The following is a 56718-nucleotide window of genomic DNA, read 5'->3' as shown; positions in this document are numbered from 1 at the left end:
TGGTGGACACTGTTTCCCACCGGGCTTCTAGGGCGCTGGCGGGGCCGCTATGGTCCATCCCCAGCGGAGGACTCGCCCGCCAGGAGCCATGAACTTCGTCTTCATCTCCCCCCACTTCCCCTCCCAGTACTTCCACTTCGCCACCGCGCTGCGCGAGCGCGGGGTGTCCGTGCTGGGCATCGGTGACACGCCCTACGAGTCCCTGCGCCAGGAGCTGCGCGAGTCCCTGCGCGAATACTTCTTCGTGCCCAGCCTCACCGACTACGACGCCCTCCTGCGTGCCACCGGCTACCTCACCTGGCGCCACGGCCGCATGGACCGCATCGAGTCCCTCAACGAGTCCTGGCTCGAAGTCGAAGCCCGCCTGCGCGAGGACTTCCACGTCCCCGGCCTCCAGCCCCAGGACATCCTCAAGCTGCGCTCCAAGTCCGGCATGGCGGAGGTGTTCCATGCCTCCGGCGTTCCGCACCCGGACCTCCTGCGCGTGCGCGACGCGGACCAGGTGAAGACCTTCGCCGCGCGCGTGGGCTACCCGCTGGTGCTCAAGCCCGACGTGGGCGTGGGCGCCGCCCACACGTTCAAGGTCGCCAGCGACGCGGAGGTGGACGCCGCGCTCGCCCACCCGCTGCCCACGTCCTACGTGGCCCAGCCCTTCGTGCGCGGCACCATCGTCACCTACGACGGCATCGTGGACCGCCACGGCGTCATCGTCTTCAACCTCAGCCACGAATACAGCGACGGCGGCATGGAGACCGTCACCGAACGGCGCGACATCTCCTTCTGGAGCCTCCAGCACATCCCCGCCGCGCTCGACGTGCTGGGCCGACAGGTCGTCGCCGCGTTCGGCCTGCGCGAGCGCTGGTTCCACCTGGAGTTCTTCCGCCTGCCGGATGGCCGCTTCGTCGTGCTGGAGGCCAACCTGCGCCCGCCCGGCGGTTTCATGACGGACATGATGAACTACACGTGCGACATCGACGTGTACCGGCTCTATGCCCGCGTGGTGACGGGCGACCCGGTGGCGGACTTCCAGTACACGCCGCGCCACCACGTCTGTCATAGCGCCCGCCGTCACGGCCGCCGCTACAAACACTCCCACGCGCAGATCGTCGAGCGGCTGGGCAAGTCGCTGCTCGTGCACCGCGAGCTGCCGCCCATCTACCACTCGCTGCTGGGCGAGGAGATGTACCTCACGCGCCACGCGGACCGCGAATCGATGCAGGACGCGGTGCGCTTCATCCAGGCGACGTGAGCGTCAGGGCTCCGGCGTCCAGGTGAGCGCGTACGTGGAGCTGTCCCCGTCGTCGTGCACCTTCGTCACGCGAGGCGCCTTCGCGCCGCCCGCGGCCAGCAGGCCCTCGAGGAGGGCCTCCACGTAGCCCGGCGAGTCGAGGCTCGAATTGAGGTGCAGCTCGAAGTGCGCGGGGCCCCGCTCCGTGAGCGTCGCCTCCGTGTAGTTGTCCGTGCCGCGCAGGACCTCCGGCAGCCGCTGCACCATGCGCCGGGGCCCCAGCACGCGCATCACGCCCATCACCGCGCGCCCCAGGAGCGTGGACCCGTAGCCCTCCACGTGGGCCCGGGCGAGCCGGGCGAAGCCCTCCGCCCGGGGCACGTCCGGGTAGACCTCCTCGACGACGATGTCCAGGCACCGCGCCCAGAGCGGCACCGGGTAGAGCGGCAGGAGCGGCCGGTCCAGGTCCACGCCCGCCTGACGCAGCCGTTCCCGCAGGCGGGGAGACACCTGGCCCTTCAGGCCGTGCTGGAGCAGGCCCTCCACGACCTGCACGTAGACCTGCCGCTGCTCGGGCGGCACTGACCGGGGCCGGCGCGTCACGGGCGGGGGCTCACCCGAGCAGCCACTGCATGGCGCCCGGCAGCCGGCGCTGCCAGTCCTTCTCGTGGTGCTCGCCGCCGGGCTCCAGCACGAGCGACACCTCGTGGTCGCCGTAGCCCAGGCCCTTGAGGTGGTGGAAGAAGTCGCGCGTGCCCCGGCCGTAGTCCAGGGGGATGCCGCCCGCGTGGATGAACTCCGTGTCGCCCGCGTCCAGGTAGATGCGCGTCCAGCGCCGGCTGTGCTCGCGCCACGCGTCGAACAGGCGGCCCTGGCTCCACATCACCGTGGGCGACAGCGCGCCGATGCGCCCGAACACCTGCGGGAACCTCCACCCCAGGTACAGCGAGATGAGGCCGCCCAGCGACGAGCCCATGGCGCCGGTCCACTCGCTGCCCTGGCGCGTGCGGTACGTCCGGTCGATGTATGGCTTCAGCTCCTCCACGAGGAAGCGCCCGTAGGCCTCGCCGCGCGCGGAGACGCCGTTGCGCGGCTCGTCCCACGGCGAGTACTCCTGGAAGCGGCCGGGGCCGGAGTCCACCGCGACGATGATCCACGGCTCCATCCGTCCCGCGCTCACGCTCTCCTCCGCGACGCGGTTGGCGCACCACGTGTCGAAGACGGCGGACTCCGGATGCGCGAAGACGTTCTGCCCGTCATGCATGTAGAGCACCGGGAAGCGGTGGTCCCGCCAGGCGTCGTAATTGTCCGGCGTGTAGATGCGGACGGTGCGGTTGAAACCCTCCTGGGGAGAGGGGAAGTGGCGAAGGATGTGGACGTGGCCCATGCGCTGTTCTTGGGGCCGGACGGGACCAGCCCTCGCGAAGATGTGGCCGCAGCATAGCCGCACCGCCCGACGCCCACGTGGAAGGGATTGGACCGCCGTCCCTTGCCTGGACGCCGAGTCCGGGGATGGGATGGACGCTTCGTCAGGACTTCGCTGTAGGGAAGGGTGGTCCCGCTCGTGCAGAGGGCCCGCCGCGTGCGTTCCGTCCTCGCTGCCGTGTGGCTGTTCCTGCTGGGTCTGCCCTGCGTGTCGCTCGCGGCCTCGTATGAGGTTGAACCCGAGGACAGTGGCGAGCAGGCGCTGTTCGCGCTGAGGGAGGACGGCGCCATCACGGCGCAGACGCTGGCGGCGCTGCTGGTGCTGCGGCGCTCGGGCGTGGATCCGTCGCATGCGTCGCGCGCGGGGCTCTATGCGTTGCCAGGGCTGACGTACGCGCGCGTGGATGGGCTTGAGGCGTCCGGAGGGCTGACGCCGGAGGAGCGGCGTCGGCTGGCGCCATTCCTCGTGTCCTCGAATCCGGAGCGGGTGTCTGGGGATGCGCGGCTGCTGACGGCGTTCGCCGCGTCGGATCCGGTGCTCCCTCCGCTGGCGCTCCAGGTGCGCGTGGCGGGACCGGAGGGATGGCGCGTGGGGCTGCTCACGTCGCTGACCCGGCGGCGGCTGGGCGCGGTGCACCGGGAGGCGAGTCGGCGGAGGCTGGTGGCGGAGGCGCCCGGTGTGTCGCTGGCCGTGCCCAAGTTCCACGGTCAGTGGACGGGCGAGCGGGCCTCCGTGCTGGTGGGCTCGTACCGGCTGGGCTTCGGTCAACGGCTGACGCTGGACACCACCGGGCTGCCCACGCCGGACGGCTTCCTGCCTGACGACGCCGTGCGTGCGCCAGGCGGCGTGGAGCGCTGGTGCTTCCTGGGAGAGGGGGCCTGCGCGCCCGAGGAGCGAGGCGCGGACGTCACGCCGGACTTCCAGTGGGACGAAGGCTTCCGGGGCGTGGTGGGCACGGTGCGGGGATTGGTGGGGACATCCTCGGAGGTGTCCGTGACAGGCTTTGGTTCGTATCAGTCCCGTTCGCTGCTCTCGCATGCCCTGCTGGAACGGACGTCCTGCGAGGGCACTGCCTGCAAGGCTCCAGCGGTGTGGCTCTCGGGAAGGGACGCACGGGTGGTGTCGCGCACGCTGCCCGGCGTGTTCCACGAGTGGGCGGGCGGTGGCCACGCAGGGATGGCGTGGACCTCGCGGTCGCAGCTGGGCGTGACGGCCTGGGGAGCGCGGCCGGTGTGGAATGTGGAGGGCGCGGTGCTCGATTTCCGCTCCACCGCGGGTTACCCGGCGGGCGGCGCTTTCGGGGCGGTGGGCTTCGATGGTGCGTGGGGCCTGGGCCCCGTGGACCTCTTCGTGGAGGCGGCGCGCACGTTCGATGCGGCGCCGGGCGGAGGCGGCGGCTTCGGCGTGCTCCAGCGCACGGTGGTGGCGGACACGTCGAAGGAGCTGGAGCTGTCGCTGCGTGCCTATGGTCGCGGCTTCGCCAATCCCTACACGGGAGCGATGTCCGGACCGGATGAGCTGGAGGGCTCACGGGCGCGGAACGAGGTGGGCGCGCGCGTCCGCTATCTGCACCGGTTGGAGGGCGCGCTGCGGCTGCGCGGGGAGGTGGATGCGTGGACGCTGCCTTCCGACGGTGCGGCGGTGGGCAGCGCCGGCACGGTGAACCTGCGGGCCTCGGCCCGGGTGGACTGGCGGGCGCATGCGCTGTTCCAACCGTCGCTGTGGGGCGAGTACCGGGACAAGGACGTCGGCGTGGCGGGGGACTGCTTCGACGGTTCGGGGGAAGAGCCCTGTTCAGGGTCGCTCTTGCGAGTGACGGCCCGGGTGAAGGCGGAGCTTCACGACGCAGTGTCCGTGGCCGCGCAGTACGCGCATGCGCGCGTGGATGATCCGGTGAACCACGGCGTGCGGCAGGACGCGCATGCGGTGGTGGAGACCCAGGTGCGCCCTTGTGAAGCCGTGAGGCTGCGGGGCCGCGCCGTGTGGAAGGACGAGGACCTGGCGACGCGCAACCGGCTGGAGCAGTCCTTCCGGGCCACGCTCGATGCGAGCTGGACGGCGGCCGACGCCGTGACGACGCGGGCCCGGTACGCGTGGGTCCTCGACTTGAAGGACGCGCGAGGTGCCCGGACGCCGCCGGATGCGCCGCGGCACCTGTTCGCGCTGGAAGTGGAGACGCGGTTCTGAAGGGAGCGGAGTGTGGCGGCTTGGGCAGTGCGGGGATGGGGCGTGAGGCTGGGATTGGGATGGGTGCTGGGGTGGATGGGGGCGTGCGGACTGCCCACGTGGGAGGAGGAGCCGCAAGCCTGTGAAGCGCTGGTGCCGGGGGACCTCGTCATCACCGAGTACCTCAACGACCCCACGGGCGCGGACACGGGCAAGGAGTACGTGGAGCTCCACAACCCCACCCGCGAGACCGTGGACCTGCTGGGCGTGACGCTCTTCACCGCGCGCGACGAGGCGGCACAGGAGCGGGTCTATACGTTCACCACGGGCCTGCCGGTGGATGCTGGGACCTTCGTCGTGCTGGGCGACGTGCGCGAGGGGGCGCTGCCCGAGCATGTCGATGGGACCTACGGGGAGGCGCTCGGCGCGCTGGGGAACAGCGCGGGCCTGCTGGGCCTGCGGTGCGGGACGCGCGTGCTCGACACAGTGGTTCTCGGCGCGCCGGCGAAGTCAGGCGCGGCCCGGACCTATGACGGCCGGCTCGTGCCCGATGCGGAGGGGAATGACGACCTGTCGCGCTGGTGTGATGCGCCGGAGTCCGCACCGGGCGGGACGCGGGGCAGTCCAGGAAGCGCGAACGCGCCGTGTCCCGCGCTGGCGGACGGCGGAGTGCCTTCCGGCGTCACGACGTGCCTGCCGCCGGGAGCGGTGTTGCCCCGGGAGATCCAACCCCCGCGCCCAGGAGCGCTGATCATCACCGAGGTGATGGCCAACCCGCGAGGAGACGACACGGTGGGCGAGTGGCTGGAGGTCCGCGCCACGGTGCCTGTGGACCTCAATGGACTGACGGTGGGGACGGACACCTCCGGCACACGTCTGGAGTCGGAGCGCTGTCTGTCCCTCGCCGCCGGAGAGTCCGCGCTGCTCGCGCGCAGGAAGGAGCCGGAGGTGAACGGCGGCCTGCCGGAGCCCCTGGCCACGTTCTCCGTGGACCTGCGCAACGCGGGCGGTGTGGTCGCCGTGCGCGCGGGAGGCGTGCTCATCGACAGCGCGCTGTATGGCCCGGCCCTGGATGGCGTGGCCACCCAGGTGTCCGCGCCGCTCACCGCCGATGCGAAGGGCAACGACGTCACCGCGTCCTGGTGCGCGGCCACGGAGGCCTACGGTGACAAGGGCAACCTGGGCACTCCGGGGCGGACCAACCGCGCCTGCACCGGGACGGACGCGGGCGCCACGCAGGCCGGCTGCATCGACCGGACGACGGGACAGCCCCGCGCGCTCCGCGCCCCCTCCGTGGGCTCGCTGGTGCTCACCGAGTTCATGGCGGATCCAGCCGCCGTCCCGGATGCGCTGGGGGAATGGGTGGAGGTGCTCGCGCTGCGCGAGGTGGACCTCAACGGGGTGACGCTCGCCAACGAGGCGGGCCGCTCCCTCCTGGAGTCCCCGCTGTGCCTTTCGATGAAGGCCGGCAGCTTCGCGGTCCTCGCGCGCGGCGACGACGCTTCGCTCAACGGTGGGTTGCCCGCCGTGCTCGGCACCTTCGGGTTCGGCCTGGGCAACGGCGCGGGGGCGCACGTGCTCAAGCTGTCCGTGCAGGGGACCGTCCTGGACTCGGTGGCCTTCACGACCGCCGCGAGCCCCGGTGTGTCGTCGCAGCTGGATTCGCGTGTGCGGGATGTCACCGGCAACGACGCGGCCGGGGCCTTCTGTCCCACGCCCTCCGGCGCGACGTACGGCGTGGGCGACCGGGGCACCCCGGGCCGGGAGAACCGGACGTGCGCGCCATGAGGACGCGAGGCCTGGGATGGCTGCTGTTGCTCAGCGTTCTCTGCGCCTGTGGCGGCGGGGAAGGGGAGTGCGGACCGGCCACGGGCGTGGTGACGAAGGTCATCGACGGGGACACCGTGGTGCTCCAGGACGGCGAGCGGATCCGCTACCTGCTGGCCGATACCCCAGAGACGACCCGGGGCCACGACGACTGCTTCGGCGAAGAGGCTACCGCGTTCAACCGCTCGCTCGTGGAGGGCCGCACGGTGCGGCTGCGGGACGCGGAGGCGTGCACGGACCGCTTCGGACGGCGGCTCGCCTACGTGTCCGTGGACGGCCAGGACGTGAACGCGCTGCTCGTCCAGCGCGGCTACGCGTGCACGCTGTTCATCCCGCCGGCCGGAGCCTCCCGGCGCGGCGAGTTCGAGGCCCTGGAGCTGGAGGCCCGGCGTGCCCGCCGGGGCCTGTGGGGCCGCTGCCCGGCGCCGTGCCCCAGGGGCCGGCGCCCGCCCGCGTCCGCGCTACGGCAGCGTGTCCGTCACCGCCTGGGCCAGCTCCGAGTCCAGCGGCCAGGCAGGAGGGCGGCGCGACGTGGTGAGGTCCAGCGTGCTGTCCGTGAGCTTCGCCCCGAAGGCGTCCCCCACGAACAGCCGCACCTTGCGCACCTTCTCCCGCAGCACGTCGCCCACGTCGGGCGTCGTGGCCAGCCTGCCCAGCACCTCGCCGGTGCGCTCGACGAGCCACGCCAGGGGCTGGATGTTGGCTTCCGGCTCCAGCTCCGTGGCCGTGCCGAACTCCACCGCCACCTTCGTGCCCCAGGCGCTGGACAGCTTGTCGCCCATCGCGGGCAGGTGCCGGCGCAGGTGCATGGGCGAGGACTCGGGCATCGACTTCGCGGGCGTGTCCAGCACCGTGGCGTCGTGCAGCGTGAGCGCCTCGATGATGCCGTCCGGCAGGAACGTCACGTCCAGGCCCTCTCCGCGCGAGCCGTAGCCGCTGGAGGTGATGAGCAGCACCCCGCGGCCCTGGCGGAACTCGCCGTACTCGCGGACGAGCCCCGTCACCTCGCGCCCGCTGCGCAGGAAGACCGTCACCTGCGGCAGGTTCAGCGGCAGGCCCTCGTTGCGGCGGCGCATGAGGATGCTCATGGCCTCCAGCACCTCCCAGACGCTGCGCACGTGGCCCCGGGCCAGCGACTCCAGCGGATCCACCGGAGGGGGCGCGCTCATGACCGGACCTCCGTCTCCAGGACCTGTCCCTGGGGGCATGTCCCCCGGGGCAACCGCCGCGTCGCCGGCGCGTCCGCGCCCTGCCTGCCGATGCTGCGTTCCGCGAATGCCATGGCCTGCTGCCTCCCGTGTGCTTGGGTAACAGTCTCCCCCAGGTCCCCGGCGCGACCCAGCGGTTCGCAAGGGCCTTCCACGGCCGCCTGCCACCCCCCGGGGTTCCATCCCAGAGGTGGGCAACCCACCCCTCCTCCTCCCGCAGGCCCCATCCTTCCCACGGCGCGCGATGCCCATCTTCCCTCCACTCCGGCCACGTCCAGGGAGCAGGGGCACGGTGACACTCACTCTTCCGACAGCAGGCGGCCTGCCTTGTCCGACCGGTGTCTCCGGGGCGCCGGAATGAACCCTGTTGCGTCCACGACGGACTCGCTCGCGGACCTCGTGGCGGGGCGGCGCGAGGACATCCTCCGGCGCTGGAGCGCCCGGCTGGAGCCGGCCCCGCCGGGCATGTCCGAGGAGCTCCAGGAGCGGCTGCAGGGGATGATCAAGCTGGTGGACGCGCTCGTGCTCGTCCTCCGCCAGGGGGCCGTGGAGACGTGGGCGCAGGGGGCGGTCTGGTCCCATGCCCGGGAGATCGGGCTGCGGCGCTTCCGGTCCGGCGCTCGCGTGGAGACGCTGGTGCAGGAGTACGGCCTGCTGCGCGAGATCCTCATGGAGGTGCTGGATACGTCCCAGCGGCCGCTCCGCACGGACGAGCTGAGCATCCTCTGGCGCGCGCTGGACCGGAGCCTGACGGAGGCGGTGGCCCACTACGTCCAGGAACACGAGCAGGCGCTGCGCTCCCGGGAGCTGCGGCTGCAGGAGATCCTCGACCACGCTCCGGCCGCCATCTACGCGAAGGACGCGCTCGGGCGGTACCTCTTCATCAACCACCCCTTCGAGACCATCTCCGGCCACGAGCGCGCGTTGGTGCTGGGGCGCTCGGACTTCGAGCTGTTCCCCCAGGAGACCGCGGAGCGCTTCCGGCACAACGACCGCCGGGTGCTGGCGGCGAGGGCGCCGCTGGTGTTCGACGAGGAGGTGCTCCAGTCCGACGGGCCGCACCTCTACCACACGATGAAGTTCCCCCTGCCCAGCGTCGCGGAGGGTGAGCCGTGGGCCCTCTGTGGCGTGTCCACGGACATCACCGCCACGCGCACGCTGCGCCAGGAGCGCGACGAGGCCCGCGAGCAGCTCCAGCGCGTGCTCACCCAGCTGCCCGTCGTGCTGTGGGCCTTCGACACGCAGGGCGTGTTCACGCTCTTCGAGGGCGAGGGCGTGACGTCCACGGCCGTGCCCGCCCAGGTGATGCGCGGGCGCTCCGTCTTCGAGGTCTTCCGCGACCGGCGGGACGTGCTGGAGGTCATCCTGCGCGCGCTGGCCGGGGAGCGGCTGTCCACGGAGCTGTACCTCATGGGCGTGTGGTTCGAGGTCCGCCTCCTGCCGGTGTTCGACCCGGGAGGGCGCGTGGTCAGCGTGTCGGGCGTGTCGCTGGACATCACCGAGCGGCGCCGGGCGGAGCAGGAGCTGCGCACGTCGGAGACGCGCTACCGGCTGGCCACCCAGGCCACCCGCGACATCATCTGGGACTGGGACCTGGTGACGGATGAAATCCACTGGAGCGACATGGCCCCGCGCCTCCTCCGGATGGACATGTCCCGGGGGCCGCCCGTCATGGACATGGAGTGGTGGACCGCCAGCCTGCACCCCGACGAACGCGAGCGGGTGACGCGGGAGCTGCAGCAGGCGCTCGACAGCCCGGAGGGCCACTGGCAGGCCGAGTACCGGCTCAAGCGGGGCGACGGGACCTGGGCCTTCGTCGAGGACCGGGGCCGCGTGGTGAAGGACCTCCAGGGCCGCCCGGTGCGCATGGTGGGCGCCATGCAGGACGTCACCGGCCGGCACGAGGCCGAGGCGGAGGCGAAGCGCCGCGCGGAGTTCGAACAGCTGCTCATCGGCATCGTGGGCCACGACCTGCGCAACCCCATCTCCGCCATCACCATGGCGGCCACCACGCTGGCGAAGCGCGAGGACGCCGACCCGCGCGACCAGAAGGCCGTGGCCCGCATCCTCTCCAGCGCCGAGCGCGCGCACCGCATGCTGCGCGACGTGCTGGACTTCACCCAGGCCCGGCTGGGCGGCGGCATCCCCATGGCCCCGCGCGACGTGGACCTCCTGGACCTGGTGCGCCAGGTGGTGGACGAGGTCCAGCAGGCCCACCCGGACCGGCGCCTGGAGGTGGACGGACGGGGGGGCGCCCGGCTGTGGTGCGACCCGGACCGCCTGGCGCAGGTCATCACCAACCTGGTGAACAACGCACTCGCCTATGGCGACGCCTTCTGCCCGGTGCGCGTGCGGCTGCGCGGCCAGCCGGGGACGGTGACGCTCGCGGTGAAGAACCAGGGGCACCCGATTCCGCAGGACCTGATGCCCCACCTCTTCGAACCCCTCAAGCGCGCGGAGGCCCGCGAGGGTTCCCGCGCCCACGGGCTGGGGCTGGGGCTGTTCATCGTGAAGCACATCGTGGACGCGCACGGCGGCCGGCTGCGCGTGCGCTCCAACCTCCAGGACGGCACCACCTTCCTCGTCCAGCTGCCGCGCCAGCCGCCGCCTCGGGGCTGAGGCGGCGCTTCCGGGGCGCGCTTGCCCTGGAGGGACGGCCCGGGTAGCAAAGGGGCTCCCCAAGGGGCTCCGGCGGCGGGCGGGCCCTGCCCCTTGCGGAAAGGAGAGCGGCGCCATGAACAGGAAGTGGATCCTCGGGGTGGGGCTGGCTGCCGGCGGGCTGCTCCTGGTGGGCGGCGGGCTGGTCGCGACGGGCTACTGGGCGGATGGCCAGATGGGCGGCGACGGCATGGAGGTGCTGGCGCAGACCCAGGCCCGGGCCCAGCGGACCGCGGACCTCAACGCGCGCTACCCCTTCCAGCCGCCCCCCTCGGGCAAGGTGCTGAAGCTGGAGGAGGCGCGGCTGGAGACCTACCTCGCGGTGCGCGAGGCGACCCTGCCCGCCTACCAGACGCTGGAGAAGGAGTCGCTCGAGTACATGCGGACGCACGGCCAGGAGCTCAACCGCGGGGGCCGGCGCGCGATGATCCAGGCCGCTGGCGCCTCCATGCGCATGATGGGCAAGGCCCAGACGGTGCTCCTCCAGAACCTGGAGGCGCAGCGCATGTCGCCCCAGGAGTTCCGCCGCCTCACCGCCGTGGTGTACCCGGCGCCGGAGGCGGTGCCGGACGCGGGCGTGGCGGCGGTGTCCCTGGCGTCGGATCCCACGAACCTCGCGCAGCTGGAGGCGCAGCTCGCCGCGCTGGCGCCGCAGCTGGAGGACCCGAAGCTCACCGAGGCCCAGCGGCTGCAACTGGAGCAGCGCCGCGCCGGGCTGCGCAAGTACATCACCCAGCTGGAGCTCGCCTCGGGCCGGGACGTGAAGGACGCCAACGCCGCCCTCCTGAAGAAGCACGCGGAGCGCGTCGCGAAGGCGGCGAACCCCACGTTCGACGAGCTGATGGCGAAGCCCCTGGAGGCCGCCGGCACCGCGGGCCTGCCCAGGCCCTGAAGCGTCAGGCCTCCACCTGACGCCCGGAGCGCCGGTGCGCCAGGCTGGCCCCCACCGCGCCGCCAATCACCGCGAGGATGATGGCCACCGACAGCAGCGGCGGGATGTGCACCCACTGCTCCACCACCATCTTCACGCCCGCGAACGCCAGCACCCCCGCCAGGCCGTAGTGCAGGTACTTCAGCTGGCCCACCGCCCCGGCGATGACGAGGTAGAGCGCGCGCAGCCCCAGGATGGCGAAGGCGTTGGAGCTGTAGAGGATGAACGTGTCGGTGGTGACGGAGAACGCCGCCGGCACCGAGTCCACCGCGAACAGGATGTCCGTCACCTCCAGGCCCACCAGCGCCAGCAGGAGCGGCGTGGCGAGCCTGCGGCCCTGCTGCTTCACCAGGAAGCGCGGCCCCTCCACCTGGTCCGTCACCGGCAGCCGCTTGGCCAGCCAGCTGACGACGCGGTTGTCCTCCTGCTTCGACGGGTCCTCGCGCAGGACGCGCCACGCGGTGACGAGCAGGATGGCGCCGAAGACGTACGACACCCAGCCCCAGCGCTGCAGCGCCGCCGCCCCCACGAAGATGAACAGGGCGCGGAACACCAGCGCGCCGAAGATGCCCAGGAAGAGCACCTCGTGCTGGTAGCGCTGGGGCACGCTCAGGCTGCGGAAGATGACCAGGAAGACGAAGACGTTGTCCAGGCTGAGGCTCTTCTCGATGAGCCACGCCGCCAGGTATTCATGGCCGCGCTGGCTGCCCAGCGTCACCCACACGAAGCCGCAGAAGCCCAGGCCCAGCCCCACCCACGCCAGGCTCCACAGGACCGCCGCGCGGCGCGACTGCCCCCGCCCACCCCGGTGCGCGAGCAGGTCCACCACCAGCAGCGCGAGCAGCAGCGCCCAGAAGACGATCCAGGCCCAGGAAGGGGTGCTTTGCATGACCCCTTCAACGTAGGCACGTCCCCGGCATCCGCTCGCGCAAAGGCTTCGCGCGGAGTCAAATCCTACCCACAACCCCGGTCATGACACCCCAGGCCGGAGGGATGGGCTGGGGACGGGCGAGCGTTGTCCTCTTCCCCGCTCAGGATGTGATACTTCCCAGGAAGCCCAGGAACCTCATGATTCTCAACACTCCAAAGGCGGTGCGATGAACACGGTCATCTTCGCTTGTACGCAGAACGCGGGTCGCTCGCAGATCGCGGCGGCCTTCTTCAACCTGCTGGCGGACCCGGCGAAGGCGCGCGCCATCTCCGCGGGGACGCAGCCGGCCGAGCGTCTGCATCCCGAGGTACTCGCGACCATGAAGGAGATGGGCGTGGACCTGGGAGACGCGAAGCCGCAGCGGCTGACGCCGGAGCTGGCGAAGAGCGCGCAGATCCTGGTGACGCTGGGCGGGCTGCCGGATGCGCCGGCGGTGGCGAACCAGACGCGCGAGGACTGGCCCATGGAGGACACGGCGGGCAAGTCCGCGGCGGAGGTGGAGAAGATTCGCGACATGACGGCCGCCATCGTGTCGGACTTCGTGAACCGCCACGGCTGGGAGCGCCCGCAGTAGGCAGGCTGCGGAGGCAGCACCCTTCTGACGCGTGACCGTGGGTGTCCGGGCCCGAGGGTGGACGGACGGACACGCGAGGAAGGGGTGGAACCCGCGATGCCTGGCGTCGCGGTGGGGGGGGCCTCCCGGGCCGTCTTACCGGTCGGGGGCGGGTGGCTTGAAAACAGGCGGGAGCTTGCCGCACGCTGTGTCCTTTCGCGGACACGCGGTTCGCGCAACCCACGTCCAGGCCCCCAGGCTCCATGATGCTCTCCGTCCTTCTCGCCGGGCTGCTGTCGCAGACGGCGCCGCCGGTCTCCGCTCGCCAGCAGGGTGTGCCCATTGGCCGGGGGGACAAGGTCCCCACGGTGGTGTTGAGCGCGCCGTCCGGCGGGTGGACGGTGGACCGGATGCTGCGGATTGAAGGCACGGTGAGCGACCCCACGGTGGATCCGGTGGTCGTGTCCATCAACGGCGACCGCTACCTGATGCGCACGCAGGGGGGGCGCTTCAGCCGCAAGTTCCCCGCGGCCAGCGGCAAGAACGTCGTGACGGTGATGGCGACGAACAAGGGCGGCACGGCGCGCACGCAGGCGACGAGCTACGCGCAGGTACCCCCGGTGCCGCTCAAGGCCATCCTCACGAGCGACACGGACGGCGTCTACACGGACCTGCACATCTACGAGCCCACGGACGCGAGCAGCGCGGGCGACACGCTGGACGTGAAGGCGATGGCGCACGTGTACTGGGCGAACACGGAGAGCCCGTCCGGCGGCACGTTCTTCCTCAACGAGCAGGGCGGCGACTTCGACCAGCCGGCGTACGGCCCGTACCTCTACATCCACCGCGCGCCGCCGAAGGGCGTGTACCTGGTGGCGACGAACTACTGGCCCAGCGGGGACAAGGCGCACACGGTGGCCACGCTCAACCTGGCCCTCTTCGAGGGCACGCCGGGCGAGGTCCGCCGCCGCGTGCGCATCCCGCTGGCGACGCCCGGCACGACGCGCGTGCTCGCGTGGGTGAACATCCTGGGAGACGGGCAGGCGGAGGTGTACGTGCCGTCCGCGGATCCGAAGCCGAAGGGCGAGGGCTGGCCCACGAACCTGGAGGAGGCGCTCAAGGAGCTCCAGACGAGCGGCGACTCCGGCGAAGGCGAAGGCGACTACTGAAGCGACCGGCGCTCCCGGCACCGCCGAAGCCATGCGCGTCCTGATGCTCACGCTGCTGCTCCACGCTGGCCCGGCTCCGTCCGGGACGCCGGCCGTGTCCGCCGCGCGTGAAGGCGCGGTCATCGCGGCGGAGCCCGTCGCTCCGGAGACGCGCGCGAGGCTCTTGCGCCGGGAGGTCGCGCAGGTGGCGCTCGCGCAGGTGAAGGCCCCGGACGCGGCGTGGCAGCCCGCGCAGCGCGACTGCGCGGGCCTCATCCGCTACGCGTACCGCACGGCCTACCGGCGCGTGGCCTCGGAGCGCCTGGCCTCTCCGCTGTGGCAGGACGCTCGCGGGCCCTCGGACTTCGCGGACGCGGAGACGTTGATCAGCCTCAGCTTCGTTCCCCTGGGTCGGGGCGCGGATGTGCTCGACCAGCTTCGCACTGGAGACGTGCTGGCCTTCCGCCAGGAGCACGACGCGGGGCCCGTCTTCCACCTGATGCTCGTGGTGCGCCCGGAGGACCGGGCCCATGCCCCCGCGCGCGTCGTCTACCACCCCGGTGAGGCCGGCGCCCGCGTGCGCACCGGCATCCTGGACTCGCTCGCCACCGAGGCGCCGCTGGAGTGGCGCCCCGTGCCGGCCAACGCCGCCTTCCTCGGCTTCTTCCGCTTCAAGGAGTGGATGTCATGACGTCTCCCGTGAGCCCGCCGCCCCCCGCTGGAGGCGGAGGCAAGGGCCGCTCGTCCGCCGTGCGCATCGCGCTCATCGGCGCCCTCGTCGTGGGCGTCGGCGTGGGCGCCTTCGTCATCGGCCGCAAGAGCGGTGGGGGCGGCAGCTCCGGCCCCGCCTTCTCCTCCGGTGAGCCCAAGGGCCCGCCGTCCGCGGGCGCCACCGTGGAGGGCATGCCGGACGTGCCCTCCGAGCCCACGAAGATGGAAGTGCCCGGCGCTGGCGCGACCGCCGCCATCTGGGTGGACGTGCACTCGCCCGCGAAGGTGCGCGACGCGCTGGCGCGCAACGCGTGGCTGAAGGCGCAATGGGACAAGCCGCTGGGCCAGGGCTTCGTGAGCGGCTGGGCCGCGTTCCTGGGCTCCACCGGCACGGACCTGAAGGCATCCTTCAAGGGCGCGGTGCTGGACGTCGTCGCGGGGCAGTTGCTCGACACGCCCTTCCGCACCGTGTGGTTCAGCGGCGACGCGCGCGTGGGCACGCCCGCGCTCCTCGTCCCCCAGGCGAACAAGACGTCGCAGGCGGCGTGGGACGCGCTGGATGCGGTGGCGAAGCGCGGGGAGATGGTCGCGGAGAGCTGCCCGTCCGGCATGGCGGAGAAGGCGCCCGACGGCGGCTTCCACCTGTCGCGCTGGCTCGTCGCGGAGCAGACGGTGTGGGCCGCGCGCTCGGAGGACCGGCTGGTGCTCTCGCGGCACCCGGTGGTGGTGCTCCAGGCGCTGTGCACGCCGCTGCCGGAGCTGGACGCGGATGATGACGTGGACGTGGAGGTGGGCTTCGACCCGAACGCCTACGGCCGCGAGGCGCAGCTCTTCACTCACGTGCTGGGCCTGGGCGAGGACACGCGGCTGCAGCTGCGCGTGGACGGCGACCGGCTGGTGGCGAAGGGCATCGCCGGGAAGCTCCGCCCGGACGGCAACGCCTACGATGGCAAGCCCCTCTCCGATGACCTGCTCAAGCTGGTGCCGGAGGACACGCCGGTGCTGTTCGCGTTCCAGCTCACGCTGCCGGAGTCGCTGGAGCCCGCTCAGCTCAACGCCTTCTGGAAGAAGGAGGGCCAGCCCCGGACGCGCACGCGCCAGGTGGCCCTGGTGTGGACGCCGCGTGGCAGCACGTCGCTGGAGCCGGAGCTGGCCCTGCTGTGGGGTGATGAGAAGGACGCGGAGGGCCTGTCCGCGCTGTTCTCCGGCGGCGCCCGGACGCTGACGCGCGCCACGCTATGCAAGCACGTGGTGCTGGCCACCAGCGCGCAGGAGGTGGAGCGGCTCCAGAAGGCGTGCGAGGGCCGCGCGCCCAACATGCTCAACGCCGCGGGCCCGGTGGTGGCGGGCCTGCGCGCGCCCTCCACGGTGATGCTGGGCATCAACATGGGGCGGCTGCTCAGCGGGCTCGCGATGGACGGCTACGCGTCCGAGGCGCGGGTGGACCGCTCCTCTCCGCTGCCCAAGGCGGCGCCTCCTGAAATCGAAGCGGCCCGCCGTGACCTGGAGGCCCTGCCGTACCTGGGCTTCCGCGGCAACGTGCAGGGCTACGTCATGCTGTCGGAAGGGTTCGGGACATGAAGACCTCCCTGCGTTTCGCGGCGCTGGCCGCGCTCCTGCTGTCCGGCGTGGCGCTGGCCAAGCCGCTCTACCTCACCGTCCCGCGCTCCTACGGCAGCGGCGAGCCGGTGGCGGTGGACGTCGCCTTCGAGGACAAGGGCCCCGTCGAGCTGCGCGTGCTCAAGCCCGCGAACCTGGACGCGTTCATCCGCGCGCAGGGCGACCTGCGGCGCGCGTACCAGACGCCGCCCACGCTGCTCAACCCCGGCCGCGGCCTGAGCAGGGGCCTCAACGCGGTGCGCTCGCCGGGCATCGTCCTGATGGAGGCGCTGTCGCCCGCGTTCCGCCAGGAGGTGGGCGAAGCGCTGCCGAAGCCGCCGGAGGCGTCGTCGTCCGGCGAGCCGCTGGCGAAGGTGGCGGAGGGCCCGGAGAAGCTGGTGGGCACGCCGCCGGGCTTCTCCGTGGTGCGCAGCCAGTGGCTCAACCTGGACCTGGGCGGCGCGAACCGGGACTTCAACGTGCCCGGCTTCGACACGGGCGACAGCGGCAGCGGCTTCCAGGAGCGCCGCGTGCTGCTCGCGCCGCTGCCCGCGGGCACGTACGTGCTCCAGTTGGTGCAGGGCCGGGTGGAGGGGCAGGTGGTGCTCGTCGTCAGCGACGTCACCGTGCAGCTCAAGCAGACCGACGGCCAGGTGCTGGTGCGCGTGGCGGGGCGCGACCAGCAGCCGCGCGCGGGGGCGCAGGTGCAGGTGTACCTGCCCACGGGCAAGGGCCCCACGGGCACGACGGACGACAAGGGCGAGGTGACGCTCGCGGTGACGGAGCCGCGCATCCTCGCGACGGTGACGGCGGGGCAGGACACGGCCATCGTGGACACGGACTTCTACTCCGCGCTGGCGGTGGCGCCGGACGTGTTCATCTACAGCGACCGGCCCATCTACAAGCCGGGCAACGAGGTGAAGTTCCGCGGGCTCGTGCGGCAGCCGGACACGTTCCTCGCGCGCCTCTTCACGCCGAAGAAGCGCGACGTGCGCGTGAAGCTGGTGTCGCAGGAGGGCCGTGAAATCGTCACGCGCGCGGCGGTGGACGAGTTCGGCGCGTTCAACGGCACGCTCAAGGTGCCGGACGACCTGGGCACGGGCGTGCTGCGCATCGAGGCGGACCTGGACACGCACCCGCACCAGGGCGAGGCGCGCGTGCAGGACTACGTGAAGCCCACGTTCTACCTGGAGGTGCAGCCGGCGTCGGAGACGGTGGTGCCGGGCTCCACGGTGAGCGTGACGGTGCGCGCGCGGCGCTACGCGGGCGGCGTGCCCAAGGGCGCGAAGTACGAGGTGTTCCTCTACCGCAGCCTGCTGGACGCGCCCGCGTGGGTGGACGACTCCGGCCGCGGCGGTCAGGGCAGCGCGGTGACGTACGGCACCGCGTCCAGCAGCGAGGGCAAGCTGAGCGTGCCGGAGCGGCTGTACTCCTCCGTCGCGGAGCGCCAGGCCACGGACGACCCGTGGTCCACCGCCAGCGAGTTCGACGCGGACGGCGAGGCCCAGGTGGAGGTCGCCGTGCCCGCGCTCAAGCCGGGCGAGGAGCGGCTGCCGTACCGCTACAGCCTCACCGTGCGCGCGCGGGATGATCAGGAGACGTTCGCCAACGGCACCGCCGCCTTCTTCCTGTCGAAGGTGGAGGTGCTGGGCGTGGCGCGGTACTCGGACGCGGTGGTGCAGAAGGGCTCCGAAGCGCAGCTGTCCGTGCGCGCCACCACGCTGTCCGGCAAGCCCTATGGCGTCACGACGGGGCAGGTGGAGTTCATGCTGGTCCGCGCGGACGGCAGCGAGAAGGCGCTGGGCACGCAGGCCTTCACCACGCAGCAGGACGGCACGTCGCGCCTGAAGGTGCCCACCACCGACGTGGGCCGGGTGGTCGCGAGCGTGACGGTGAAGGACAAGAAGGGCGAGAAGTGGGAGGGCGAGGAGTCGCTGCTCGTCATCGGCGGCGCGGACGAGCCCGTGGCGCAGGTGCCCAACCTCACGCTCGCGTCGCTGTCCGGCACGCTGGCGCCGGGGGACAGCGCGAAGCTGGTGGCGCTCATGCCGGACGGCTGGGGCCAGGGCGGCAAGGACGCGGGGCCCGTGTGGGTGACGCTGACGGGCGCGGGCCTGTACGGCACCACGGTGGTGCCGTTGAAGGGCCGCACGCTGGTGCACGCCTTCCCGGTGGAGAAGCGCTTCGGCAGCGCGGTGTACGCGTCCGTGGCGTACCCCACGGCGACGGGCCGCTGGGAGGAGCGCACGGTGTCGTTCCGCGTGGTGCCGAAGGAGCGCACGCTCACGGTGTCGCTGCAGCCGCGCCGCGCGGAGGCGCTGCCGCTCACGGAGCAGGCCATCGACGTGCGCGTCACCGACAGCGACGGCAACGGCGTGTCCGCGCAGCTGTCCGTGGGCGTGGTGGACAAGGCCGTCTACGCCATCCAGTCCGAGTTCCGCCCCGGCGTGCTGGACTTCTTCTACCCGCCGGCGCGCGACAACGTGACGAGCTTCTACTCGGCGGAGTTCCAGGGCTACGGCTACGGCGAGCAGCTGGCGCGCAAGATGGCGGGGCTGCCGGACCATGCGTTCGCGTCCATCAAGCCGCCCAGCCGCAACGCGAAGGACCTGGAGAAGGACACGGCGCACTGGGACCCGGCGGTGGTGACGGACCGGGACGGGCGCGCGACGGTGCGCTTCACGCTGCCCTCCAACCAGACGCTCTGGGTGGTGACGGCGGTGGCGGCGGACACGTCCGGCCGCTTCGGCGAGGGCACGGCGGAGTTCGCCTCGCGCGGCGGGCTGAACCTCTACGCGGCGCTGCCGCAGTTCCTGCGCGAGGGCGACGAGGCGCTCGCGTCGGTGCGCCTGGCCGCCGGTGAGAAGTCCAAGGGCAGCCAGCTGCTGGACGTCAGCCTGCGGCCCGGCGGCGCGCTCCAGGCGGAAGTGCTCCAGCGCAAGGTGGAGCTGGGGCAGGGCGGTGAGCAGGTGGTGCCGGTGACGCTGCGCGCGGCGAAGACGGGCCCGGCGCAGCTCGCGGTGGACGTCGTGGGCGGCAAGGACCCGCTGCGCGACCTGAAGCGCTTCGACGTGGCGCCGGCCGCGGTGGAGGACGCGGTGCAGGTGAGCGCATGGGGCGGCGGGGCGCTGTCGCTGGAGGCTCCGGAGGCGGCGGCGCTGACGCGCGTGGAGCTGGTGCTCCAGCCGTCCACGGTGGACGCGGCGCTCGCCAACGTGCGCGAGCTGCTCACGTATCCGTACGGCTGCCTGGAGCAACTCGTCTCCACGACGGTGCCGAACGTGGCGGTGTACCAGGTGCTCCAGAAGGCGGGCGCGCTGGACAAGCTGGACCCCGAATCGCAGTCGCTGCTGGCGGAGGCGCGCAGCCGCTCCGTGCAGGGCACGGCCCGCATCCTGGGGCTCGCGGTGAAGGGCGGCGGCTTCACGTGGTTCGGCGGCTACAGCGAGCCCAGCCTGCCGCTCACGCTCATCGCGCTGGACGGCCTGGCGTACGCGTCCGAGGCGGGGCTGGTGGACCGCGACGACGCGCGCATCCAGGAGAGCGCGAAGTGGCTGGAGGCGCAGGAGGGCCTGTCGCCGGAGTACGACGCGACGCGCGCGTACGTGCTGGCGCGGCTTCAGGGCCCGCGTCAGGCGGCGCGGGTGCGCGCGCTGGTGGAGGCCGCGAAGCCGGGGGACCTGTACCCGCTGGCGCTCGCGGTGCTGGCCGCGGAGAAGGCGGGCGTGATGAAGGAGCCCGGCCTCCAGGAGCGCATCCAGGGGCTGGTGAAGGAGAGCGGCGAGGGCTTCGCGAAGCTCGCGGCGCTCAAGGGCGAGGCGCAGACGCCCGAGGCGTTCTACCGCTTCCCGCTGCGGCGCGTGGGCCTCACCGCCATCACCGCGCACGCGGCGTCCTTCGGGTCGCTGGACGTCACGCGCGCGCGCAAGCGCATCCTGGAGATGCTGAGCGAGCCGGGCCTGTCCACGTTCGACCGGAGCACGGCGCTCTTGCACTCGCTCTGGCTGGTGGAGCGTGACGCGAAGGCGTTCAAGGGCATGGCGCCTCCGGAGGTGAAGGGGGCTTCGGCGCCGGTGAAGTTCGCCTCGCGCGGCATGGGCCTCGTCGCCACGCTGCCGGCGGGGACCCGCACGGTGGACGTGGGCGGCTTCGACGGCGTGGCCACGCTGCGCGCCGCCGCGATGACGCCGCTCAAGGCCGTGCAGCCGCGCGTGAACGGCATGTCCGTGGAGCGCGCGTACTACGTGCTGCGCGAGGGCGGGAAGGTGAAGCTGGACGCGGGCACGCAGGTGTCGCAGGGCGAGGACGTCTACGTGGAGCTGACGCTGGACGCGCGCGGGGAAAACCGGGCGCGCTCGGCGTACTACGTGGTGGAGGACGCGGTGCCGGCGGGCTTCGTCCCGCTCCAGGAGGACAAGAGCTTCCGGGGGCCGCCGCACTCGCTGCCGCTGGCGCCAGAGGCGCTCAAGCGCCGGCAGCTGGACCCCTCGCACGCGACGTTTTTCTTCGAGGAGCCGGCGTGGTGGAGCGACAGCCCGCGCACGGTGGGCTACGTGATGCGCGCGCAGTTCGCGGGCACGTTCGCGGCGCCGCCCGCGACCATCGAGGACATGTACTCGGCGCGCATCCGGGGCCGCACGGCGCCGGACGTGTTGAAGGTGGTGCCCTCGAAGACGTCCGTGAGTGACCTGTAGCCCATGGGGTGGGCCGTCGCCGTCGCCGCGCTGTTGTCGGCTTCGCCCGCCTTCGTCACGCGGGGGGATGTGACGCCGGAGGCGGACCTGCGCCGCGAGGCCCAGGCCGCCTGGACGTCCCTGGAGGCGCGGTACGCGGAGCAGGCGGGCGGCCTTCCCACGAGGGCCCCCGCCACCGTGACGCTCCAGAAGGGCACGGCGCTGTCGCCCGAGCGCAACGCGCAGGGCCGGCCCGGCGTCGTGGAGCTTCGGCAGAACACGCCCGGCGTGCTGGACGCGAGGACGCGCACGGCGCTGTGGCATGAGCTCGCGCACCAGCTGCTCTGGTGGGCCTGTCCCGCGTCCAGCGAGGACCGGCTCTTCCACGAGGCCTTCGCGCTGACGGTGAGCGGCGAGCTGCCCGCGTGGCGCGACGGGCCCTATCAGTCGCTGTCGCGCGCGGCGAAGGAGGTGGCGAGCGCACCGGCGGTGGACACGCCGCGAGCGAGGAGGGGACTGGCGCGGATCCTCGGGGAGCACACCGGGTTTCCCGCCGCGCTGACGCGCAGGCTGCGTCAGTGTCATGACGGAACACGGTGGGCCGCGCCCCTGACGGTGGAGGAGCTGGCGGACGTGGCGGTGCTCGCGCCCGAGGCGGCCACGGTGGTGGTGAGCCGGCACTCGGGAGAGGTGCTGCTCGCGGAAGGAGACGTGCGGCGCGCGGTGCCCTACGGCTCCACGCTCAAGCCGTTCCTGTACGCGGCGGGGACCGGTGCCGCACCGGACGCCGGCGCACCTCCACTGCTCCCACCGCGCCCGGGCGTGCAGGAGTGGGCGTGCGGCGCCGGCCTGCCTGCGAAGGTGGATGCGCGGCTCGCGCTCCTGCGCTCCTGCAACGGCTGGTTCCTGGACTGGGAGGCCACCGGCCGCGCTCCCGGGGCCTTCGGTGTCTGGGGCCCGGTGCTCTCCGCCGTGGGCCTCACCGGATTGCCCTCGGACATGACGGAGGCCATCGGGCTGCGGTCTGCGCATGGGCTGTCCCCCTGGGGCATGGCGCAGGCGTACCGGCTGCTCGCGGAGGCTCGGCCGGACGTGCTCGCGCTGCTCACCGGCAACGTGGATGAAGGCACGCTCAGCGGCTTGTCCACGTCGAAGGTGCTCAAGGGCGTGGCCACGAAGACGGGCACCGTGCGCGACGCCGCGAGCCGCCCCCAGCTCGGGTGGATCGCCGCCGTGGACGCGGACCTCGTCGCCGTCATCGTGCGGCCCGGCAAGATGCCCCGGCACTTCGTGGACGAGGTCCCCGCGCTCCTCGCCCGCGCGCGCCGGCAGGCCGGGCTGGACGCCGCGCGCGTGCAGGTGCTCGGCCTGCTGCCCTCCGCGACCGTGGAGGCCCGCTGCGCGGGCGCGGGCTTCTCACTGGAGGACGGCACCCCGCGCGCCGCGCCACCCGACTTCTCCCGCCTGGACGCGCTCACCTCGAAGGGCCCCGCCGTCTGCCTGGGCAGCCCCTGGCGCGTGCGCTTCCCGGACGGCCCCGACGGTGGCCGCGACTACGCGGGCGTCTTCACCTGGTCCACGCCTCCGCCGTACCGTCCGCCGCCCGGAGTGCCCACCACCCCCAGCGCGCTCAAGGCCCGGCGCGGCTCCGACTTCGTCTTCCGCACCACGCGCGTGCAGTACACCGCCGGCGTCGTCGCCGCGGAGGACGTCACGCTCCAGGGCGAGGCCCGCGTCGCGCTGGCCCGCGTGGCCGCGCACAACGAACGCCACGCCGACCCCCGCCACCCCGGCCGCGCCCTCTGCGACACCACCCACTGCCAGGCCTTCCGGGGCACCGTGCGCATCCGCCCGGAAGAAGCCCGCGCCCTCCAGCTCCCGCCGCTGAAGTGGGACGCGTGGCTCACCTTCTCGCAGGGCGGCTCCACCCCGTGGAGCGAAGTCCGCTCCCGCTCCCAGGTGGAATCCCTGCTGGGCACGAACCTCGTCTCGCTGCGCTTCGAGTCCGGCCGCGTGCGCTACCTGCGCACCGAAGGCACCCCCAGCGCCCCCTACGAGGACGCGCGCTCCCTGCCGTGCGACACGCTGCGCGCGGGCCTCCAGCTCCCCTCCTGCCCCCAGCGCGCGTCCTTCGACGGCCCCCAGGTCCTCTTCGAAGGCCAGGGCCGCGGCCACGGCGAGGGCCTGGACGTCGAAGCCGCCAAGGCCTCCCCCCGCCTCTCCAGCGACGCCCTCCTGGAGCGCGCCTTTGGCGCCCGGGCCCCCCAGCCCCCCTGACGGCGGACGACGGAGGCCCCGGGGCGGTGGGCGGTCAACGGGTCCTACTGTCGGACCAGTTGGGGCGCTTCGGCTCCGGAGGGGCGCTCCTGCCTCCCCAAGACCTACAGGGTTTCCCGGCACCCACCCCGCAAACCGTGAAAAACGTGCTGACACGGGCCCCTAATCACAGCTATTACGGAAGAATACCGTAGCGCTGTTTGGTGCGAGGGGCCCAATGGCGGAGGGAAGGAGCGAGGCGGAGGCCACGCGGCGCGCTTTGGAGGCGCTGCCGGAGGGCCTTCGGGTGCGCTGGGTCCAGGAGGGCCGGGGGGCCTGGGTGCTGGGCTGTCAGGACTCGAAGCCGAACCTGCACGCGCCCCGGGGCGAGGACGTGCTCATCCAGGGCGAGCTGTGGCTGCTGGGCGCCCGCTACGTGGAGGGCGCGGTGCCGCGCGGTGCCCTGCGGGTGTGGCTTCTGGAGGGCCCGGTGCGGCACGTGCTGGCCGCGCGCGTGGCGGTGGGCGGCGGCGACCTGACGCTGGGCCTGGGGCCGCCGGGCGCGCGGGTGCCGTCCGCGCGCGTGGTGTGCCAGCGCGTGGAGTGGCGGCCGTACTCGGTCGCGAACGCGGCGCCGCTCGCCGCGGCCTTCGTGGACCTGTGGCGCGGCCTGGGCCGGGGCTCGCGGCTGGAGCGGCTGGGCCTGGAGGTGGAGGGCGCGGTGGAGGGCCGCGCGCGCGTGTCCCCCTTCGTGGAGGTGGAGGCGGACCGCAAGAGCAGCCGCCGCTCCGCGACGCGCCACCCGCTGCCCTCCTTCGAGGCGCCCACGGCGGACGTGCTGCGCGACTGCCGCCTGTGGCTGCGCGCGACGGCGCACGCGCTGACCCGCGAGCCGCCCTTCCTGCGCGAGGTGTACCTGCCGTCCCCGCTGTCCGGCGACGGCGTGCCCCTGGCGCTGGACGCCACCGCCGTGAGCGAGTCCCTGAGCGCGCTGCTGGAGCGGCGGCTGCGCTGGGCCGAAGGGTGGCTGTGTCCCTCCGCGCTGCTGGAGCTGGAGGTGTCGCGCACGGTGCCCGAGGGCGGGAGCGCCGGCGCCTGCTGGCTCACCGCGCGCTTCGAGCAGGCGCAGACGGGCGGGACGGCCACCACCGTCACGCTGCTCGACACGCCCTGCTTCTCCTCGGAGGTGCTGGCGCTCCTGCGCGGCTGGGCCCAGGCCACGGCGCCGGGGCGCGGCGCGGTGGTGCGCGGCCTGCTGTCCGCGGAGTGACACGCGCTCCGCCCGCGGGCCTCGTTCGCGGGGGCGGGGCGCTCGGCCAGGCGACCCTGGCAACGGCCTTCCGCGTCCACACCTTGCTTCCGTCAATCATTCATCCGCGGATGCGGGGGAGGGTGGGACCATGGGCAAGACGAACTGGAAGACGCGTGCGGTGACTGCGGCGGTCATGACGGGGCTGATGGGCTTCGCGGCCCACGCCGACGAGAGCCAGTCCAAGCAGGAACAGGAGCAGATGAAGCAGGGCAAGGCCGTGGGTGAGGCCGCCGCCAAGCGCGTGCAGTACGTGGGCAAGCTGGCCGTCTTCAACAACCGCCAGATCGAGATGGCGAAGCTCGCGGAGGAGCAGGCGTCGGATCCGCGCGTGAAGGAGTTCGCCACCAAGCTGCGCCAGGACCACGAGAAGAGCCAGGAGACGCTGCGCACCTGGGCCCAGAACAAGAAGATGCAGATCAGCGCGCTCAACGACAGCAGCCAGACGTCCGAGTCGGCCACGGGCACGGGTGGCTCCGGCGTGCAGCAGGGCTACCAGGAGAAGATGAAGGGCACCGGCGAGAAGCTGGGCAAGGCCATCGACACGAAGAACGAGGAACTCAACAAGCTCCGCGAGAAGCAGGGCCCCGAGTTCGACAAGGCCTTCCTGACGCGCATCACGGAGGACCAGAAGAAGGGCAAGGAGATCCTCAAGGAGGGCCGCAAGGAGTACAAGAACGACGCCGGCTTCCTGGCCCTCCTGAGCGACACCGAGGCCACCGTCAGCAGCAACGAGATGGAAGCGAAGAACCTCGAGAAGCAGATGAAGAAGTAGTGCCCGCGGATGTAGCGCGGTGGGCGTCGGACCGACGGGCCGGTTGACTCGGCCGGGTCCGGCGCCTATCCCCTCGTGGATGCGCACGGCACGGGTGGCGGTGGGGGTGGCGGTCGGGGGGCTGCTCGGTGCGTGCCAGGCCTCCGTGCCGGTGGCCCCCGCGGTCCCGACCGTGGGCGTGACGCCCTCGGGCCCCTTCGTCGACGACGCGCGCCCCCTCTTCGACGGCTGTGTCCCCGTCCCGGACACCCCTACGTCGCGCACGTACCGCTGCGGCGCGCTCTCCGTGTGGCTGTACGAACAGTCCGGCCTGAGCGAGGCGCAGGCCGTGGAAGCCGGACGGGACCGCGTCCATGCGCGCCTGGGGCCGGCGCTCACGGAGGTCCGGGGAGAGCTGCCGCTCGCGGGACTGCCGCACCCGTCCCTGCGGTTCGAGCAGTGCGCCGGTGCGGACGGCGGCGGGCCCTGCCCCGTGGGCGGCTACGTCACGGCGGTGACACCCTCGGCGGGCCGCGTGCGGCAGCTGGGCTGCGTGGCGCGCGAGCCCGTGCGCGCGGGGCTGGGCCGGTGCCTGGAGCTGTTCGCGTACCTGGCCACGCGAGGCAACCCGGAGGGCGACATGCTGGCGCCGTCGTCGCGCGTCACCCCGCCGAGGCTGCCATGGCGACTGCTGTTCCTGCCGGAGGGGTGCGAGCTCGCGGCCTCGACGACGCGCGCGGGGAGGATCCGCTGCGCCGCGGCCACCTTCTCCTGGAGCGTCTTCTGGCCGGCGGAGCCGGGCTCGGCCCAGGTGCAGCGCTGGCGCGACCGGAGCGTGGAGGAGCTGCGCGACGCGCTCCCGGGCGCGGGCCCGGTGGAGGTGCGCGACTGCTTCGTGGAGGGCCTGGCCACGCGCTGCGTCCGCTTCACCGCGCCCGCGCCGGAAGGCGGCGGTGACGTCCAGGTCTGGGCCGGCGGCGTGGACCGCCAGGGCTGGGGGATGTTCGCGGCGTGCAGCCTTCCCGCCAGTGCCTCCTTCCCCTTTCCAACCGCCTGCAACGGCGTGTTCGCTCCGCGCTGAAGGGACGTGGCGTCCGTGTTCATCCTGGAGGAGGTGTCCAAGCGCTTCGGTGCCGCGCAAGCCCTGCACCCGCTGAGCCTGGAGCTGCCGAAGGGCGCCACCACGGCGCTCATCGGTCCCAGCGGCTGCGGGAAGTCCACGCTGCTGCGGCTGCTCAACGGCCTGCTTCGTCCCGACACGGGGCGCGTGCTCTTCGACGGACAGCCCCTGCCGGAGGACGAAAGCGCGCTGCTCGCCGTGCGCCGCCGCGTGGGCTACGCGCTCCAGGGCGGGGGGCTGTTCCCGCACCTCACCGGCGCGCGGAACGTCACGCTGATGGCGCGGCACCTGCGCTGGCCGGAGACGCGGATCCGCGAACGGCTGGCCTCGTTGATGGACCTGACGCGCTTGCCGGCGGACGCGCTGGAGCGCTTCCCCGGGGAGCTGTCCGGAGGCCAGCGGCAGCGGGTGGCGCTGATGCGCGCGCTGATGCTGGACCCGGACGTGCTGCTGCTGGACGAACCCCTGGGCGCGTTGGATCCGCTGGTGCGCCATGACCTCCAGACGGAGCTGCGCGGCATCTTCGAACGGCTGGGCAAGACGGTGGTGCTCGTCACCCACGACCTGTCGGAGGCGGCCTACCTGGGCGACGGCATCGTGCTGATGCGCGAGGGCCAGGTGGTGCAGCAGGGCTCGCTGGACGACCTGGAGGCGCGGCCCGCGGAGCCGTTCGTCACGCGCTTCATCCAGGCCCAGCGTCCGCTGCCCCTGCGGAGGTCCGGGTGATGCGCGCGCTGGCGTTGGCGTGGCTGCTGCTCTTCGGCGTCGCGTGCGAGCGCGCCGACGGCGCGGGGCCGGAGGTGCGCGTGGGCTCCAAGAAGTTCACCGAGTCCGTCATCCTCGGGGAGCTGGTGACGCAGGTGGCGAAGGACGCGGGCGCGCGGGCCTCGCACCGGCGCGAGCTGGGCGGCACCACGGTGCTGTGGGAGGCGCTGCGCCGGGGCGAGCTGGACGTCTATCCCGAGTACACCGGCACGCTGCGCCAGGAGCTGCTCGTGGGCCGCGCGCTGCCGGACGACGCGGCGCTGCGCCAGGCGCTCGCGGGCGAGGGCCTGCGCATGAGCGCGTCGCTGGGCTTCAACAACACGTACGCGCTGGGCATGAAGGAAGCAGAGGCCCAGCGGCTGGGCATCCGCCGCATCTCCGACCTGAAGGCCCACCCGGAGCTGCGCGTGGGCTTCAGCAACGAGTTCATGCAGCGGGGCGACGGCTGGCCCGCGCTGCGCGACGCGTACGGTCTGCCCCAGCGCGACGTGCGCGGCCTGGACCACGACCTGGCCTACCGGGGCCTGGAGAGCGGGGCGATTCAACTCACGGACCTGTACTCGACGGACGCGGAGATCGCCGCCTACGGGCTGCGCGTGCTGGAGGACGACCGGCACCACTTCCCCGCGTACGACGCCGTGCTCCTCTACCGCGCGGACCTGGAGACGCGGGCGCCCCGGGTCGTCTCCGCATTGCGCCGGCTGGAGGGCGCGCTGCCGGAAGCGGAGATGGTGAAGCTCAACGCCCGCGCGCGGCTGGAGCACGTGCCGGAGGCGCGGGTGGCGTCGGACTTCCTCCAGCAGTCGCTGGGGCTGACGACACAGGTGCGCACGGACGGGCGGGCGTCCCGCGTCTGGCAGCGCACGCGCGAGCACCTGTTCCTCGTGGGCCTGTCGCTGGTGGCGGCCATCGCGCTGGCCATCCCGCTGGGCGTGGTGGCCGCGCGCCGTCCGCGCCTGGGGCAGGGCGTGCTGGGGCTCTCCAGTGTCATCCAGACGGTGCCGTCGCTGGCGCTGCTGGTGTTCATGATTCCGCTCTTGGGCATCGGCTCGAAGCCGGCCATCGCGGCGCTGTTCCTCTACAGCCTGCTGCCCATCGTGCGGAACACGGCGGCGGGGTTGCAGGGCATCCCGTGGGAGGTGCGCGAGTCCGCGGAGGCGCTGGGCCTGCCGTCCGGCGCGCGGCTGTGGCGCATCGAACTGCCCATGGCGGCGGCGTCCATCCTCGCGGGCATCCAGACGGCGGCGGTCATCAACGTGGGCACGGCCACGCTGGGCGCGCTGGTGGGCGCGGGCGGCTACGGCCAGCCCATCCTCACCGGCATCCGCCTGGACGACGTGGGGCTCATCCTGGAGGGCGCGGTGCCCGCGGCGGTGCTGGCGCTCGCGGTCAGCGGCCTCTTCGAGGTGGTGGCGCGCGTGCTGGTGCCCCGGGGCCTGCGCGGCCAGGCCTGAGTCAGGGCACGCGGCCCGCGTACAGCACGGACGTCCCCAGCACCGGCCGCGCGGACAGACGCGTCTCCGCGTGCATCAGGACGCGCAGCGCTCCGTCCACCAGCTTCGACGGGGGCACGAAGCCTCGTTCAATGACCCGCTGCTGGTCCGGGTCCTGGGTGGGCATCAGCGCCTTGCGCGCGAGCAGCGCGGGCACCAGGGAGAAACCCCAGTAACGCAGCGCCCGCGAGGAGAGCGGCAGGCCGTCCAACTCGCGGGCCAGGCTGTCGCGTGTGTAGCGCCGCACGTGGCCCGCGACGACGTCATAGCGGCTGAAGAGCACGGGCAGCGCGGGTACGTTGATGAGCAGCCACCCGCCGGGTTTCAGATGCCGCAGCGCGGACTCGAGCAGGGGGCGTGGCTTGGGAACGTGCTCGATGACGTCGAAGAGGAGGGCCACGTCGTAGGTGCCCCGTAGCTCGGTTCGCTCCTCGGTGACGTCGTAGTAGAGCGTCCGGCCCCGGCGCGGCGCGCATCGCTTCAACGCGCCCAGGTTGAGGTCGGTGGCGTCCACCGTCCACGCGGTGGTGTCCTCCAACTGGCGCGCAAGCACACCTGACCCCGAGCCGATGTCCAGCGCCCGGAGCGTGGCCTCTGTGGACAGACCCACGTCCTTCATCAGGCGGTGCAGCGCGCGCAGCCGCCAGGTGAACCAGAAGTGGTCCGCGGAGGACTCGTCGTACCACTCGTCGGGGAAGGGCTCCGCGGAAGTGGGGCGCGACAGCATCTCCACCGGGGCGGCGGACTCAGGGGACGGGAGGGACATGGAGATTCTCCTGGCGCACGCGGGGTTCCACCCGCTCCATCACGAGATAGGGGGGACGGCCCTTCACCTCCAGGTATGTACGGCCCACGTACGCCCCCAGGATGTAGAGGCAGAACGCCAGCACCGCGTTGCCAGTGGCGATGAGCACGTAGGCGAAGAGGAAAGGACGAGGCACGTCCAGGTGGCGTGAGAAGCCCACCAGCAGGAACAGGAAGAGCACCGTGAGCACGCCGAAGAGGAAGCTGGCGAGCTGGGCCGCCTGCAGGGGCCGCGTGCTCATGGACGCGATGCCGTCGGTGGCCAACCGGTACAGCTTGCTCCAGGTGTATTTGGGCTCGCCCGCAGCGCGTGCTGGCCGGTCGAAGGGCACCGCCACCTGCTGGAAACCCACCCAAGCCCTGAGGCCCCGGGAGAAGCGCAGGTTCTCCGGCAACTGGCGCAGCGCCGTCACCACGCCCCGGTCCATCAGGCAGAAGTCCCCGGTGTCCAGGGGCAGGTTGATCTCGGAGAGGAACGCCACCAGCCGGTAGAAGCCCCAGTAACCCAACCGCTTGACCACGTTGCCCTGCCGCCGCCGCCGCCTTCCAAAGGCGACGTCCGCGCCCTGGCGCCATGCGGCCAGCATGTCCCAGACCACCTCCGGCGGATCCTGGAGGTCCGCGTCCATCACCGAAACCAGGTCCGCATCCGCGTGGTCCAACCCCGCGCACACCGCGCCCTGATGTCCGAAGTTGCGCGACAACCGGATGAGCCGCGCCTGCAGTCCTCCCCGGATGCGCTCGGCGAGCAGCCGCGCGGTGGCGTCGCGACTTCCGTCGTCCACCAGGATAAGCCGCACGGACGCTACGCCCTGCCGAGCGAGCACCTCGGGCGCGAAGACCTGGGCCAGCCGCCCGAGCAGCAGGTCCAGCATCTCCTCCTCGTTGAACACGGGGATGACGATGTCGAGCGTCAGGTCGGCCGCGTCGCGGGACACGCTGGCGGTCGTTCGCGCTTCGACAGAGGGCGGGCCAGGAGGCAGTTCGAGCCGATGCATGCGTCAGGGGCCTCCATGGGCCTGCAGGAGTTGCTCGGCGGCCTGCCGGGTGGTGGGGTCGGACTGCGAAAGGGCCGCGGCCTGACGAAGGGCGGCAAGGCCCTCCTCGACCTGTCCCTGCTGCAGCAGGGCTTGCCCCAGACCCAGTTCGCAGTCCGCGAGCTCCGCGTTCCACCGCAGGCATTCACGGAAGTGGAGCGCGGCGAACTCCGGGTCCAGGTCCATGCTCAGCCGGCCCAGACGCCGGTATTGGGCGGCTGAGCGTTCCGTGCCCGGTATCACGTGCTCGCGCACGGCCCAGGGGACGTACAGCAGCGCCAGGAGCCCTGTCGTCGCCAGCGCGCCCCAGCGGTGCGTCTTCGTCCATTCCCCCAAGGCCAGCAGCCCCGACGCCGACAGTGGCAGCATGGCCGCGGCAATCGGCAGGCGATAGCGGGCGAGCATCGACGCCAGCAGGATGGTGGGCACGCCCGCCGCGATGGCGATGTAGAGCGGCCAGACCCGCCGCCACCGCCCGGCGGTGGCCATGAGCCCTACCGCGCCCAGGAGCGCCAGCAGCCAGAACGAGACCGGCATCGCCCGCAGGAGGCCGCACGCCTGGAGGAAGAGGTTCACGTCCACGTTGTTGGGCAGTTCCTCTCCGTGGACCAGCGAGACGAGCTTCTGCACACAGAGCAGGAGGTAATGCGTCAGCGAGCCATGGGTCTGGATGGCCGCCACCAGTGAGGGGAGCAGGTGTCCGTCCTCCTGGACGAGGATGTCCGCGTAGTGCTTGCTGATGAGGAACTGGGCGGGCAGCGCATCCTTCACATGGAAGATGGCCAGCATGGCGTTTCCGGATCCGTTGAGCCGGAACAGCGGCACGCCCACGAGTGCATTGCGCACGAGGGCGGGCATCATCGCCAGCATCATGCAGCCCAGGGCCAGGCTCGCATCGCGCGGTCCGCAGCGGCGCGACAGCAGCGCCCCCGCGAGCGCCAGGACGACGAAGAAGAGGAAGGGCACCTTCAACAGGATGGCCCCGCCGCAGAGCGCGCCGAACAGCGCCCAGCGCCAGCCGCCCCGCTCCAGGGCCTCCAGCAGCGCCCAAAGCAACGCCATCGTGGCGAACACGATGAGCGAGTCGCGCAGCAGGGCGAACTCGTGGACGATGAACGGCGCGTACCCCAGGCCCAGGAGCGCCGCGACGACGCCTACAGTCTCTCCCAGCAGCCTCCGGCCCACGAGGTAGACGAGCCACAGCATCGCCACGCCCAGGACGCCCTGCCAGGCGAAGATGCTCCAGGTGCTGGGACCGGCCACGACGCGGGTGAGCGCCAGGAGGTAGGGGTAGAGGGGTTCCTGGAAGTACGTTGCCCCGCCCAGCCAGTGGTCCCACAGGCGGACGCTCATGGCGGATGGGTCATACGACTTGTCCCTGGCCAGTCCCAACCGCACGGGGACGTCGGGATGCTCGCGCATCACCTGTCCGGCGACCTTTCGCATCCAGGGCGGCATCGGATGGAGCGGCTGTCGCTGGAGCCAGTCCTCTTCCGCCAGGTGCTGCGACCAGGTGACGAAGAAGGCGTTGTCGGAAGCCGGGACGAGCTCCGAAATGCGGACCAGCGGCCCCCCCGCCAGCTCCATCCCCACCATCACCCGCAGGAACACCGCCAGCAGCAGCAGCCCGCCCAGGACGCGGCGGCGGTGGCGGACGAGGAAGCCATCCAGGCGCTCGGTCAGGGGGGCAGGGGTCGTCATGGAGGGAGCGGACACGGGGAGCCTATACCGGCTCCACGCGGGACGCAGGCTCGGCCGCGGGCTCCAGGCGCGGCGCGTCCTCCGCGAGCCCCGCCGCGCACAGCCGCACCACGCACATCCACACGCAGTCCGCGAGCAGCAGGTGCACGAGCTGCATCGCCACCGGCGCCAGCAGCACCAGGTTCACCACGCCCGCGCCCAGCTGCGCGACGTACACGCCGGTGAGCCACGCGGACGCCCGCCGCACGTCCGGCGAGGGCCGCAGCCGCGCCACCAGCCGGCCGCCGAAGACGAGCAGCGCGCCCATGCCCACCGCGATGATGGGGTGGAACACGCGCAGGCGCAGCAGCACGTGCGCCGCCTCCGACAGGTCCTGCTCGAAGCCGTGCGCGAGGCTCGTGGCGGGGAACAGCGTGTCGCCCAGCGCGGCCACCGCGCCGCTGATGCCCAGCACCAGCATTCCGGCCACGCTCAAGCCCAGCACCGCGCCCACCGTGCCCTGGCCCCGCAGCGCCATGCGCGCGCGGCCCCGGGACGCCCACACGACCAGGGTCTGCGCGCCCACCAGGAGGAAGGTGTTGGTCAGGTGCACGCCCATCCACACCGCGCGGCCCAGGCGCGCGTCCTGCGCCACGTACTTGAGCAGCACGATGCCCGCGCCCACCAGCCCCTCCGTGAGCATGAACACCAGCGCCCAGAACGCCGCGCGTCGGCCGGGGTGGCCCTTGGGGAACTCGCGCCGGCCCCACACGTAGAGCGCGACGGCGAGCACCGTGGCCAGGCCGCTGGTGAGCCGGTGCGTGTACTCGATGAGGGTCTGGACGGAGGGCGCGCGGGGCAGGACCTCGCCGTTGCAGACGGGCCAGTGGTCGCCGCAGCCCGCGCCGGAGCCGGTGGCGCGCACGAACGCGCCCCAGAGGATGACACCCAGGCTGTAGAGGAGCACGCCCTGGCTGAACCACTGGAAGCGGCGGGTCGCGGCGGTGGGAAGGGTCATCGTGCCCTCCCACTACCGCATCCCTCCCCGGGGGACCACCGCGCGCCCTGGGCCGCCTGCCCGCCGCGCGCCAATGGCTCAACACCTGGGCTTATGGGCCGCCCCGCGCCAGTCCCCAAGGCTGGGAGAAGTTGTTAGCGTCACCTCGTGCCCCGAGACCGCGAAGCGCCCCCTGCCTCCCTCCCTGCCCACGACGCGGCCGAGCGCCTGCGCCGACTGGAGGCGGCCATCGAGGAGGGGCGGGCGCGCAAGGACGCGGCCCTGGAAGCCTGGGTGCGCCGGATGGGCCGCCTGCCCACCGAGAAGGAGCGCGACCGCTGGGAGCGGGAGTGGGAGCGCGGCGCGGAGCGGGAGCGCCAGCGGTGGGAGAAGCAGTGGGAGCGTGAGTCGAAGGACGCCCTGCGCCGCGCGGAGCGGGAGGCCAAGCGCGACGCGTACCTCGCCCAGCAGCAGGCGCACCGGGACGCGAAGCGCGCGGAGAAGGCGGCGCGGGAGGAGGCCTCGCGCAACCCGGTGGTGGGCGTGGGGCAGCTCGTCGTCGCGCTGGCGTGCATCGCCACGGTGGTGCGGCTGCCGCAGCAGTACTGGTGGCTGGTGTTCGTGGCGCTCGGGTTCTTCAAGGGCGCCGCGAAGCACCTGCGCCCGGCCAACAACCCGCTGCTCACGCGCGTGGAGGAGCCGCCCGCGCCGGTGCTGCCGCGGGAGCAGGTGCCGGAGGCGCCCGCGGATCCGCGCCTGAAGCGCGTGGACGCCGTCTGCGAGAAGCTGCTGGCGGAGCTGCGCGCGGGGAAGGGCGTGTTGCAGGAGATGGTGCGCTCGCCGGAGCGCACCGTGCAGGACCTGCGCAAGAGCTGCCATGAGCTCATCCGCCGTGAGCGCGAGCTGCGCACGGTGGCGCCGCCGGAGGACGTGCGGCGGCTGGCGGACGAGCGCAAGACGCTGGAGACGCGCTGGGCCGCGGAGGAGGACGTGGTGGTGCGCGACCGGCTGCGCGCGGCGCTGCAGGTGCTGGATGAGCAGGTGCGCCAGCGCGCGGAGCTGACCCGGGCGGCGGACCGGCTGGAGGCCGAGTACACGCGGCTGGCGTACACGCTGGAGAACCTCTACGCGCAGGTGTTGCGGGTGCGCTCGGCGGACGCGGCGGACGCGGACGTGGCGGGCGCGGGCCTGCGCCACAGCGTGGAGCAGCTGGGCGCGGAGGTGGACGCCGTGACGTCCGCGCTGGAAGAGGTGCACGGCGCGCCCATGGATGGCCGGGTGCGCACGCGCTGAAGGGGCGTGGGCTATTCGCCCGCGTGCTTCGACGGGGGCGGTGCGCCGGACGCGCCGGTGATGCGGACGGTCTTGGCGTTGACGAACTCGCGGATGCCCAGGTCGGCCAGCTCGCGGCCGTGGCCGGAGTGCTTCACGCCGCCGAAGGGCAGGCGCGCGTCGGAGGCGACGAGCGCGTTGACGAACACCATGCCGGCCTCGATGCCGTCGATGAGCCGGCGCTGCTCGTTCGCGTCCTGGGTCCAGACGCTGGCGCCCAGGCCGAAGGGCGTCGCGTTGGCCAGCTCGATGGCGTGCTCCAGGTCGCGGGCGCGCAGGAGCGTGGCCACGGGGCCGAAGAGCTCGTCATGGAAGGCGGGGGCCTTTGGGGGCGGATCCGCCAGGACGGTGGGCGGGTAGAAGTTGCCGGGGCCGCCCTGGGGCTTGCCGCCCAGGAGGAGCCGGGTGCCGGCCTTCACGCTCTCCTGCACCTGGGCGTGCAGCCCTTCGAGGATGCCGGGCGTGGCGAGCGGACCCACGTCCGTCTTGGGGTCCATGGGGTCGCCGACCACCATGGTCTTCATGCGCTCCACGAAGCGGCGTTCGAACTCCTGCGCGATGGGTTCGGCGACGATGAATCGCTTGGCGGCGATGCAGGACTGGCCGTTGTTGATGAGGCGCGCGGACACGGCGGTGTGTACGGCCTTGTCCAGGTCCGCGCTGGGCATGACGATGAACGGGTCGCTGCCGCCCAGCTCCAGGACGACCTTCTTGATGGCGCGGCCCGCGGCGGCGCCCACGGCGCGGCCGGCGCCTTCGCTGCCGGTGAGGGTGACGGCCTTCACGCGCGGATCCTCGATGACGCGGTTCACGTCCGAGGTCTCGATGAACAGGGATTGGAAGGCGCCTTCGGGGAAGCCGGCGGTGCGGAAGATTTCCTCGAGCGCGATGGCGCACTGGGGCACGTTGCTGGCGTGTTTGAGGAGGCCCACGTTGCCGGCCATGAGGGCGGGGGCGGCGAAGCGCACGACCTGCCAGAAGGGGAAGTTCCACGGCATGATGGCGAGGACGGGGCCCAGGGGCTGGTAGCGCACGAAGGCGGTGTCGCCATCCACGTCGATGGGCGTGTCGCGCAGGAGCTTCTCCGCGCGGGTGACGTAGTAGCGGCACGCGGTGGCGCTCTTGATGGACTCCGCCTTGGCGGCCTCCAGGGGCTTGCCCATCTCCTCCGTCATCATGCGGCCGAAGCGGTCGGCCTCGACTTCGAGGATTTCAGCGGCGCGGCGCATCCAGCGGGCGCGGTCGGCGAAGGACGTCTCGCGGTAGGAGCGGAACGTGTCCGCGGCCCGTTGCAGCTTGCGCTCCAGCTCCTCGGACGAGAGCACGTCGAAGGTGCGCAGCGTCTTGCCGGTGGTGGGGCTGATGGTGGCGATGGCCATGTGCGGGTGCCTCCCGGTGCGAACGTCTCCGGGTGATAACAGGCCACATGCCCCTGACAATGCCTCCGGAGCCCGAGCGTCCAGGGGCGTACGCCGCGCGGCCGTGACTCAGGACTCCAGGACAGTGGGCGACAGCGCATCCGACCGGAGTGCCGAGATGAACGTGTCCAGGTCCTCCGCCAGCAAGTGGACGCCGCGGGCGTGCGCGTCCCAGTAGAACACCCGTCCTGTTCCAGCGCCGCTCACCGCAAGGCAGATCTTGTCCGCGCCTTCCGTCGTCGCGATGGGAAGCATCCCCTGCGGAAGACGGTCTCGGAAGACCTCCAGGTTCCAGTCGAGGTTGCAGGACTCGATGGGGTCGTTGAGCCCGAAGAAGAAATGGATCCGGCCGAAGGGATTTCCCGGCACGCCCTGGAGCTTGAAGAGGTCGCGCTCCGGCCGGCCACCGTTGGTGGTCAGCAGGAACTCACGAAGCGGGACCGGGAGCTTGAGGGCATACCGCTGCTCGAACGCGGCAAGGTCCGCCTCGCTCAGCAAGGGTCCCATCTCGGTCGTCCGCACGAACCGCGCCATCATGGGCCTCCTGAGAAACCGCCAGTGTGTCCTGTCCGGGCGTGAATGGCGGTGGGCACCAGTTGCAGGGTGGCTCGGTCCTGATGGTGATGCCAGGTCATTCCCTTGGGTGTTTCCCTCAAGCCCGCTGCCTTGTTCGCGGCGGCGAAGTCTCCGGCACGCGAACCAGTATAGGGAATCCTCACCTCGGCCTTCACGACTCCGGCCGCCTTGAAATCAGGGTAGCCCTCCGCGTCGAAAGGGACGCCGGTTACCGGATGTGTCCTCCCGGCCAGATGCGCGTTCCGGATGGGGGTGTCGGTGGAGAAGCCTCCCGTGGACGCGCTTGCGGTTGTACGTGGCCGTTCGCGCTCGGCCTCCGCCAACATGGCCTGGGCCCTCGCCGCGTTGCCCCGGGTCTCATGCAGGGCCAGGACCCCTGCCTCTCCCCACTCGGCGGCGACATAGGCATTCTCCCGGCGAGCCTGGAGGTACCGGAACACGTCACGGGCCGCGTTGACTCCCAGTTGCTCCTCAAGCCGGGCCACCACTGCCTTCAATCTCTCCAGGTTGATGACAGGCCCGGAAGACTCTCGGAGTGCTCGTGCTCCCTTTCCACCTGCATACAGCGCGACCATGAGCGCCGCGGGTGCCAGCTCACGCGACGCCTGCTCGTACCTCCCCTCAGCCAGCGACAATGCTCCCTGCGCGGTTCCCGCCAACAGGTGGAAGAAGCCCAACGGTACGCCGAAGGTCAGGTGGTCAAAGCTTCCCAGCGCCACGCTGTTCGCAGCGAAGTGCTGCTCCATGAGGGACTGCTCCACCTCGTCGAGGGCCTGGCGGTAGGGCAGCGGCAGTTGCTCGCGTTTGGAGGACAGGTCCAAGTAGCGGGCTCCCGCGCTCACTTCGCTGCTGGCGAGTGCATCCCGGCTGGCGCGGCCCAAGCCCCGGAGCACATCGCCGCTGCGTTCGGGACGCTCGGCATGTGTCTCGAACGTCAGGCCGCGCTCATGCAGTTGCTCGCGGACCGTGGTCATCGCGCCCAGCGTCTGGCCAAGCTGCTTGTCCTGAGCCAATCGGTGAAGCACGGCACGCATCTCGTCATCGCATGTGGAGTGGAGGATGAAGAGGGCGAACACCTCGGCTCGGGCCACGCCGTACCGCTCGGAGGCGCTGATGAGAAAAGCCGAGCGTTTCCGGCTCAGGACTTCAGCGGCCTTCGCGTCCACCGGGCCCAGGGCGCCCAGCCGGACGGCATCCCAGTCACTCAGTGACTCGAGCACCCGGGCCATGTCCATCCCCCGCTGCATGGCCACGAAGGCCGCGGGCGATGAACACTTCAGGAAGGGGGTGAGCACATCCTCGCTGGAGTCCTCGGAGTCAGGTTCGAAGGGCACGGACGCACAGCCAGTCGCCAGCAGGACGACGCATGCCAGCGTCAACCACCCATGCCATCGCATACGGGCCTCCTATCGATGCCTCGATGAGAGGAGGCAACCACGTACTCCGTGACCGAACCATGACCGAACCACCCAGTGCCCAAGGCCAACGGCTCCCTGGGCCCGTGGTCCCATGGCATCTGATTGACAGGGAGGTCTTGCATGGGAATGGCCGTGGGAGGCAGGGGCGGAGTGAAGGCAGACATCAACGTCACGCCGCTCGTGGACGTGGTGCTGGTGCTGCTGATCATCTTCATGGTCGTGACGCCGATGTCCCAGCAGGGCAAGGACGTCACCCTGCCCACCGCCGCGCAGGGGGAGTCGCGCGACAAGCCCGAACCGCTCGTGTTCTCCCTCACCGCGGACAAGGCGCTGTTCGTCGGCAAGGACGCCTTCCCGGACACCGCCTCCTTCCAGGAGCGCGTCCAGCAGGAGCTGCGTGCCCAACCCGAACGCAAGCTGCTCCTCAAGGCGGATGAGGCGCTGACGTGCGGCGACGTGCTCGGCGTCCTGCAGCAGTCGCGCGATGCCGGCGCGCGGAAGGTGTCCCTGGGTGTCTCCATGAAGAAGAACTGAAGGAGGACCGCCATGCGCTCCAGACGCCCCATCGTGAAGCCCCAGTCCGGTCTCCAGTCCGACATCAACGTCACGCCGCTGGTGGACGTGGTCCTCGTGCTGTTGATCATCTTCATGGTCGTGACCCCGCTGATGCGCGGCGAGTTCCAGCTCCAGCTCCCCTCCCAGGAGCCCGCGACGACCGAAGCCCCGCCGTCGAAGGAGCTGGCCCCCGGTCTCGTGCGCCTCACCGCGGACGGCATGCTCCTGCTGGAAGGCCAGCCCGTGAGCGAAGCGGACTACGTGCCGCGCCTGCGGGCCTTCCTGGAGGCCCGCCCCCAGGGACAGCGCGGCCTGTTCTTCCAGCCGGACGCCCGCGCGCCGTACACGCGGCTGGTCGCGGCCCTCGACGGAGCGAAGGCCGCGGGCGCCGAAGCCTTGGGCCTGTCCGTCGAACACCCCTGAGCACCTGGAGCCTGTCCGACACTCGCCGCGAAAACCCCGTGGCCAGCCCGCACCCGCCGACTTAAGTCACGGCCATGTCACGAGGGCCTTGGCGGTGGGTGTCGGGTTGGGACGTGATGGTGACGCGGCCCCTGGGGCTGCTGTTGCTCGTGGTCGCGTGCGTCCTGGGGTTCGTCGCCCTGTCGGACGAGGTGCATGAAGGCGACACGCAGGACATCGACGAGCGCATCGTCCGCTCCCTGCGCCGTCCGGAGGATCCCGCGATGCCCCGGGGGCCCTGGTGGCTCGCGGAGACCGCGCGCGACGTGACGTCCCTGGGCGGCTTTCCCGTCCTGTCCATCCTCACCGTGGCCGTGTGCGGCTTCCTGGTCGTGGCCCGCCGCTACCGCACCAGCCTCTTCGTCCTGTCCTCCATCGTCGGTGGATGGATGCTCAACGCGCTGCTCAAGAACCTGTTCCACCGCCCGCGCCCCTCGGTGGTCCCCCACCTCACGGAGACCCTGTCCACCAGCTTCCCCAGCGGCCACGCGATGCTGTCCGCCATCACCTATCTCACGCTGGGCGCGCTGCTGGCCCAGTTCGCGGAACACCGGCGCGTGAAGGTCTACCTCCTCACCGTGGCCCTGGTCCTGTCCGTCCTCGTGGGCTGCACCCGCGTGTACCTGGGCGTGCACTACCCCACGGACGTGCTCGGCGGCTGGGTGGCCGGGCTCGCGTGGGCCCTGTTCGTCACCGTCGCCGCCCGCACCGTGCGCCGCCGCAGCCCCGCCCTGCGCGAGGAGGCCCACCGCCCCGTGGAATGAGCCTTGCGCCCACGGCCCCCACGCAGGATGAAGGGGCCTCCACTCCCTCCGCACCGCCTCCCGTGTCCCTCGCCAACGTGAACGCCCGACATCCCCTGCCATCCGCGAGGCGCGGATGATCCACGCGTGGCTGTGGCGGCTGGGCCTGGGACGCGGCCGGGTGCACGTCTTCTACGACGAGTCCTACCGCCTGCCCCTCTCCGGCATCGAGTCCGCCGTGGGCATCGAGCCGCGCGGCACCGACTTCACCACCTGGTACCTGCTGGAGTCCGGCGTGGTGCGCGCCGCGGACGTCCGGCACCCGGTGCCCGTCTCCTACGCCCAGCTCGCGCGCGTGCACGACGCCCGCTACCTGGAGTCCCTCTCCGACCCCGCGACGCTCGCGCGCATCTACGCCACCGACCCGTCGGAGGTCCCCGTGGACGCGCTGCTGGACAGCGTGCGGCTCGTGTGTGGCGGCACGCTGGGCGCGGCCCGGCTGGCGCTCGCGCGGCAGGGGCCCGTGGTCAACATGGCGGGCGGCTTCCACCACGCGCGCCCGGACAAGGGCGGCGGCTTCTGCACCGTCAACGACATCGCCGTGGCCGTGGCGGACCTGCGCGCCTCCGGCTTCGACGGCTCGGTGGCCGTGCTGGACCTGGACGCGCACCCGCCGGACGGCACCGCCGCGTGCCTCGCCGGCCAGCCGAAGACGTGGATCGGCTCCGTGTCCGGCAGCGACTGGGGCCTGCTGCCCCCCGGCGTGGACGAGACGCGCGTGCCCGACGGCTGCGACGACGTCACCTACGTGCAGAAGGTGAAGGACCTGCTGTCGCGCATGCCCGCGTCGGACATCACCTTCATCATCGCGGGCGGGGACGTGCTGGCCGGGGACCGCTTCGGGCGCGTGGGCATCACGCTCCAGGGCGCGCGCAAACGCGACGTGGCCATCGCCGCCGCGCTGCGGGGACGGGCCAGCGTGTGGCTGCCCGGCGGCGGCTACCACCCGGAGTCCTGGAAGCTGTTCGCGGGCACCGTGCTGGTGCTCGCGGGCCTGGGCCACCAGCGCATCACCGCGCGCTACGACCCGTTGAGCGCGCGCTTCCAGCGCATCGCGCACCTGCTGGTGCCGGAGAAGGCGAACACCGCCGGGACGACGCCGGACTGGGAGCCCTTCTCGCTGGAGGACCTGGAGGGCCCGCTGCGGCTGGGGCCGGAGGTGCAGCCGCGCGTGCTGGGCCACTACACCGCGCAGGGCATCGAGTACGCCCTCTTCCGCTACGGCCTGCTGTCGTACGTGGAGCGCCTGGGCTACAGCCGCCTGCGCGTGCAGGTGTCCTCCACCGGCGGCACCGGCGACCGCATCATGGTGCTGGGCCACGCGGGCGGCCGCGAACACCTGCTGTCGGACTCCGTGCTGGAGAGGAAGGTCCTCCAGGGGGAGACCTTCCTCTTCGCCAACTGGCTGTCCCTGCGCCACCCGCGCGCGCGCTTCAGCGACCGGCGCCCGCAGCTGCCCGGCCAGGAGGTGCCCGGCCTGGGCCTGTCGCGTGAGACGACGGAGCTGCTGCTCGCCATGGCCCAGCGCCTGGGGCTGGCCGGCGTGGCCTTCCGGCCCATGTGGTACCACCTGGCCGTCGTCGCGCGCGGCCGCTTCCACTTCTCCACCCCGGAGCGCCAGGGCCGCTTCGAGGCGCTGATGCGCGACCTGTCCGCGCTGTCGCTCGTGGAGGCCACGCGCGCCGTGGCCGAAGGGCGCGTGCGCCTGGACGGCCAGCCGTACCCGTGGGAGCCGGACGACATGCTCTGCCGCCTGACGCCCGTGCCCCTGGACGCGGAGGCCGTGGCGACGGAGCGCGAGCGCTGCCGCTTCACCGTGGAGCCCGTGCCGGAGCCCGCCTCCGGCTGAAGCCGCGCCCGTGGTAGTCATCACGCGTGGACCTGGAAGCGCAACGCCGTGAACAGCACAAGCTGCGGCTGTCTTGGATGCCGTGGCTCTACTTCAGCCTCAAGCCGCGCCACCGCGAATGGGCGGAGGCCTGGCAGCGCGAGGTGCAGGACCGCCTGCGCGCGCTGGAGACAGTTGAAATCGCGGAGGGATGTTTCATCGCCCCGGAGGCGCGCATCTTCGCGGAGCCCGGCCGCACGGTGCGCATCGGGCCGGGGTGCAGCATCGGCGCGGACGCCTTCGTGCACGGGCCGGTGGTGCTGGGGCCGCGCGTCAGCCTCAACGCGCGCGTCAGCCTGGACGGCGGCGCGTGCGGCATCCGCGTCGGCGAGGGCAGCCGCATCGCCACCGGCGCCACGCTCTACGCCTTCGACCACGGGCTCGCGCCGGACCGCCCCGTGCGTGAACAGCCCGTCACGTCGAAGGGAATCATGATCGGCCAGGACGTCTGGGTGGGCGCCAACGCGGGCATCACCGACGGCGTCACCGTGGGCGACCACGCGGTGGTGGGCATGGGCGCCGTCGTCACGCGCGACGTGCCTGCGTGGGCCATCGTCGGTGGCGTGCCTGCCCGCCTGCTCGGGGACCGCCGGCAACGCCCGCGTTCCGGAATTCCCGGGGGCTGGGAGCCTCCCGACTCCGAGGGAAACCCTTGAGTCCCCGGTGGGTCCATTGACTTTGAAACATTCGAGCGACTTATGCTTCGGGGCGCGGTGAGACGGAGAGAGGGCCCGGCCCCGGACGCACCGGGTGGGGCCTCACGTTCATGGCTGAGTCCGTTTCATTCGTGCTGAAGGAGGCCGCGGTGTCGCAGGAGCAACGCGAGACGGGGAGCGCCGCCGCGCCGGGGCAGTCATCCGTGGCGAGCGACCTCGTGGACACCCGTCGCTTCCTGCGTGCCGGGTCGCTCCTGCGCGAGGTGCTCTTCGAACTGGACGCCGCGGGCCGGCTCATCCTGGCGAGCCCCGCCTGGGAGCGCCTGGTCGGCGCGCCCGTGCACGCGTGGACGGGCCGCGCGCTGGTGGAGCTGTTCCATCCGGAGGACCGGGACCAGGCGCGCGCGCTCTTGCGCACGGCGAGCTCGCGCACGGACGTGCCCACGCGGCTGGAGCTGCGCATGGCCTCCGGCGGCATCCAGCCCCGTTGGGTGGAACTGTCCGCGACGGGAGACCCGGAGCACCTGGGCGGCGTGCTGGGCACGCTGGTGGACGTCACCCCGCGGAGGCTGGCGGAGGAGGCCGCCGCCACGCGCGAGCGCTACCTGGGCGCGATGGTGGAGGTGCAGCGGCGCCTGCTCGCGCCGGAGGCCGCCTCGGACCTGTACAACTCCATCCTGGAGCCGCTGGGCCGCGTCGCGGGCGCCAGCCGCGCCTACGTCTTCGAGTTCCACCGCGACGCCACCGGGCGGATGCTCCAGTCCCAGCGCGCGGAGTGGTGCGCGCCCGGTGTCTCACGCGAGCTGGACAACCCGGACACGCAGGCGTGGCCGGTGGATCAGGCCTTCGAGCTGCACCAGCTGGAGCAGCTGCACCGGGGCGAGGCCGTGCAGGGCAAGCCGGAGGACTTCGGCGCGGACAACGCGCGGGTGCTGCTGGGGCAGGGCATCCGCTCGCTGCTGGTGCTGCCCCTGGTGGTGCACGGGGAGCCGTTCGGCTTCATCGGCTTCGACAACTGCGACGACGCGCGGCCCTGGTCGCACGTGGAGGTGAAGCTGTTGTCCGGCGCGGCCGGCGCGCTGTCGCTGGCGCTGGAGCAATACACGACGGACGCGCTGCGCATGCGCACGGAGACGGCGCTGCGCCGCACGGAGGCGGGCTTCCACCTGCTCATCGAAGGGTTCCCGGACCCGGTGGTGGTGCACACGACGGACGGCATGCTCCTGTCGGTGAACCCGGCCATGGCCAACTATCTGGGCTACCAGGACCCGGCGGAGCTGCTGGGCCGGCACCTGCTGGGCCTGGTGCGGCGCGAGGACCAGGAGGTGGCGCGCCGCCACCTGGAGGAGGCGCAGGACGGGGCGCTGGCGGCCCGCTCGCATGAAGTGCCGCTGGTGCGCCGCGACGGGCAGGTGGTGAGCGCGGACCTGGTGACGCTGGGCGTGCTCTTCGATGGCGTGCCCGCGCGCGTGACGGTGGCGCGCGACTTCACCGAGCGCAAGCACATGCAGGCGCAGCTCATGCTGGGGGACCGGCTGGCCTCCATGGGCATGCTGGCCGCGGGCATCGCGCACGAGCTGAACAACCCGCTGTCCTACGTGCTCTCCAACCTGGAGTTCCTGCACCGCGCGCTGGGCCCCATGCCCCGGCCCCTGGGCGCCGAGGAGCTGCTGGAGTACCAGCAGGTGCTGGACGACGCGCGCGAGGGCTCCGAGCGGATGCGCCAGATCGTCCGCCAGCTCAAGGTCTTCTCCCGCGTGGACGACGCGCACGAGGAGGCGGTGGACGTGCACCGCGTGCTGGACTCCGTCGCGCAGATGGCGGCCAGTGAGATCCGCCCGCGCGCCCGGCTGGTGAAGCAGTACGGCTCCGTGCCGACGGTGCGCGCCAACGAGGGCAAGCTGTTCCAGGTGTTCCTCAACCTGGTCATCAACGCCGCGCAGGCGATTCCGGAGGGCTTCACGGACGAGCACGAGATCCGCCTCATCACCCGCGTGGACGACGACGGCCGGGTGGTGGTGGACGTGCGCGACACGGGCCGGGGCATCGCGCCGGAGCTCTTGCGCCGCATCTTCGACCCCTTCTTCACCACCAAGGCGCCGGGCCAGGGCACCGGCCTGGGCTTGTCCATCTGCGACACCATCGTGCGCGCGCTGGGCGGCAGCATCGCCGCGGAGTCCACGCCCGGCCACGGCGCCACCTTCCGCGTCACCCTGCACGCCGCCGCGCGCGCCGCGCGCGTGGCCTGAGCCGCCCCGCCTCCCACGTCCGTGCGGGGAAGCGCGCCGCCTGCCCGCTGCCGCGAACTGGACTGAATCCGCCGCGCCCCCATGTTCGAGTGTGGAGCGCCGGACGGCCTGCCCCCGCATGCGCTGCCCTCGCGGAAGCGGGGGCGACACGCTGGGGTTGCCCTGCCGCCGGGCCCCTTTCTTCCGGAGGCCTTGGAGGACGCCATGCGAAAGCCGACCGCTCGCCTCGCCCCCGTGCTCGGGCTGCTGCTGGGCAGCGTGCTGGCGCTGGGGCCGGGCGCTCCCCCGCGCCTGTCCACCGCGAGCGCGGCCCGAGCTCCGGTGGCCGCTCCGGTGGCCGCTCCGGCGGAGGCGGCGGGCAATTCGTGCGCGGGCTCCTCGAACTTCCTGCTCGGCGCGGCGCGCTCGGACATCACCGGCCCCGCGGCGGAGGTGGGGATGATGGGCTACGGGCAGGTGGGCCAGAAGACGGAGGGCATCCACCTGCGGCTGTACTCGCGCGCGTTCGTCATCGCCTCGCCGTGCAACGGCCGGCGCGTGGCCTTCGTCAGCGCGGACCTGGGCATGGTGTTCCAGGCGGTGAAGCAGCAGGTGGTGGAGCGGCTGCGCGCGAAGCTGGGCGACACGTTCTCCGACGACAACGTGCTGCTCAGCGCCACGCACACGCACTCCGGGCCGGGCGGCTTCAGCCACTACACGCTCTACAACCTGACCAGCCTCGGCTTCGTGCCCCAGAACTTCGAGGCCATCGTCTCCGGCATCACGGACTCCATCGTGCGCGCGAACGCGCGGCTGGCCGAGGGCTCGCTGCGGCTGGCGTCGGGCGACCTGCGCGGCGCCAGCGCCAACCGCTCACCGGAGGCCTACCTGCGCAACCCCGAGTCCGAGCGCGTCCGCTATTCCGACAACGTGGACACCCGCATGACGCTGCTGCGGATGACGGGCGCGGACGGGCGCGAGCTGGGGCTCGTCAACTGGTTCGCGGTGCACGCCACGTCCTTCGGCAACACGAACCACTACATCAGCGGCGACAACAAGGGGCTCGCGGCGCACGCGTTCGAGGTGGGGCAGGGCGGGCTGACGCCCGGAGGCCCTGACACCTTCGTCGCGGCCTTCGCCAACTCGAACGAAGGGGACGTCACGCCCAACATCCTGGGCGGCACGAACGGCGGCGGGGCGAACGACTTCGAGGACGCGGCCCTGTCCGCGAAGAAGCAGTACGACTTCGCCGCCCACCTGTGGGCCACCGCCGCCATGCCCGTGATGGGCGGCGTGGACTACCGGCACACCTACGTGAAGATGGACGCGGTGGACGTCGCGCCCGCGTACGCGGACGGCAGCGCGCACCGCACCTGTCCGGCGGCCATCGGCCTGTCGATGATCGCGGGCGCGGAGGACGGGCCCGGCTTCGGTTCGGAAGGGGCCACGTGCGAGTCCGTGCACGACGTGTGGAACCAGTTCTCCTGCGCCGCCGTCACCACGCCCTGCCAGGGGGAGAAGCCCATCGTCCTGGAGATGGGCTCCATGAAGCCCTACCCGTGGTCGCCGGAGGTGCTGCCGCTGCAGCTGGTGACGGTGGGGCCGCTGGCGCTGGTGGCGGTGCCCTTCGAGCTGACCACCATGGCGGGCCGGCGGCTGCGCGACACGGTGCGCGCGCAGCTGCAGGGCACGGGCGTGACGGACGTGGTCATCGCGGGGCCGGCCAATGCCTACTCGGGCTACGTGGCCACGCGCGAGGAGTACGCGCGCCAGGACTACGAGGGCGCGTCCACGCACTTTGGCCCGTGGACGCTGGCGGCGCTGCAGCAGTCCTTCGCGGGGCTCGCGGGCAGCTTGCGTGAAGGGGCGGCTGTTGCGCCCGGGCCCACGCCGCGCGACCTGCGCAAGGCGGTGGTGGGCCTGCAGCCCGGCGTGGTGTTCGACGACAAGCTGCTCTGGGTGGACTTCGGCGCCGTCGCGCAGGAGGCAAAGGCGTCGTACGCGCGGGGAGACACGGCGAGCGTCACCTTCTGGGGCGGCCATCCGCGCAACGACCTGAAGCTGGGCGGCACCTACCTGCGCGTGCAGCGGCGGCAGGCGGACGGCACGTGGCGGGACGTGGCGCACGACGGGGAGGGCGGCGCGCTGTACCACTGGCAGCGCGAGTACTGCGTGCCCACGCTCGCGTGCTCGCACGTGAGAATCGACTGGCCCATCCCGCTGGACACGCCGCCGGGCACCTACCGGCTGGTGCACGAGGGCAACTGGAAGTCCGGCTGGGACGGGCGCGTGCACCCGTACTCGGGGAACTCGCGCCCGTTCACCGTGCGGTAGCGCGCGCCTTCAGTCGCAGGTGCCGTCCGGGTTGCACTTCTTCTCGCACTTCTTGCAGGTGGCGCCGCCCTTGCCGCACTGGTTCTTGTTGGGCGCGGGGATGCAGCTGTTGCCCTCGCAGCAGCCGTTGCAGGTGGTGGGGTCGCAGCGGCAGGCGCCGCCGATGCACGCCAGGCCCGGGCCACACGCGGCGCTATTGCCGCAGGCGCACTTGCCCCCGCTGCAGCGGTCCGCGTTGAGTCCACAGGCCGGGCCGGTGCCGCAGCCGCAGGTGCCCCGCGGAGTGCAGGTGTCGGTGCGGTCCGCGTCACAGGCCTCGCAGGCGACGCCGCCCACGCCGCAGGTGCGGAACGTGCGCGCCGTGCAGAAGCCGTCGCGGCAGCAGCCGTCCGGACAGTCCAGGCAGAAGGTGCCCGTGCCGCCGTCCGCGCCTCCGTCGGGAGTGGGGCCGGAGGTCAGCCGCACGGTGACCTCCACCTCGTAGCCGTCGCGCACGCTGGCGGTGGCCTCGCCCGTGGCGACCGTGGCGTCGCCGCGCAGGCCCTGCACGCGGACGGTGGCCTGGGTGCCGTTGGCGGCGCCGTCCAGGAGGACGCGGAAGGTCTCGCCGTTCCGCAGCTCGCGGCTGGAGTCCTCTGGCAGGAGCGTGGTGGGCACCTCCGCGCCGTCCGCCGTGCCGGAGACGCGCAGCCGGGTGAGGTTCAGCGAGGGCTCGAACTCGGTGGTGACGAAGAGGGCGGTACCGGCCGCGGCGGCGGGGTCGCGGCAGGCCGCCAGGGTCAGCAGGGTCAGCAGGCCACTGCACAGGAGGAGCCGGACGCGCGCCCGGCCGGGGGGGGCTCCCACGGAAGTCATGATGGGAACGAAGGTAGCGGTTCCTCCGCCGCGACGTGGAAGGCAGGGTGGGCACGGGCGCGAGGGCGTTGGACAGCGGACGCTCGCCCTCCGGTATCCCGGGAGGTTCGGTGTGTCACCGGACATGCTGCTCGCGTGGCGCCGGGCGCGGGACGGCCGCGGCATGAGCGGGCGCTCGAGTCCGTGGGAGGCGGCAACGGCATGGTGGTCATCGTGATGGGCGTCTCAGGCACCGGGAAGTCCACGGTGGGCCGGGCGCTCGCGGACCGGCTGGGGTGGACGTTCGTGGACGCGGACGACCTGCACTCGGTGGAGAACCGCCGGAAGATGGCCTCGGGCACGGCGCTGACGGACGTGGACCGGCAGCCCTGGCTGGAGCTGTTGCGCGCGCGGATGGAGAAGGCGCTGGAGCAGCACGAGGACCTGGTGCTGGCGTTCTCCGGCCTCAAGGAGCTCTACCGCGCCAGGCTCACCGTGGACGCCGAGCGCGAGCGCTGGGTGTACCTGCACGCGCCCGCGGCCGTCATCCGCGAGCGGCTCCAGAAGCGCCTGGGGCACTTCATGCCGGCGTCGCTGCTGGCCAGTCAGCTGGAGACGCTGGAGGTGCCCCGGGACGCCTTCACCGTGGACGTGACGCCGCCGCCGGACCGGGTGGTGGCGCGCATCCTGGAAGGGCTGGACTTGAAGCCCCGCTAGGGTCCTTCAGCGCACGGGCTCGACGGTGGCGCCCAGGCGCTCCAGCAGCTCGCGGTACCAGGTGAAGGCGCGCTCGGCGTGGCCCTTCAGCTCCTTGGTGCCCCACAGCAGCGTGAGGGTGCGGCGCGTGGTGGCGTCCGTCTTGGTGCGCTGGGCGTCCTTCACCGCGTTGGCGCACGGGCCCTGCGCGTCGAAGAGGCACAGCAGGCCCTCCAGGTCGATGGTCTGCCCCGACGCGTTGAAGACGTAGTGGTCGCCCTGGATGGCGGTGGAGACGCGGAACGGCGCCTGCGCGCGGTCCAGGTCCACGACGCTGATGGGCAGGCCGCTGTGCAGCGACACGGCGTTGCACGCGTCCACCGCGGCGTTGATGGTGCCCAGGGTGCCGTCGCCGGAGGCGCGCACCAGGTACTCGGACGCGGGCTTGCCCCGGCCCGTGGGCTTGTAGCCGCCGTGGCGGAGCAGGTCTCGCACGGCGCCCCGCACGGCGTCGTCGCTCTGGACGGGCGCGGTGGCGCCGGGCTTCAGCAGGGCCTGCAGCCAGTCGGGCGCGGGCAGGTCCCCCAGGGGAGCAGGGAAGGAGGAGGTGAAGGCGACGAGGTCGAGGAGGGGATGGTTGTCGACGGTCAGCACGGCGGCACTCTACGCCACGCGCTGGTAGGGTAGGGATGGCCACTGTTCCCCTTCGTCTGCCACCTGGAGCCTTCCGCATGCCCACGCTCATCCCGAAGCCCATCCGTGTGACGGCGGTGGGCAACAAGCCGAAGCTCATCGACGAGTACGTGGGGCGGGTGAACTCCAAGACGTCGAACATCAGCGTGGCCCACATGCGCAGCCCGGGCGGGTGGGAGGAGCCGGGCCAGACGCCCGAGTTCCGTGAAATCACCCTGGTGCTCGCGGGCACGCTGCGGGTGGAGCACAAGGGCGGGGTGATGGACGTGCACGCCGGCCAGACGGTGGTGTGCGAGCCCGGCGAGTGGGTCCGCTACAGCACCCCCGAGGAGGAGGGCGCGGAGTACGTGGCCATCTGCACCCCGGCGTTCTCTCCGGGCACGGTGCACCGGGACGCCTGAGCCCTGCGTTTCACGCCGGGCGGAATCCCGGGCGGGGGCCTGCCTGCCTGGGTGCGTGGATGGACCTGGGGCTGTCGGGGGTTCGGAAGCATCCCTCCGGCGGGCGGCTCGTGGCATAAGGGCGGCCGCCTGATTCCCCGGGCCTTTTCGGTACGCACATGATCCGTCTCGACAACATTGGCAAGCAACACGGTCAGCAGATCCTCTTCATCGAGGCGTCGGCCGCGCTCCACAAGGGCGAAAAGGTGGGCCTGGTGGGCCCGAACGGCGCGGGCAAGACGACGCTGTTCCGGATGATGACCGGCCAGGAGTATCCGGACGAGGGACAGGTCTCCATCGACCGCGGCGTCACCATTGGCTACTTCAGCCAGGACGTCGGTGAGATGGACGGCCGCAGCGCGGTGTCCGAAGTGATGGACGGCGCGGGCCCGGTGAGCACCGTCGCGGCGGAGATGAAGGACCTGGAAGCCGCCATGGGGGACCCGGACCAGGCGGACAACATGGAGAAGCTCGTCGAGCGCTACGGCGTCGTGCAGGGGCGCTTCGAGGAGCTGGGCGGGTACGCGCTGGAGGGCCGCGCGCGCGAAATCCTCGCGGGCCTGGGCTTCAGCGAAGAGATGATGGACGGCGACGTGGGCAAGCTGTCCGGCGGCTGGAAGATGCGCGTGGCGCTCGCGCGCATCCTGCTGATGCGGCCGGACGCCATGTTCCTGGACGAGCCTTCCAACCACCTGGACCTGGAGTCGCTCATCTGGCTGGAGGGCTTCCTCAAGGGGTACGAGGGCGCGCTGCTGATGACGTCGCACGATCGCGAGTTCATGAACCGCATCGTGACGAAGGTGGTGGAGATCGACGGCGGTTCGCTGACGACGTACTCGGGCAACTACGACTTCTACGAGGGCCAGCGCGCGCAGAACGAGGCGCAGCAGCAGGCGCAGTACGAGCGTCAGCAGGCGATGCTCGCGAAGGAGATCAAGTTCATCGAGCGGTTCAAGGCCCGCGCGTCGCACGCCGCGCAGGTGCAGAGCCGGGTGAAGAAGCTGGAGAAGATTGAAAAGGTGGAGCCGCCCAAGCGCCGCTCCACGGTGCTCTTCGAGTTCCAGCCGCCGCCGCGTTCGGGTGACGACGTGGTGAACCTGAAGAACGTGAGCAAGGGCTACGGCAAGCGGACCATCTACGACGGTCTGGACTTCCTGGTGCGCCGCGCGGAGCGCTGGTGCGTGATGGGCGTGAACGGCGCGGGCAAGTCCACGTTGCTCAAGCTGGTGACGGGCACGACGCAGCCGGATGAAGGCACGGTGGCGCTGGGTGGCAGCGTGAAGATGGGCTACTTCGCGCAGCACGCGATGGACCTGCTGGACGGAGAGAAGACGGTCTTCGAGCAGCTGTCGGATTCGTTCCCGAGGGCGGGGCAGGGTTCGCTGAGGGCGCTGGCGGGCTGCTTCGGGTTCAGCGGCGACGAGGTGGAGAAGAAGTGCCGGGTGTTGTCGGGAGGAGAGAAGGCGCGTCTGGTGATGGCGCAGATGCTCTACGACCCGCCGAACTTCCTGGTGCTGGACGAGCCCACGAACCACCTGGACATGGGCACGAAGGAGATGCTGATCACGGCGCTGTCGCGCTACGAGGGCACGATGCTGTTCGTGTCCCACGACCGGCACTTCCTGGGAGCGCTGTCCAACCGCGTGCTGGAGCTGACGCCGGACGGCATCCACAAGTACGGCGGCGGCTACACGGAATACGTCGCGCGCACGGGCCAGGAAGCGCCGGGCCTGCGCAGCTGAGGAGTCCCTGGGGCCCCGTGACTTCGCGGGGCCCCGGCTGGGCTATTCGAACAGCTTGCTCGCGAGCCGCGCCAGGCGCTGGGCCTTGCCGCGGTAGGGCGGGAAGAAGAGGTTCGTGAAGGACGTGCGGCCCTGGCGCACCACCGCGCGCTCGTGGCTGAAGGCCTTGAAGCCCGCCTCGCCGTGATACGCGCCCAGGCCACTCTGGCCCACGCCTCCAAAGGGCAGGTGCGGGTTCACGTTGTGCAACACCACGTTGTTCACCACCGTGCCGCCCGCGCTCGTCTCCTTCAGCAGGCGCTCCACCGTCGCCTCTTCCTGGCTGAAGACATACATGGCCAGCGGCTTGCCTCCCGCGCGAACCTGCGTCACCACTTCATCCAGTGACTCGAAGCGCAGCACCGGCAACAGCGGCCCGAAGATCTCCTCGTCCATCACCGCCGACTCCGGCGTCACGTCCGCCAGCACCGTGGGCGCGATGTAGCGCGTCTCCGCGTGCACGCCGCCTCCCGCCACCACCCGCGCCCCTCCCGCCACGGATTCGTCCAGCAGGCCGCACACGCGCTTGAACGCGCCGTCATCCACCATCCGGCAGAAGTCCGGCGTCGCGCGCCGCGCCTCCTCCGTCTTCCCATAGAAGCGCTCCAGCGCGGCCTTCATCCCCGCCAGCAGCGCCTCTTCCTTCGACGCGTGCACCCAGACGTGGTCCGGCGCGATGCACGTCTGCCCCGCGTTCAGGAACTTCCCCCACACAATCCGCTCCGCCGCCGCGTCCACGTCCGCCGACGCATCCACGATGACCGGCGACTTCCCACCCAGCTCCAGCGTCACCCCCGCCAGGTGCCGCGCCGCCGCCTCCATCACCCGCCGCCCCACGCGCGGCCCACCCGTGAAGAAGAAGTGGTCGAAGGGCAGCCGCAACAGCGCCTCGCCCACCTCCGGCCCTCCCTCCACCAGCGCCACCTCGTCCTGGGGAAAGACGTCCCGCAGCAGCTGCGCCAGGAAGCGCGCCGTGCCCGGCGTCTTCTCACTGGGCTTGCACAGCACGGCGTTGCCCGCCGCCACCGCCGCCACCAGCGGCGACACCAGCAGGTGGAACGGGTAGTTCCACGGGGCCAGGATGAGCACCACGCCCCGTGGCTCCGGGTGCACCTCGCTCTTCGTGCCCGCGAGCAACAGCGGCGCCCCCACCTTGCGCGGCTTCATCCACGCCTTCAGGTGCTTCTGCACGTGCGCCAGCTCCAGCAGCACGGGGAGGATTTCCGTCGCCTCCACCTCCGCCGCCGGCTTGTGGAAGTCCTCGTGCAGGGCGTCCGCCAGCTCCTCGCGCCGCTCCAGCAGCAGCGCCTTGAGCTTCTCCAGCCGCGCGAGGCGCTCCTTCGGCCCCGTCTTCGCCAGCTCCCAGCGGCGCGCCTGGAGGCGGTCGAACACCGCCTGCAGGTCTCCGGGGACCAGGGCCTCCTCCACTGACACCACGCGCATGCCGGCTCCTCTTTCCCTCGCCCGTGCCTACTCCAGCATCCGGGTCGCGCGGGAGGCCCATTCCTGGGCCTTTCCCCGATACGGCGGGAAGAACACGGCAGCCAGCGACTTCATCCACTGGACCATCACCGCCCGCTCGTGGCTGAACGTCTTGAAGCCGTAGTGCCCGTGGTAGTTCCCCAGCCCGCTCATCCCCACCCCGCCGAACGGCAGGTTCGGGTTCGCCACGTGGATGAGCACGTTGTTCACCACCACCCCGCCCGACGTCGTGTGCTGGAGCACCTCCTCCACCATCTTGGAGTCCTGCGAGAACACGTACAGCGCCAGCGGCTTCCCGCCTTCGTTGATGTGCGCGTAAACCTCTTCGCGCCGCTCGTACGTCAGCACCGGCAACACCGGCCCGAAGATTTCACCCTCCATGATGGGCATCTTCGTCGTCACCCCGGACAACACCGTGGGCGACACGTATCGCGACGGCCCGTCCGCCGTTCCCCCCGCCTCCACCTTCGCCCCCGCGGCGACCGTGCGGTCGAGCACCTCCTTGAGCCGCCTCCACGCCGCCGGGTCCACCACGCGCGCGAAGTCCGGGCTCGCCTGACGCTCGGCCTCCGTCTCCCCGTAGAAGCGCGTCAGCACCGCCTTGAAGGCCTCCAGGAACGCCTGCTGCTTCGACGCGGGCACGTAGATGTAATCCGGCGCCACGCACGTCTGGCCCGCGTTGACGAACTTGCCCCACGCCAGCGCCTCCGCCGCCGCCTTCAGGTTCGCCGACTCGTCGATGATGACCGGCGACTTGCCGCCCAGCTCCAGCGTCACGCTGGAGAGGAACTTCGTCGCCGCCGCCATCACCTTGCGGCCGATGTTCGGGTTGCCCGTGAAGAAGAAGTGGTCGAACGGGTGCTGGAGCAGCGCCTCCGCCACCTCAGCGCCGCCCTCGAACACCGCCACCTCGTTCTCCGGGAACACGTCCCGCACCAGCTTCGCCAGGAAGCGCGACGTGTGCGGCGTCTTCTCACTGGGCTTGAGCATCACCGCGTTGCCCGCGGCGATGGCCGCGATGAGCGGCGCCACCAGCAACTGGAACGGGTAGTTCCACGGCGACAGGATGAGCACCACGCCCTTCGCCTCGTAGCGCACGTGGCTGGACGCGCCCTTGAGCGTCAGCGGCGTCGCCACCCGCTTGGGCTTCATCCACCCCTTCAGGTGCTTCACCGTGTGGTTCAGCTCCTCCAGCGTGGGGTGCACCTCCGTCAGCTCCACCTCCACCGCCGGCTTGCGGAAGTCCTGGTGGATGGCCTCCGCCAGCGGCTCGCGCCTCGCGATGATGGCCTCGCGCAGCTTGCGCAGCCTCGCGATGCGCTCCGCGGGCGTGCTGCGCGACAGGTTCCAGCGGTTCGCGCGCTGCGCTTCGAATACCGCGCGGATGCGGTCCACTTCGGCCGAGGCCTGGGGGAGGAGGGACGCGACGGCTTCCAGCATGACAAAGCTCCGTTTCTAGAAACTGTGAGAGGTGGCTCAGCGGGACTCGAGCCCGCGAAGAAGGGTGGTGATGGCCGCCGTCAGCTCGGCGGTGAAGTCCACGCGCAGGGGCGCCATGTGCGGCAGCGTCAGCACCTCGCGCGCCACGGGCGCGATGTCCGCCATCTGCCGCAGGCCCGTCATCAGCGCGTGCACGTGGCGGATGAGCTGGCCCGCCATCTGGGGCGTGAGGAAGGGCAGCCGCGCCTGGAGCAGCGCCGCCGTCGTCCCCATGGCCACCAGCACGCGCTCCTTGAACGCCTGCGCCTGCGCCACGGTCACGTTCTGCTCCAGCACCGTCTGCATCAGCGCCAGCAGCCGCGTGAAGGTCTCCTCCCCCTCCAGCGACCCGGCCACCGCGCACGCCAGCTGGTGGCCCGTCCACGTGCCGCCCTGGGCCAGGCGCCTGTTCAGCTTCGCGAACCACGCGGTGAGCAGGTCCTCCAGGAGCGCCAGGAACAGCGCCTCCTTCGTCGGGAAGTAGAGGAACACCGTCCCCTTCGCCAGGCCCGTGCGCGCCGCGACGTCCGCCATCTTCACCTGGGCGAACGACGTCGCCTCGAACAGCGCGCGCGCCGCGTCCAGCAGCTCCCGCCGCCGCGCTTCCTTGTCCTCGTCCCGCCGCGCCCGCAGCGGAATGACCCGCTTCGCGGCCAGTGCTCCCGCCATGACCCGGAGTTAAATGACCCCCGGTCATCGGTCAAGCCGCCGCGCCGGCCTCCTTCCACCGGCGGACACCTCGAAGGGGGCAGGGGGATGGCGCCGTGTAATCCCGTGTGCGACGCTGGGTGACATGATGAGGCCCATCGACGCGGAGCTGCTGTCGGGGAGCGCGCTGTACCGGGAGGTCGTGCTGCGCAAGCTGGCCCACGCGCGCGAGTCGGTGTGGATGGCCACCGCCAACGTGAAGGCCATGTACGTGGAGCGCTCGAAGGGCGCGTTCGTGCCGCTGCTGGAGGTGCTGGACGGGCTGGCCGCCCGGGGCGTGGCGCTGCGGCTCCTGCACGCGGAACTGCCCAGCCGGCCGTTCCGGGCCGCGTTCGACGCCCGCTCCCGGCTGGTGAAGGGCGGGCTGGAACTGAAGGTGTGCCCGCGCGTGCACTTCAAGGCGGTGGTGGTGGATGGCGCCTGGGTCTACCTGGGAAGTGCCAACCTCACCGGCGCGGGACTGGGCGCCAAGGGCGATGACGTCCGCAACTTCGAGATGGGCTTCGTGACCGAGGACTTCGACACCATCGACCGGACGACCGCCCTCTTTGACGCGGTGTGGAGCGGCGCCGAGTGCCGCGGGTGTCGGCTCCGCGCGGTGTGTCCGGACCCCATCTTGCCCTCCGGCGTCGGACAGGCGAAGAAACGGGGACGGGACGCGGTGCGGTTGGGGAAGTCCCGGCGATTGAGCCGTCCACGGGAGGACTCGCCATGACGCTGGACTTCGCGCCTCGCCGCGCGCGCGGGCGGACCGGACTGGAGTGACGCTCCCGGCCGCCAGAGCGTGGGACGCCGCGGACGCGGATGTCCGGGCCCGTCAGCGGGTCCGGCGGCGCACGTATTGGCTGTGCGCGCTGCTCATCTCGCTGGGCTCGCTGGCGCATCCGCTGATGCTGGGCGGCTTCCGCGCCGACTTCCTCGCGGTGCACCTGGTGTGGGCCGGGACGTTCTTCGTGCTGGGGGCGGCCGTGGGGGCCGGGTGGCTGCGTCCGCCGTTCAGCGGCATCGCGGCGGGCACCGTCAGCCTGACGGCGCTCACGGTGTGCATCCAGCTCACCGGCGGCCTGGCGAGCCCGCTGTTCCCCTCGTTCTACACGGTGCCTCTCTTCGTCGCCGTCTTCGTCCCGGGCCAGCGGCTGCCGGTGTGGTCCGCCATCGGCGGCACGCTGGCGGCGGTGGTGCTGATGACGTGGCTGGCGCGCGTGCCCTGGACGGTGTTCGTCAGCCAGTGCATCAGCCTCGTCTTCGTGTTCGCGGTGTCCGCGCACGGCGCGGAGGCCTTCCGCAAGCTGCGCGCCGCGGAGCGCACCGCGCACCTGGAGCGCGTGGAGGCCCTGCGGCGGCTGGCGGAGAGCGAGTCGCGCCGCGCGCGCGTGGAGCGCCAGCGCGCGGAGGTGGAGCGGCTGGTGGTGGTGGGGCAGCTGGCCGCGGGCGTGGCCCACGAGGTGAACAACCCGCTCGCGTACGTGAAGTCGAACCTGCACTACCTCCAGGAGGAATGGGCGCACGGCGCGCCCGACGACCTGGAGGACGTGCGGCGCGTGCTGGATGAAACGCAGCAGGGCGTGCTGCGCATCCAGCAGATCGTCACCGACCTGCGCCTGTTCTCCCGCGAGGCCCCCGACGGCGCGGAGTCCTGCGACGTCGCGGAGACGCTGGCC

Annotated in this window: 45 protein-coding genes and 1 pseudogene (1 of these 46 cut by a window edge); 30 read left to right on the top strand and 16 right to left on the bottom strand. The window is 72.0% G+C overall.

The genetic code is table 11. The features are described from left to right. Positions 1 to 88: 88 nt before the first annotated feature. On the top strand, positions 89 to 1249 hold the full coding sequence (locus AABA78_RS24125; RefSeq protein ID WP_338266159.1) for an ATP-grasp domain-containing protein: 1161 nt from the start codon (positions 89 to 91) through the stop codon (positions 1247 to 1249). A 3-nt stretch (positions 1250 to 1252) separates the two neighbouring features. On the opposite strand, the gene AABA78_RS24120 is transcribed toward AABA78_RS24125, so the two are convergent. Further along, on the bottom strand, positions 1253 to 1831 hold the full coding sequence (locus tag AABA78_RS24120) for a DUF2378 family protein (protein ID WP_338266157.1): 579 nt from the start codon (positions 1829 to 1831) through the stop codon (positions 1253 to 1255). A gap of 10 nt (positions 1832 to 1841) precedes the next feature. After that, entirely contained in the window at positions 1842 to 2615 is a 774-nt protein-coding gene (locus AABA78_RS24115; RefSeq protein WP_171414159.1) for an alpha/beta hydrolase, read from the bottom strand. 195 nt (positions 2616 to 2810) lie between these two features. On the opposite strand from AABA78_RS24115, the gene AABA78_RS24110 reads away from it, so the two are divergent. The 3 genes and pseudogenes from AABA78_RS24110 to AABA78_RS24100 form a co-directional block, all read left to right on the top strand. After that, on the top strand, positions 2811 to 4841 hold the full coding sequence (locus AABA78_RS24110) for a hypothetical protein (protein WP_338266155.1): 2031 nt from the start codon (positions 2811 to 2813) through the stop codon (positions 4839 to 4841). A 42-nt stretch (positions 4842 to 4883) separates the two neighbouring features. Next, positions 4884 to 6608, top strand: a complete 1725-nt coding sequence (locus tag AABA78_RS24105; protein WP_338266154.1) for a lamin tail domain-containing protein — start codon at positions 4884 to 4886, stop codon at positions 6606 to 6608. After that, positions 6605 to 7045 (top strand): annotated as a pseudogene (locus AABA78_RS24100) (thermonuclease family protein); the annotation flags it as partial. The gene AABA78_RS24105 and the pseudogene AABA78_RS24100, both read left to right, overlap by 4 nt. Before the next feature lie 63 nt (positions 7046 to 7108). On the opposite strand, the gene AABA78_RS24095 reads toward AABA78_RS24100, so the two are convergent. Then, on the bottom strand, positions 7109 to 7816 hold the full coding sequence (locus AABA78_RS24095) for a hypothetical protein (protein ID WP_338266252.1): 708 nt from the start codon (positions 7814 to 7816) through the stop codon (positions 7109 to 7111). A 396-nt stretch (positions 7817 to 8212) separates the two neighbouring features. Between AABA78_RS24095 and AABA78_RS24090 the strand changes: the two genes are divergently transcribed. Then, positions 8213 to 10474, top strand: a complete 2262-nt coding sequence (locus AABA78_RS24090; protein ID WP_338266250.1) for a PAS domain-containing sensor histidine kinase — start codon at positions 8213 to 8215, stop codon at positions 10472 to 10474. A 115-nt stretch (positions 10475 to 10589) separates the two neighbouring features. Beyond that, the gene (locus AABA78_RS24085) at positions 10590 to 11405 is read left to right on the top strand and encodes a hypothetical protein (RefSeq protein ID WP_338266153.1); all 816 of its coding nucleotides are present in this window, start codon (positions 10590 to 10592) and stop codon (positions 11403 to 11405) included. A 4-nt stretch (positions 11406 to 11409) separates the two neighbouring features. Here the strand turns inward: AABA78_RS24085 and AABA78_RS24080 are convergent, their stop codons facing one another. Next, on the bottom strand, positions 11410 to 12333 hold the full coding sequence (locus AABA78_RS24080; protein ID WP_338266151.1) for a TerC/Alx family metal homeostasis membrane protein: 924 nt from the start codon (positions 12331 to 12333) through the stop codon (positions 11410 to 11412). 208 nt (positions 12334 to 12541) lie between these two features. Between AABA78_RS24080 and AABA78_RS24075 the strand changes: the two genes are divergently transcribed. The 11 genes from AABA78_RS24075 to AABA78_RS24025 all read left to right on the top strand — a co-directional run bounded on the left by AABA78_RS24075 (position 12542) and on the right by AABA78_RS24025 (position 28717). Further along, positions 12542 to 12949, top strand: coding sequence for an arsenate-mycothiol transferase ArsC (locus tag AABA78_RS24075; protein ID WP_171414155.1), 408 nt, complete (start codon positions 12542 to 12544; stop codon positions 12947 to 12949). Positions 12950 to 13194: 245 nt separating this feature from the next. Beyond that, the gene (locus tag AABA78_RS24070; RefSeq protein WP_338266249.1) at positions 13195 to 14097 is read left to right on the top strand and encodes a DUF2135 domain-containing protein; all 903 of its coding nucleotides are present in this window, start codon (positions 13195 to 13197) and stop codon (positions 14095 to 14097) included. Positions 14098 to 14128: 31 nt separating this feature from the next. Beyond that, positions 14129 to 14767: a DUF1175 family protein gene (locus AABA78_RS24065; protein ID WP_338266148.1), complete on the top strand. Its 639-nt coding sequence runs from the start codon at positions 14129 to 14131 to the stop codon at positions 14765 to 14767. Next, a complete protein-coding gene (locus AABA78_RS24060; protein WP_338266145.1) occupies positions 14764 to 16368 on the top strand; it encodes a hypothetical protein in 1605 nt (534 codons plus the stop codon). Before AABA78_RS24065 ends, AABA78_RS24060 begins: the two co-directional genes overlap by 4 nt. Further along, the gene (locus AABA78_RS24055) at positions 16365 to 21080 is read left to right on the top strand and encodes an alpha-2-macroglobulin family protein (RefSeq protein WP_338266143.1); all 4716 of its coding nucleotides are present in this window, start codon (positions 16365 to 16367) and stop codon (positions 21078 to 21080) included. The genes AABA78_RS24060 and AABA78_RS24055 overlap by 4 nt, the downstream gene beginning before the upstream one ends. A gap of 3 nt (positions 21081 to 21083) precedes the next feature. Further along, entirely contained in the window at positions 21084 to 23336 is a 2253-nt protein-coding gene (locus AABA78_RS24050; protein WP_338266141.1) for a hypothetical protein, read from the top strand. Positions 23337 to 23553: 217 nt separating this feature from the next. Continuing rightward, the gene (locus AABA78_RS24045) at positions 23554 to 24585 is read left to right on the top strand and encodes a hypothetical protein (protein WP_338266138.1); all 1032 of its coding nucleotides are present in this window, start codon (positions 23554 to 23556) and stop codon (positions 24583 to 24585) included. Positions 24586 to 24715: 130 nt separating this feature from the next. After that, positions 24716 to 25399 carry a DUF4142 domain-containing protein gene (locus tag AABA78_RS24040; RefSeq protein WP_338266136.1) on the top strand — a complete coding sequence of 228 codons (684 nt, stop codon included), beginning with the start codon at positions 24716 to 24718 and terminating at the stop codon, positions 25397 to 25399. 79 nt (positions 25400 to 25478) lie between these two features. Continuing rightward, positions 25479 to 26459, top strand: coding sequence for a hypothetical protein (locus tag AABA78_RS24035; RefSeq protein WP_338266135.1), 981 nt, complete (start codon positions 25479 to 25481; stop codon positions 26457 to 26459). A 15-nt stretch (positions 26460 to 26474) separates the two neighbouring features. Further along, positions 26475 to 27224: an ATP-binding cassette domain-containing protein gene (locus AABA78_RS24030; RefSeq protein WP_338266247.1), complete on the top strand. Its 750-nt coding sequence runs from the start codon at positions 26475 to 26477 to the stop codon at positions 27222 to 27224. Beyond that, the gene (locus AABA78_RS24025) at positions 27224 to 28717 is read left to right on the top strand and encodes an ABC transporter permease/substrate-binding protein (protein WP_338266132.1); all 1494 of its coding nucleotides are present in this window, start codon (positions 27224 to 27226) and stop codon (positions 28715 to 28717) included. The genes AABA78_RS24030 and AABA78_RS24025 overlap by 1 nt, the downstream gene beginning before the upstream one ends. Before the next feature lies 1 nt (position 28718). Here AABA78_RS24025 and AABA78_RS24020 read toward each other — a convergent pair whose 3' ends face one another. The 4 genes from AABA78_RS24020 to AABA78_RS24005 are packed head-to-tail and all read right to left on the bottom strand — an operon-like array spanning position 28719 to position 33295. Continuing rightward, positions 28719 to 29522: a class I SAM-dependent methyltransferase gene (locus AABA78_RS24020; RefSeq protein ID WP_338266130.1), complete on the bottom strand. Its 804-nt coding sequence runs from the start codon at positions 29520 to 29522 to the stop codon at positions 28719 to 28721. Beyond that, positions 29503 to 30558, bottom strand: a complete 1056-nt coding sequence (locus AABA78_RS24015; RefSeq protein WP_338266128.1) for a glycosyltransferase family 2 protein — start codon at positions 30556 to 30558, stop codon at positions 29503 to 29505. The genes AABA78_RS24020 and AABA78_RS24015 overlap by 20 nt, the downstream gene beginning before the upstream one ends. A gap of 3 nt (positions 30559 to 30561) precedes the next feature. Continuing rightward, positions 30562 to 32298: an ArnT family glycosyltransferase gene (locus tag AABA78_RS24010; RefSeq protein WP_338266127.1), complete on the bottom strand. Its 1737-nt coding sequence runs from the start codon at positions 32296 to 32298 to the stop codon at positions 30562 to 30564. A 22-nt stretch (positions 32299 to 32320) separates the two neighbouring features. Beyond that, positions 32321 to 33295, bottom strand: coding sequence for a COX15/CtaA family protein (locus tag AABA78_RS24005; RefSeq protein WP_171415565.1), 975 nt, complete (start codon positions 33293 to 33295; stop codon positions 32321 to 32323). Between the two features lie 147 nt (positions 33296 to 33442). Here AABA78_RS24005 and AABA78_RS24000 point away from each other — a divergent pair, with 147 nt between their 5' ends. Beyond that, the gene (locus AABA78_RS24000) at positions 33443 to 34567 is read left to right on the top strand and encodes a coiled-coil domain-containing protein (RefSeq protein ID WP_338266124.1); all 1125 of its coding nucleotides are present in this window, start codon (positions 33443 to 33445) and stop codon (positions 34565 to 34567) included. Positions 34568 to 34578: 11 nt separating this feature from the next. On the opposite strand, the gene AABA78_RS23995 is transcribed toward AABA78_RS24000, so the two are convergent. The 3 genes from AABA78_RS23995 to AABA78_RS23985 form a co-directional block, all read right to left on the bottom strand. After that, the gene (locus tag AABA78_RS23995; protein WP_171415561.1) at positions 34579 to 35985 is read right to left on the bottom strand and encodes an NAD-dependent succinate-semialdehyde dehydrogenase; all 1407 of its coding nucleotides are present in this window, start codon (positions 35983 to 35985) and stop codon (positions 34579 to 34581) included. Positions 35986 to 36093: 108 nt separating this feature from the next. Next, positions 36094 to 36561, bottom strand: coding sequence for an SMI1/KNR4 family protein (locus AABA78_RS23990; RefSeq protein ID WP_338266122.1), 468 nt, complete (start codon positions 36559 to 36561; stop codon positions 36094 to 36096). Beyond that, on the bottom strand, positions 36558 to 37934 hold the full coding sequence (locus AABA78_RS23985) for an HNH endonuclease (protein ID WP_338266120.1): 1377 nt from the start codon (positions 37932 to 37934) through the stop codon (positions 36558 to 36560). The genes AABA78_RS23990 and AABA78_RS23985 overlap by 4 nt, the downstream gene beginning before the upstream one ends. A gap of 204 nt (positions 37935 to 38138) precedes the next feature. Here AABA78_RS23985 and AABA78_RS23980 point away from each other — a divergent pair, with 204 nt between their 5' ends. From AABA78_RS23980 to AABA78_RS23950, 7 genes are all read left to right on the top strand, one after another. Then, positions 38139 to 38552: an ExbD/TolR family protein gene (locus AABA78_RS23980; RefSeq protein ID WP_338266117.1), complete on the top strand. Its 414-nt coding sequence runs from the start codon at positions 38139 to 38141 to the stop codon at positions 38550 to 38552. Between the two features lie 12 nt (positions 38553 to 38564). Next, positions 38565 to 38996 (top strand): ExbD/TolR family protein, encoded by a 432-nt coding sequence (locus tag AABA78_RS23975; protein ID WP_338266116.1) that lies wholly within the window; start codon positions 38565 to 38567, stop codon positions 38994 to 38996. Positions 38997 to 39070: 74 nt separating this feature from the next. Then, positions 39071 to 39799: a phosphatase PAP2 family protein gene (locus AABA78_RS23970; RefSeq protein ID WP_338266115.1), complete on the top strand. Its 729-nt coding sequence runs from the start codon at positions 39071 to 39073 to the stop codon at positions 39797 to 39799. A gap of 115 nt (positions 39800 to 39914) precedes the next feature. Further along, positions 39915 to 41687, top strand: coding sequence for a histone deacetylase family protein (locus tag AABA78_RS23965; RefSeq protein WP_338266114.1), 1773 nt, complete (start codon positions 39915 to 39917; stop codon positions 41685 to 41687). A gap of 26 nt (positions 41688 to 41713) precedes the next feature. After that, on the top strand, positions 41714 to 42382 hold the full coding sequence (locus tag AABA78_RS23960; protein WP_338266112.1) for a DapH/DapD/GlmU-related protein: 669 nt from the start codon (positions 41714 to 41716) through the stop codon (positions 42380 to 42382). A 110-nt stretch (positions 42383 to 42492) separates the two neighbouring features. Beyond that, positions 42493 to 44631, top strand: coding sequence for an ATP-binding protein (locus AABA78_RS23955; RefSeq protein WP_338266111.1), 2139 nt, complete (start codon positions 42493 to 42495; stop codon positions 44629 to 44631). A 204-nt stretch (positions 44632 to 44835) separates the two neighbouring features. Then, the gene (locus AABA78_RS23950; RefSeq protein ID WP_338266108.1) at positions 44836 to 46944 is read left to right on the top strand and encodes a neutral/alkaline ceramidase; all 2109 of its coding nucleotides are present in this window, start codon (positions 44836 to 44838) and stop codon (positions 46942 to 46944) included. Between the two features lie 9 nt (positions 46945 to 46953). On the opposite strand, the gene AABA78_RS23945 is transcribed toward AABA78_RS23950, so the two are convergent. After that, positions 46954 to 47790, bottom strand: a complete 837-nt coding sequence (locus AABA78_RS23945; RefSeq protein ID WP_338266107.1) for a hypothetical protein — start codon at positions 47788 to 47790, stop codon at positions 46954 to 46956. A gap of 210 nt (positions 47791 to 48000) precedes the next feature. Between AABA78_RS23945 and AABA78_RS23940 the strand changes: the two genes are divergently transcribed. After that, the gene (locus AABA78_RS23940) at positions 48001 to 48495 is read left to right on the top strand and encodes a gluconokinase (protein WP_338266105.1); all 495 of its coding nucleotides are present in this window, start codon (positions 48001 to 48003) and stop codon (positions 48493 to 48495) included. A 6-nt stretch (positions 48496 to 48501) separates the two neighbouring features. Here the strand turns inward: AABA78_RS23940 and AABA78_RS23935 are convergent, their stop codons facing one another. Continuing rightward, positions 48502 to 49128 carry a phenylalanine--tRNA ligase beta subunit-related protein gene (locus AABA78_RS23935; RefSeq protein WP_338266103.1) on the bottom strand — a complete coding sequence of 209 codons (627 nt, stop codon included), beginning with the start codon at positions 49126 to 49128 and terminating at the stop codon, positions 48502 to 48504. 77 nt (positions 49129 to 49205) lie between these two features. Here AABA78_RS23935 and AABA78_RS23930 point away from each other — a divergent pair, with 77 nt between their 5' ends. Both AABA78_RS23930 and AABA78_RS23925 read left to right on the top strand, forming a co-directional pair. Then, positions 49206 to 49568, top strand: a complete 363-nt coding sequence (locus AABA78_RS23930; RefSeq protein WP_223641666.1) for a cupin domain-containing protein — start codon at positions 49206 to 49208, stop codon at positions 49566 to 49568. 158 nt (positions 49569 to 49726) lie between these two features. Then, the gene (locus AABA78_RS23925) at positions 49727 to 51349 is read left to right on the top strand and encodes an ABC-F family ATP-binding cassette domain-containing protein (RefSeq protein WP_338266099.1); all 1623 of its coding nucleotides are present in this window, start codon (positions 49727 to 49729) and stop codon (positions 51347 to 51349) included. 42 nt (positions 51350 to 51391) lie between these two features. Here AABA78_RS23925 and AABA78_RS23920 read toward each other — a convergent pair whose 3' ends face one another. Genes AABA78_RS23920 through AABA78_RS23910 form a run of 3 tightly spaced genes read right to left on the bottom strand, consistent with a single transcriptional unit; the run spans position 51392 to position 55018 of the window. After that, entirely contained in the window at positions 51392 to 52831 is a 1440-nt protein-coding gene (locus AABA78_RS23920) for an aldehyde dehydrogenase family protein (RefSeq protein ID WP_338266098.1), read from the bottom strand. A gap of 27 nt (positions 52832 to 52858) precedes the next feature. Next, positions 52859 to 54310, bottom strand: coding sequence for an aldehyde dehydrogenase family protein (locus tag AABA78_RS23915; protein WP_338266096.1), 1452 nt, complete (start codon positions 54308 to 54310; stop codon positions 52859 to 52861). 36 nt (positions 54311 to 54346) lie between these two features. Next, positions 54347 to 55018 (bottom strand): TetR/AcrR family transcriptional regulator, encoded by a 672-nt coding sequence (locus AABA78_RS23910; protein ID WP_338266093.1) that lies wholly within the window; start codon positions 55016 to 55018, stop codon positions 54347 to 54349. 127 nt (positions 55019 to 55145) lie between these two features. Between AABA78_RS23910 and AABA78_RS23905 the strand changes: the two genes are divergently transcribed. Both AABA78_RS23905 and AABA78_RS23900 read left to right on the top strand, forming a co-directional pair. Further along, positions 55146 to 55772, top strand: coding sequence for a phospholipase D-like domain-containing protein (locus tag AABA78_RS23905; RefSeq protein WP_171413119.1), 627 nt, complete (start codon positions 55146 to 55148; stop codon positions 55770 to 55772). A 46-nt stretch (positions 55773 to 55818) separates the two neighbouring features. After that, a protein-coding gene (locus AABA78_RS23900; protein WP_338266091.1) for a sensor histidine kinase crosses the window boundary here: on the top strand, positions 55819 to 56718 show its 5' portion. It continues 498 nt past the right edge of the window; only the first 900 of its 1398 coding nucleotides appear in the window; the start codon lies at positions 55819 to 55821; the stop codon falls past the right edge of the window.

The organism is Corallococcus caeni (genome assembly GCF_036245865.1).
Taxonomy (GTDB): domain Bacteria; phylum Myxococcota; class Myxococcia; order Myxococcales; family Myxococcaceae; genus Corallococcus; species Corallococcus caeni.
The sequence above is the reverse complement of the archived record's forward strand: the minus strand, read 5'-3'. Positions and strand labels throughout refer to the sequence as shown.

Excerpts from the sequence above, each read along its gene's own strand:
- AABA78_RS23975 (WP_338266116.1), top strand. The coding sequence starts at position 38,565 with ATGCGCTCCAGACGCCCCATCGTGAAGCCCCAGTCCGGTCTCCAGTCC.
- AABA78_RS23940 (WP_338266105.1), top strand. The coding sequence starts at position 48,001 with ATGGTGGTCATCGTGATGGGCGTCTCAGGCACCGGGAAGTCCACGGTG.
- AABA78_RS23925 (WP_338266099.1), top strand. The coding sequence starts at position 49,727 with ATGATCCGTCTCGACAACATTGGCAAGCAACACGGTCAGCAGATCCTC.
- AABA78_RS24065 (WP_338266148.1), top strand. The coding sequence starts at position 14,129 with ATGCGCGTCCTGATGCTCACGCTGCTGCTCCACGCTGGCCCGGCTCCG.
- AABA78_RS23950 (WP_338266108.1), top strand. The coding sequence starts at position 44,836 with ATGCGAAAGCCGACCGCTCGCCTCGCCCCCGTGCTCGGGCTGCTGCTG.
- AABA78_RS23905 (WP_171413119.1), top strand. The coding sequence starts at position 55,146 with ATGAGGCCCATCGACGCGGAGCTGCTGTCGGGGAGCGCGCTGTACCGG.
- AABA78_RS24070 (WP_338266249.1), top strand. The coding sequence starts at position 13,195 with ATGCTCTCCGTCCTTCTCGCCGGGCTGCTGTCGCAGACGGCGCCGCCG.
- AABA78_RS23930 (WP_223641666.1), top strand. The coding sequence starts at position 49,206 with ATGCCCACGCTCATCCCGAAGCCCATCCGTGTGACGGCGGTGGGCAAC.
- AABA78_RS23955 (WP_338266111.1), top strand. The coding sequence starts at position 42,493 with ATGGCTGAGTCCGTTTCATTCGTGCTGAAGGAGGCCGCGGTGTCGCAG.
- AABA78_RS23990 (WP_338266122.1), bottom strand. The coding sequence starts at position 36,561 with ATGATGGCGCGGTTCGTGCGGACGACCGAGATGGGACCCTTGCTGAGC.
- AABA78_RS24010 (WP_338266127.1), bottom strand. The coding sequence starts at position 32,298 with ATGACGACCCCTGCCCCCCTGACCGAGCGCCTGGATGGCTTCCTCGTC.
- AABA78_RS23970 (WP_338266115.1), top strand. The coding sequence starts at position 39,071 with ATGTCACGAGGGCCTTGGCGGTGGGTGTCGGGTTGGGACGTGATGGTG.
- AABA78_RS24035 (WP_338266135.1), top strand. The coding sequence starts at position 25,479 with ATGCGCACGGCACGGGTGGCGGTGGGGGTGGCGGTCGGGGGGCTGCTC.
- AABA78_RS24125 (WP_338266159.1), top strand. The coding sequence starts at position 89 with ATGAACTTCGTCTTCATCTCCCCCCACTTCCCCTCCCAGTACTTCCAC.
- AABA78_RS23980 (WP_338266117.1), top strand. The coding sequence starts at position 38,139 with ATGGGAATGGCCGTGGGAGGCAGGGGCGGAGTGAAGGCAGACATCAAC.
- AABA78_RS24020 (WP_338266130.1), bottom strand. The coding sequence starts at position 29,522 with ATGTCCCTCCCGTCCCCTGAGTCCGCCGCCCCGGTGGAGATGCTGTCG.
- AABA78_RS24015 (WP_338266128.1), bottom strand. The coding sequence starts at position 30,558 with ATGCATCGGCTCGAACTGCCTCCTGGCCCGCCCTCTGTCGAAGCGCGA.
- AABA78_RS24050 (WP_338266141.1), top strand. The coding sequence starts at position 21,084 with ATGGGGTGGGCCGTCGCCGTCGCCGCGCTGTTGTCGGCTTCGCCCGCC.
- AABA78_RS23920 (WP_338266098.1), bottom strand. The coding sequence starts at position 52,831 with ATGCGCGTGGTGTCAGTGGAGGAGGCCCTGGTCCCCGGAGACCTGCAG.
- AABA78_RS24085 (WP_338266153.1), top strand. The coding sequence starts at position 10,590 with ATGAACAGGAAGTGGATCCTCGGGGTGGGGCTGGCTGCCGGCGGGCTG.
- AABA78_RS24080 (WP_338266151.1), bottom strand. The coding sequence starts at position 12,333 with ATGCAAAGCACCCCTTCCTGGGCCTGGATCGTCTTCTGGGCGCTGCTG.
- AABA78_RS23910 (WP_338266093.1), bottom strand. The coding sequence starts at position 55,018 with ATGGCGGGAGCACTGGCCGCGAAGCGGGTCATTCCGCTGCGGGCGCGG.
- AABA78_RS24045 (WP_338266138.1), top strand. The coding sequence starts at position 23,554 with ATGGCGGAGGGAAGGAGCGAGGCGGAGGCCACGCGGCGCGCTTTGGAG.
- AABA78_RS24055 (WP_338266143.1), top strand. The coding sequence starts at position 16,365 with ATGAAGACCTCCCTGCGTTTCGCGGCGCTGGCCGCGCTCCTGCTGTCC.
- AABA78_RS24025 (WP_338266132.1), top strand. The coding sequence starts at position 27,224 with ATGCGCGCGCTGGCGTTGGCGTGGCTGCTGCTCTTCGGCGTCGCGTGC.
- AABA78_RS23995 (WP_171415561.1), bottom strand. The coding sequence starts at position 35,985 with ATGGCCATCGCCACCATCAGCCCCACCACCGGCAAGACGCTGCGCACC.
- AABA78_RS24040 (WP_338266136.1), top strand. The coding sequence starts at position 24,716 with ATGGGCAAGACGAACTGGAAGACGCGTGCGGTGACTGCGGCGGTCATG.
- AABA78_RS23915 (WP_338266096.1), bottom strand. The coding sequence starts at position 54,310 with ATGCTGGAAGCCGTCGCGTCCCTCCTCCCCCAGGCCTCGGCCGAAGTG.
- AABA78_RS24095 (WP_338266252.1), bottom strand. The coding sequence starts at position 7,816 with ATGAGCGCGCCCCCTCCGGTGGATCCGCTGGAGTCGCTGGCCCGGGGC.
- AABA78_RS23965 (WP_338266114.1), top strand. The coding sequence starts at position 39,915 with ATGATCCACGCGTGGCTGTGGCGGCTGGGCCTGGGACGCGGCCGGGTG.
- AABA78_RS24090 (WP_338266250.1), top strand. The coding sequence starts at position 8,213 with ATGAACCCTGTTGCGTCCACGACGGACTCGCTCGCGGACCTCGTGGCG.
- AABA78_RS24075 (WP_171414155.1), top strand. The coding sequence starts at position 12,542 with ATGAACACGGTCATCTTCGCTTGTACGCAGAACGCGGGTCGCTCGCAG.
- AABA78_RS24060 (WP_338266145.1), top strand. The coding sequence starts at position 14,764 with ATGACGTCTCCCGTGAGCCCGCCGCCCCCCGCTGGAGGCGGAGGCAAG.
- AABA78_RS24115 (WP_171414159.1), bottom strand. The coding sequence starts at position 2,615 with ATGGGCCACGTCCACATCCTTCGCCACTTCCCCTCTCCCCAGGAGGGT.
- AABA78_RS24005 (WP_171415565.1), bottom strand. The coding sequence starts at position 33,295 with ATGACCCTTCCCACCGCCGCGACCCGCCGCTTCCAGTGGTTCAGCCAG.